The 57,671-nt window shown below is 39.8% G+C and carries 45 protein-coding genes and 1 tRNA gene (1 of these 46 running past the window's edge); 21 read left to right on the top strand and 25 right to left on the bottom strand.

The genetic code is table 11. The features are described 5' to 3' along the window. From D7322_RS05900 to D7322_RS05870, 7 genes are all read left to right on the top strand, one after another. Window positions 1-110: the end of a TlpA family protein disulfide reductase gene (locus D7322_RS05900; protein ID WP_121122233.1), read on the top strand. Its footprint begins 988 nt before the window's first position; only the last 110 of its 1,098 coding nucleotides appear in the window; its start codon lies off the left edge, out of view; its stop codon occupies window positions 108-110. Window positions 111-212: 102 nt separating this feature from the next. After that, a complete protein-coding gene (locus D7322_RS05895; protein WP_121122230.1) occupies window positions 213-908 on the top strand; it encodes a response regulator transcription factor in 696 nt (231 codons plus the stop codon). A 206-nt stretch (window positions 909-1,114) separates the two neighbouring features. Next, on the top strand, window positions 1,115-2,452 hold the full coding sequence (locus tag D7322_RS05890) for a dihydroorotase (protein WP_121122228.1): 1,338 nt from the start codon (window positions 1,115-1,117) through the stop codon (window positions 2,450-2,452). A 10-nt stretch (window positions 2,453-2,462) separates the two neighbouring features. Next, window positions 2,463-3,518 (top strand): S66 peptidase family protein, encoded by a 1,056-nt coding sequence (locus D7322_RS05885; RefSeq protein WP_121122226.1) that lies wholly within the window; start codon window positions 2,463-2,465, stop codon window positions 3,516-3,518. A 1-nt stretch (window position 3,519) separates the two neighbouring features. After that, complete coding sequence (locus D7322_RS05880) at window positions 3,520-4,923, top strand: M14 family zinc carboxypeptidase (RefSeq protein WP_121122223.1); 1,404 nt, start codon at window positions 3,520-3,522, stop codon at window positions 4,921-4,923. 190 nt (window positions 4,924-5,113) lie between these two features. Beyond that, window positions 5,114-8,413, top strand: coding sequence for a SusC/RagA family TonB-linked outer membrane protein (locus D7322_RS05875; protein WP_121122221.1), 3,300 nt, complete (start codon window positions 5,114-5,116; stop codon window positions 8,411-8,413). Window positions 8,414-8,522: 109 nt separating this feature from the next. Continuing rightward, window positions 8,523-10,118: a RagB/SusD family nutrient uptake outer membrane protein gene (locus tag D7322_RS05870; protein WP_121122219.1), complete on the top strand. Its 1,596-nt coding sequence runs from the start codon at window positions 8,523-8,525 to the stop codon at window positions 10,116-10,118. A gap of 92 nt (window positions 10,119-10,210) precedes the next feature. Here D7322_RS05870 and D7322_RS05865 read toward each other — a convergent pair whose 3' ends face one another. The 4 genes from D7322_RS05865 to D7322_RS05850 all read right to left on the bottom strand — a co-directional run bounded on the left by D7322_RS05865 (window position 10,211) and on the right by D7322_RS05850 (window position 17,279). Beyond that, complete coding sequence (locus tag D7322_RS05865; RefSeq protein WP_220700022.1) at window positions 10,211-11,668, bottom strand: SusD/RagB family nutrient-binding outer membrane lipoprotein; 1,458 nt, start codon at window positions 11,666-11,668, stop codon at window positions 10,211-10,213. A 4-nt stretch (window positions 11,669-11,672) separates the two neighbouring features. Continuing rightward, window positions 11,673-14,864, bottom strand: coding sequence for a SusC/RagA family TonB-linked outer membrane protein (locus tag D7322_RS05860; protein ID WP_121122217.1), 3,192 nt, complete (start codon window positions 14,862-14,864; stop codon window positions 11,673-11,675). 126 nt (window positions 14,865-14,990) lie between these two features. Continuing rightward, complete coding sequence (locus D7322_RS05855) at window positions 14,991-16,046, bottom strand: dipeptide epimerase (protein WP_121122215.1); 1,056 nt, start codon at window positions 16,044-16,046, stop codon at window positions 14,991-14,993. Between the two features lie 6 nt (window positions 16,047-16,052). Then, the gene (locus D7322_RS05850) at window positions 16,053-17,279 is read right to left on the bottom strand and encodes a C40 family peptidase (protein WP_121122213.1); all 1,227 of its coding nucleotides are present in this window, start codon (window positions 17,277-17,279) and stop codon (window positions 16,053-16,055) included. A gap of 318 nt (window positions 17,280-17,597) precedes the next feature. Between D7322_RS05850 and D7322_RS05845 the strand changes: the two genes are divergently transcribed. Then, entirely contained in the window at window positions 17,598-18,626 is a 1,029-nt protein-coding gene (locus tag D7322_RS05845) for a N(4)-(beta-N-acetylglucosaminyl)-L-asparaginase (protein ID WP_121122212.1), read from the top strand. 344 nt (window positions 18,627-18,970) lie between these two features. Further along, a complete protein-coding gene (msrA, locus tag D7322_RS05840; protein ID WP_121122210.1) occupies window positions 18,971-19,486 on the top strand; it encodes a peptide-methionine (S)-S-oxide reductase MsrA in 516 nt (171 codons plus the stop codon). A gap of 188 nt (window positions 19,487-19,674) precedes the next feature. Here the strand turns inward: msrA and D7322_RS05835 are convergent, their stop codons facing one another. The 6 genes from D7322_RS05835 to D7322_RS05810 all read right to left on the bottom strand — a co-directional run bounded on the left by D7322_RS05835 (window position 19,675) and on the right by D7322_RS05810 (window position 26,932). Then, entirely contained in the window at window positions 19,675-22,407 is a 2,733-nt protein-coding gene (locus D7322_RS05835; RefSeq protein ID WP_121122208.1) for a DNA gyrase/topoisomerase IV subunit A, read from the bottom strand. 143 nt (window positions 22,408-22,550) lie between these two features. Then, window positions 22,551-23,099 (bottom strand): GNAT family N-acetyltransferase, encoded by a 549-nt coding sequence (locus tag D7322_RS05830; RefSeq protein WP_121122206.1) that lies wholly within the window; start codon window positions 23,097-23,099, stop codon window positions 22,551-22,553. Window positions 23,100-23,126: 27 nt separating this feature from the next. Next, window positions 23,127-23,804, bottom strand: a complete 678-nt coding sequence (locus D7322_RS05825; RefSeq protein ID WP_121122204.1) for an ABC transporter ATP-binding protein — start codon at window positions 23,802-23,804, stop codon at window positions 23,127-23,129. Further along, a complete protein-coding gene (locus D7322_RS05820; RefSeq protein WP_121122202.1) occupies window positions 23,801-24,715 on the bottom strand; it encodes a hypothetical protein in 915 nt (304 codons plus the stop codon). Before D7322_RS05820 ends, D7322_RS05825 begins: the two co-directional genes overlap by 4 nt. A gap of 96 nt (window positions 24,716-24,811) precedes the next feature. Then, on the bottom strand, window positions 24,812-25,981 hold the full coding sequence (locus tag D7322_RS05815) for an MFS transporter (RefSeq protein ID WP_245971277.1): 1,170 nt from the start codon (window positions 25,979-25,981) through the stop codon (window positions 24,812-24,814). A 201-nt stretch (window positions 25,982-26,182) separates the two neighbouring features. Next, window positions 26,183-26,932, bottom strand: a complete 750-nt coding sequence (locus D7322_RS05810; RefSeq protein ID WP_121122200.1) for a TrmH family RNA methyltransferase — start codon at window positions 26,930-26,932, stop codon at window positions 26,183-26,185. 8 nt (window positions 26,933-26,940) lie between these two features. Here D7322_RS05810 and tamL point away from each other — a divergent pair, with 8 nt between their 5' ends. Continuing rightward, window positions 26,941-29,292 carry a translocation and assembly module lipoprotein TamL gene (gene tamL / locus D7322_RS05805; RefSeq protein ID WP_121122197.1) on the top strand — a complete coding sequence of 784 codons (2,352 nt, stop codon included), beginning with the start codon at window positions 26,941-26,943 and terminating at the stop codon, window positions 29,290-29,292. A 69-nt stretch (window positions 29,293-29,361) separates the two neighbouring features. Here tamL and D7322_RS05800 read toward each other — a convergent pair whose 3' ends face one another. From D7322_RS05800 to D7322_RS05775, 7 genes are all read right to left on the bottom strand, one after another. Continuing rightward, a complete protein-coding gene (locus D7322_RS05800) occupies window positions 29,362-29,889 on the bottom strand; it encodes a hypothetical protein (protein ID WP_121122195.1) in 528 nt (175 codons plus the stop codon). A gap of 312 nt (window positions 29,890-30,201) precedes the next feature. Continuing rightward, window positions 30,202-30,852: a hypothetical protein gene (locus tag D7322_RS05795; RefSeq protein WP_147430297.1), complete on the bottom strand. Its 651-nt coding sequence runs from the start codon at window positions 30,850-30,852 to the stop codon at window positions 30,202-30,204. A gap of 309 nt (window positions 30,853-31,161) precedes the next feature. Beyond that, window positions 31,162-31,290 (bottom strand) — tRNA-OTHER (locus tag D7322_RS28395). Window positions 31,291-31,393: 103 nt separating this feature from the next. Continuing rightward, the gene (locus D7322_RS05790) at window positions 31,394-32,911 is read right to left on the bottom strand and encodes a TROVE domain-containing protein (protein WP_121122750.1); all 1,518 of its coding nucleotides are present in this window, start codon (window positions 32,909-32,911) and stop codon (window positions 31,394-31,396) included. A gap of 448 nt (window positions 32,912-33,359) precedes the next feature. Continuing rightward, window positions 33,360-33,788, bottom strand: coding sequence for a hypothetical protein (locus tag D7322_RS05785; protein WP_121122191.1), 429 nt, complete (start codon window positions 33,786-33,788; stop codon window positions 33,360-33,362). Between the two features lie 70 nt (window positions 33,789-33,858). After that, complete coding sequence (locus tag D7322_RS05780; protein WP_121122189.1) at window positions 33,859-34,128, bottom strand: hypothetical protein; 270 nt, start codon at window positions 34,126-34,128, stop codon at window positions 33,859-33,861. Window positions 34,129-34,174: 46 nt separating this feature from the next. Next, window positions 34,175-34,603, bottom strand: a complete 429-nt coding sequence (locus tag D7322_RS05775) for a hypothetical protein (RefSeq protein WP_121122187.1) — start codon at window positions 34,601-34,603, stop codon at window positions 34,175-34,177. A gap of 676 nt (window positions 34,604-35,279) precedes the next feature. On the opposite strand from D7322_RS05775, the gene D7322_RS05770 reads away from it, so the two are divergent. Then, entirely contained in the window at window positions 35,280-38,390 is a 3,111-nt protein-coding gene (locus D7322_RS05770) for a DUF6493 family protein (protein ID WP_121122185.1), read from the top strand. Window positions 38,391-38,394: 4 nt separating this feature from the next. Beyond that, window positions 38,395-39,729 carry an SWIM zinc finger family protein gene (locus D7322_RS05765; RefSeq protein ID WP_121122183.1) on the top strand — a complete coding sequence of 445 codons (1,335 nt, stop codon included), beginning with the start codon at window positions 38,395-38,397 and terminating at the stop codon, window positions 39,727-39,729. Between the two features lie 112 nt (window positions 39,730-39,841). Here the strand turns inward: D7322_RS05765 and D7322_RS05760 are convergent, their stop codons facing one another. The 3 genes from D7322_RS05760 to D7322_RS05750 all read right to left on the bottom strand — a co-directional run bounded on the left by D7322_RS05760 (window position 39,842) and on the right by D7322_RS05750 (window position 42,074). Beyond that, window positions 39,842-40,396, bottom strand: coding sequence for a hypothetical protein (locus tag D7322_RS05760; protein WP_121122181.1), 555 nt, complete (start codon window positions 40,394-40,396; stop codon window positions 39,842-39,844). Between the two features lie 10 nt (window positions 40,397-40,406). Next, complete coding sequence (locus D7322_RS05755) at window positions 40,407-41,192, bottom strand: lipase family protein (RefSeq protein WP_121122179.1); 786 nt, start codon at window positions 41,190-41,192, stop codon at window positions 40,407-40,409. A gap of 279 nt (window positions 41,193-41,471) precedes the next feature. After that, window positions 41,472-42,074 carry an SMI1/KNR4 family protein gene (locus D7322_RS05750; RefSeq protein ID WP_121122177.1) on the bottom strand — a complete coding sequence of 201 codons (603 nt, stop codon included), beginning with the start codon at window positions 42,072-42,074 and terminating at the stop codon, window positions 41,472-41,474. Window positions 42,075-42,282: 208 nt separating this feature from the next. Between D7322_RS05750 and D7322_RS05745 the strand changes: the two genes are divergently transcribed. Both D7322_RS05745 and D7322_RS05740 read left to right on the top strand, forming a co-directional pair. Continuing rightward, window positions 42,283-44,463, top strand: coding sequence for a S41 family peptidase (locus tag D7322_RS05745; protein ID WP_183078616.1), 2,181 nt, complete (start codon window positions 42,283-42,285; stop codon window positions 44,461-44,463). Window positions 44,464-44,629: 166 nt separating this feature from the next. Next, on the top strand, window positions 44,630-45,643 hold the full coding sequence (locus D7322_RS05740; RefSeq protein WP_121122173.1) for a PDDEXK nuclease domain-containing protein: 1,014 nt from the start codon (window positions 44,630-44,632) through the stop codon (window positions 45,641-45,643). Between the two features lie 39 nt (window positions 45,644-45,682). Here D7322_RS05740 and D7322_RS05735 read toward each other — a convergent pair whose 3' ends face one another. Both D7322_RS05735 and D7322_RS29225 read right to left on the bottom strand, forming a co-directional pair. Continuing rightward, window positions 45,683-46,243 (bottom strand): plasmid pRiA4b ORF-3 family protein, encoded by a 561-nt coding sequence (locus D7322_RS05735; RefSeq protein WP_121122171.1) that lies wholly within the window; start codon window positions 46,241-46,243, stop codon window positions 45,683-45,685. A gap of 335 nt (window positions 46,244-46,578) precedes the next feature. Beyond that, a complete protein-coding gene (locus tag D7322_RS29225; protein ID WP_183078615.1) occupies window positions 46,579-46,722 on the bottom strand; it encodes a hypothetical protein in 144 nt (47 codons plus the stop codon). 229 nt (window positions 46,723-46,951) lie between these two features. Here D7322_RS29225 and D7322_RS05730 point away from each other — a divergent pair, with 229 nt between their 5' ends. Continuing rightward, complete coding sequence (locus tag D7322_RS05730; RefSeq protein WP_121122169.1) at window positions 46,952-47,821, top strand: nucleotidyltransferase domain-containing protein; 870 nt, start codon at window positions 46,952-46,954, stop codon at window positions 47,819-47,821. 2 nt (window positions 47,822-47,823) lie between these two features. On the opposite strand, the gene D7322_RS05725 is transcribed toward D7322_RS05730, so the two are convergent. After that, window positions 47,824-48,153 carry a helix-turn-helix domain-containing protein gene (locus D7322_RS05725; RefSeq protein ID WP_147430296.1) on the bottom strand — a complete coding sequence of 110 codons (330 nt, stop codon included), beginning with the start codon at window positions 48,151-48,153 and terminating at the stop codon, window positions 47,824-47,826. Between the two features lie 61 nt (window positions 48,154-48,214). Here D7322_RS05725 and D7322_RS28385 point away from each other — a divergent pair, with 61 nt between their 5' ends. The 4 genes from D7322_RS28385 (at window position 48,215) to D7322_RS05710 (ending at window position 54,896) form a co-directional block, all read left to right on the top strand. After that, window positions 48,215-48,388 carry a hypothetical protein gene (locus tag D7322_RS28385; protein ID WP_183078614.1) on the top strand — a complete coding sequence of 58 codons (174 nt, stop codon included), beginning with the start codon at window positions 48,215-48,217 and terminating at the stop codon, window positions 48,386-48,388. Window positions 48,389-48,555: 167 nt separating this feature from the next. Further along, complete coding sequence (locus D7322_RS05720; RefSeq protein WP_183078613.1) at window positions 48,556-52,065, top strand: SusC/RagA family TonB-linked outer membrane protein; 3,510 nt, start codon at window positions 48,556-48,558, stop codon at window positions 52,063-52,065. Between the two features lie 16 nt (window positions 52,066-52,081). Then, window positions 52,082-53,446: a RagB/SusD family nutrient uptake outer membrane protein gene (locus D7322_RS05715; RefSeq protein ID WP_121122161.1), complete on the top strand. Its 1,365-nt coding sequence runs from the start codon at window positions 52,082-52,084 to the stop codon at window positions 53,444-53,446. A 13-nt stretch (window positions 53,447-53,459) separates the two neighbouring features. Continuing rightward, the gene (locus D7322_RS05710; protein WP_121122159.1) at window positions 53,460-54,896 is read left to right on the top strand and encodes a TlpA family protein disulfide reductase; all 1,437 of its coding nucleotides are present in this window, start codon (window positions 53,460-53,462) and stop codon (window positions 54,894-54,896) included. 66 nt (window positions 54,897-54,962) lie between these two features. On the opposite strand, the gene D7322_RS05705 is transcribed toward D7322_RS05710, so the two are convergent. Both D7322_RS05705 and D7322_RS05700 read right to left on the bottom strand, forming a co-directional pair. Further along, window positions 54,963-55,298, bottom strand: a complete 336-nt coding sequence (locus D7322_RS05705; protein ID WP_147430294.1) for a hypothetical protein — start codon at window positions 55,296-55,298, stop codon at window positions 54,963-54,965. Window positions 55,299-55,438: 140 nt separating this feature from the next. Further along, window positions 55,439-56,047 carry a MauE/DoxX family redox-associated membrane protein gene (locus tag D7322_RS05700; RefSeq protein WP_121122156.1) on the bottom strand — a complete coding sequence of 203 codons (609 nt, stop codon included), beginning with the start codon at window positions 56,045-56,047 and terminating at the stop codon, window positions 55,439-55,441. A gap of 262 nt (window positions 56,048-56,309) precedes the next feature. Here D7322_RS05700 and D7322_RS05695 point away from each other — a divergent pair, with 262 nt between their 5' ends. Further along, window positions 56,310-56,840, top strand: coding sequence for an RNA polymerase sigma factor (locus tag D7322_RS05695; protein ID WP_121122154.1), 531 nt, complete (start codon window positions 56,310-56,312; stop codon window positions 56,838-56,840). A gap of 104 nt (window positions 56,841-56,944) precedes the next feature. Next, window positions 56,945-57,671: FecR domain-containing protein (locus D7322_RS05690; protein WP_183078612.1), on the top strand; the 727-nt coding region annotated here is incomplete at its 3' end.

The raw sequence follows: 57,671 nt of genomic DNA, 5'->3' as shown, positions 1-57,671 counted from the left end.
GTGTCAAGGCTTTGCCAACATCCTATATCCTCGATCCGAACGGTATTATCGTTGCAAAGAACTTGCGTGGCGAAGAGCTGGCAGATTTTCTGAAGAAAACAATTAAGTAATCAATGTGTTATTGTTAATTGAAATATTACTTAATGATTTGGTAACATTAGATTAACCGATTGTTATCATTTTGTTCATATTTTAGCAAAAAAATAAGACAAATGAGTTCTTCGAAACAAAAGATTTTAATTGTTGATGACGAAAAGGATATCTTAGATTTAATTGCATTCAACTTAAATCGTGAAGGTTATCAGGTCTCTACAGCGCACAATGGAGAAGAGGCAATACAAGTTGCCAAACAAGTAAACCCGGATCTGATCATCCTCGATGTGATGATGCCCAAGATGGACGGTATTGAAGCTTGTCGCATCATGCGCGCGATGCCTGAATTCAAAAATACCTTTATGGTATTTTTGACTGCCAGAAGTGAAGAATATTCGGAAATTGCCGGATTTCATGTTGGAGCGGATGATTATATTGCCAAGCCAATTAAGCCCCGAGCGCTGATGAGCCGCATCAATGCGATATTAAGAAGAAATGCGTCGGAGGAGTCTGATTCTTCTGTACAGGACAAAATCGAGATCGCGGATCTGGTGATAGACAGAGATTCCTTCCTAGTCTACAAAGGAGAGCAAAAGATTGTGCTTGCCAAAAAGGAGTTTGAATTACTCTACCTGTTGGCATCCAAACCCAATAAAGTTTTCACAAGAGAACAGATCCTAAAAAGTATCTGGGAGGACTCAGTGGTTGTCACCAACCGTACGATAGATGTACATATCCGTAAGCTCCGTGAAAAAATAGGCGACGATTATGTGACCACTGTAAAAGGAGTAGGTTACAAGTTTGATAAAGAATAAAAGAAGAGGCTTAGGCCTCTTTTTTGTTTCCAGCCCGGATTTTTGTGCTTTTTTTAGAAAAAGCCGATGTGTTATGATCCAATAGGTATAAGGATGGATGTTATCTGCTTTTTGTCGCCTTAATAGGACAACTCTTTTGAACAGATAACTTGGTATCACGACAACAAATCTTTACTTTTGACAGATACCAAAGTAAAGAGATCAACATGTCATCTATTCTTATAAAATCTGCACAACTTGTTAACGAAGGTAAAGTTGAGGCTGCTGATGTATACATCAGCAATGGTCGAATCGAAATGATCGCACAGGAGATTAACCATCCTGCGGATCAGGAAATCAATGCTGAGGGGCTACATCTGTTTCCGGGACTGATTGATGACCAGGTTCATTTTAGAGAGCCCGGATTAACCTATAAAGCGGATATCTGGCATGAAAGTCGGGCTGCGGTTGCAGGTGGGACAACTTCCTTTATGGAGATGCCAAACACGGTTCCCAATACCTTGACACAAGAACTGCTTCAGGATAAATATGATATTGCAGGAAAGAATGCATTAGCCAATTATTCATTCTTTATGGGAGCCGCTAACGATAATTTAGAAGAGGTCCTGAAAACCAATCCACGTAATGTCTGCGGTATAAAAGTATTTATGGGATCGTCCACTGGCAATATGTTGGTCGATAATGAAAAGGCCTTAGAAGGTATTTTTGCTAACGCTCCGACATTAATTGCGACACACTGTGAGGACGAAGCAACGATCAAGGCTAATCTGGCAACATTCAAAGAAAAATATGGTGAAGATGGATTGAAGATTGAAATGCATCCCTTGATCCGCTCTGAAGAGGCTTGTTACCTGTCTTCATCCAAGGCTGTGGAATTAGCCAAAAAGCATGATACGAGATTACATATTTTACACATATCAACAGCAAAAGAGATTGAGCTATTTCGGAATGATATTCCATTAAAGGACAAGAAAATTACGGCGGAAGCCTGTATCCATCACCTTTGGTTTTCTGATCAGGATTACGCGACAAAGGGAAATTTTATTAAGTGGAATCCGGCTGTTAAGACGGCCAATGATCGTGATCATATTCTTAAAGCTGTATTGGATGGACATATTGATGTCATAGCGACAGATCATGCCCCACACACAATCGAGGAAAAAACACAGCCATATGCATCAGCTCCTAGCGGTGGCCCCTTGGTTCAACATGCTTTACAAGCATTATTGGATATGGTCAAATCAGGTAAAATGACCTTGGAACAATTGGTTCAAAAGTCAGCACATAATACGGCAACATTGTTTCAGGTAGAAGATCGTGGTTATATTCGTGAAGGTTATTGGGCGGATCTTGTACTCGTAGATTTGAATAAACCCTATACCGTCTCAAAATCAAATATTCTTTCTAAATGCGGATGGTCACCATTTGAAGGCCATACCTTTAGTTCAACCATCGAACATACCATTGTATCTGGTAAAGTTGCGTTTTCGAAAGGACAAATCATTGAAAAGGGCGCTGGTGAGCGACTGTTGTTCAATAGGTAATTAGCTTAATATGGAAAAAAGGGCTTTTATAAAATCAATTGCTTTGGGCGCATTGGCCATTCCGGTGTTAGGGGCTGGGCGCGCTACAGAAACCGTGACAGGCTTAAAAGAGCCAGCTACTTTGCTGGCAAAGAAGCTAAAGTTCGGTGATACGATTGGATTGATAACTCCCGCAGGTGTATTGGACGATGAGGAATCAATTACTATCGCTCGCGAGATCTTTGAAACATTGGGGTTTAAAGTGAAAGAGGGGAAACATATCCGTAGCCGTTATGGTAATTTGGCGGGGACAGATCAGGAGCGTATCGCCGATATACATGATATGTTTGCTGATAAGGCTGTCAAAGCAATAGTTTGTGTCAGGGGAGGCTCGGGAACTTCCCGTCTTCTGGACAGACTTGATTATAAGATGATCGCCCAAAATCCTAAAATTTTGTTGGGCTATTCAGATATAACGGCGTTAATTCTGGCTTTGTATGCGAAAACCGGACTTGTTGCTTTCCATGGTGCTGTCGGTATAAGCACATGGACGAAGAAGCTTGCCGATGCATTTAATGCGCAATTTGTAGCGAATAAACCTGCGGTATTTGAAAACCCTAAATCAAAAGGGGATAATATTGTACAGACGAAAGACCGGATAGCCACAATTTCTCCCGGTACTGTCGATGGCGTACTGCTTGGCGGAAATATGACGGTATTGACCGGATTATGTGGTTCGGCCTATCTACCCGATTTTAAGGATAAGATCCTTTTTATAGAGGAAGTGGATGAAGATATGGAACGTGTTGACCGGATGTTTTGTCAGTTGAAAAATGCAGGAATATTGGCGGTGATCAAAGGTTTTATTTTTGGGAAATGTACCAATTGTAAGCCGTCGGGAGGCTATGGCTCTGTGACATTGGATCAGCTATTCAATGATTATATCAGGCCCTTGAACGTGCCTGCTTATAGTGGAGCTATTATTGGACATATTGCGGAGCAATTTATCCTTCCGGTAGGTGCAAAGGTGAGAATGGATGCATCGCAGGGAACGATCACCTTACTTGAGGGAGCCTTAAAAGATTAAGATGAATTTAGTAAAAGAAGATTTTATCAAAGCCTTTTCTTTATATGAAGAAAAGGCTTTGCAGCATAGGCGATTTAATCATGCTGATATCTTGCCACTTTTGCAAGGAAATGAGATCAGTAAGCAATTTATTGTTGAAGAGATTGGACAGTCAGTAGAGGATCGTTCGATTTTTAGGTTGAAATATGGGCAAGGGCCCATAAAGATTTTGTTATGGTCGCAGATGCATGGGGACGAGCCTACGGCAACAATGGCGCTGTTTGACCTGTTTAATTTTTTTAATGGGGAGACGGATGGTTTTGATAACTTTCGAAAGGAAATAGCGGAGAAACTGACTTTATATTTTATTCCGATGTTGAATCCCGATGGCGCAGAACGTTATCAGCGGAGAACGGCGATGGATGTGGATATGAATCGCGATGCACGTGCTGTTGCAACGGTGGAAGGCGCTCTTCTGAAAGCGCAGGCGATGTTACTAAAACCTGATTTTGCATTTAATCTCCATAATCAGAATAATTACTATAATATCCCTGGTACCGCCACCCCAGTAACAATTTCCTTGTTGGCCCCAGCATATGATTATGCGAGAAGTGTTAATACGGTTAGAGCAGATGCAATGCGGGTAATCGTGGGAATAAATAAGATACTGCAGGAATTTATTCCGAATGCTGTCGCGAAATATGATGATGAGCATACCCCCCGTGGTTTCGGGGACAATTTTCAAAAATGGGGTGCCAGTACCATTCTGATTGAATCAGGAGCCTACGCTGGTGACCCTGAAAAACTGGAAGTTCGAAAATATAATTTCATTGCGCTTTTACACGTCTTTCAGGAAATCGCGTCGGGATCCTATCTGGTACATGATATTGCAGATTACAACGCAATTCCTTTTAATGATGAAAAGCTTCATGATGTTTTGATTCGAAACTTATCCATCGAAAAAAATGGTAAAAGGATGTTGGTAGATGTGGCTATTCGACAAAATGAAAAAACTGTCGCGGGTGACTATTACGTAGAAGGTGTGATTGAGGATATTGGCGATTTGCAGGATTTCTACGGATATACCGATATTGATGTCGAAGGACTCCAATTTACTCCATCAAAATTGTATTCGGAGCGGATATTTTCACTGGCGGATTTAACTTCATCATTTGTAGAAAGTCTATTGAAACAGGGGTATGGAGCAATTGTGGTTTCTGATAATTTAGCGCAGACTAGGTTGCATTCTTTTCCTATCCAAGTATTGAGTGGTGCTAATTTCCAAGCTGAGAGCTGTCTTCGGTTAGGTGGTAGTGCTGATTTTTTTATTGGATCCGAAAAGGAGGTACAATATGCAGTGATAAATGGTTATCTGATCAATTTAACGCAATCGATTGATAATAAATCAAAAAATGTAGTGAAATAATACTGTTTTATCGCTTGAAGTAATAAATAGCCCATAATTCAATGGGCTTTTTTGTTTTTTTGTCTTTTTTATGCCTTGTTCGGAATTAATTAAAATACAACAAAAATTTTACATTCAATTCTAATTAATCTATATTTGGCGCTAGAATCTACTAAGTAAGAGAGACTAACTTAAAACCATCCCACTAATTATGTCAGAGAAAACAAAATTATTTTTCGCATTGACTTTAGTAGCGTCAAGTGGATATGCATTCGGTGTACATGCTATGCCGAATACTGCAAATACAATTGAGTACAAAGTCACACAACAGGAGATTACCGGTCGAGTCAGCGATAAGAACGGACCCATTGTAGGGGCTTCTGTCAGTGTTAAAGGATCTGCGATAGCGACCTATACCGATCAGCAAGGGCGTTTCAAATTAAGTAAACTGAATCCCGGATCGATTATCGTCGTATCCTACGTAGGCTATGGATCTAAAGAAGTGAAATATGAAGGCCAATCAAATCTGTCTATTTCTCTAGATGCCACATCAACCGATTTGGATGAAGTGATGGTCGTAGCCTATGGTACGACAAAAAAGTCGACTTTCACAGGATCCGCGACTGTAGTTAAAAAGGAACAGCTGGAAAAAATAGGCGGTTCGGGATTTGCTGAAACCCTCCAAGGGATGAGCCCAGGGGTCAATGTAACTAACAACGAAGGTAACCCGGGTGGTGATTCACGCATTCAGATTCGCGGGATCAGTTCCATGAGCGGTTCATCCAATCCATTGTATGTGGTGGATGGTATGCCATACGATGGCCAATTAACATCTATTGCTCCTTCCGATATTGAATCCATTACCGTATTGAAAGATGCGGCGGCTTCATCGCTTTACGGATCAAGGGCGGCCAACGGTGTTATCGTAATCACTACCAAAAAAGGTAAAAGTGCTAAACCCACATTGAACTTTAAATCCGCTTGGGGGACTTCAGACAATGCTATTGGGAACCCAACCAAAGCTACGCCTGAAGAACAACTTCTAAATACCTGGGAGGGAATGTATAACGACCAATTTTATCGTTATAACAGGACTTCTAAAGAGGCTGGAGACTGGGCTTCAGCGAATGTGCTCGGTAAATTACTGAAAAAAAGCAGTGCCGGTGTGTATGTTTCTCCATTTAAGGATATCAATGAAAATTATGTGCTTCATGATGGCAATGGCAACGCTTATATAAATCCCAAACTCCAAAAAATCTGGAACGAATCTGACTATGATTATTACGGCGCCGTATTCTCCCGTAAATTGAGACAGGAGTATAATCTGGATGTGAGCGGGACCGCAGGTGATGGGAAAACCAATTATTTCTTATCATCAAATTATCTGGATGATAAAGGTTATGCGATGAACCAATATTTTAAACGCTATGGTTTCAGGGCGAACGTGACTTCGCAGGTGACCGATTGGTTGCAGTTGGGAGGAAACATGTCTTTTTCTTCTTCCAGACAAAATCTATCCGGAGCAAGCAGGGCCCTGGATTTTAGTACAACATTGACCTCACCCTGGTTGCGGAACGCGGACAATACGGATTGGGTGTATTCAGAAAAGACCGGACGGCGCATGTATGACTATGGTACTTACGGTAATAACTTTTTTGGAATCCATGTGTTGAATAATGGCGGTGATTACTGGGACAATCCAAATGATGAAGGATTTACCAATAACCAGCGTAATATGATCTCAGCCCGTTATTTTGCGGGGATTAAATTGCCCTACAACTTAAATTTTAAATCAAGCATTAGCATAGATAATAATGTTTATAAAGAGTTTACTTACGGTTCGGCAGTGCATGGCCCCGGTCAACAGGCCCCTTATGGGACTAGCGTATTGACCAGTGGTGGAAGCGCGGGTAGAGTAAATAACGAAACACGTGCTGTTACATTCAATAATATTTTGACCTGGGAGCAAGATTTTGGTACGCATCATCTATCTGCTTTGGCAGGTCAGGAATCCTATACCAGAAATGTTGTGGGCGATAATGGCTATGGTGAAGGTATTATGCAGCTTGGGCAATATGAACTGACTTCAACAACAACAAACTGGTCTGTTGGTTCATACAAAGACCGTTATGCCTTATTATCTTATTTGGCTAAAGTAGATTACAATTATGATGACAAATACTTTGCGTCGGTCTCTTTCAGACGCGATGGATCCTCTCGTTTTCATCCGAATAATCGCTGGGGGAACTTCCTATCGGGTGGTCTTTCGTGGAAGATATCAAAGGAGAATTTCTTAAAAGAAGCGACCTGGCTGGATAATTTATCGTTCCGTAGCAGTTATGGTACTACAGGAAACGACCGATTGATTCAACGTCAGCTAAATGGTGTAGCAGGAGGCGAATTCTTATACGCTTATCAGGCCTATTATAGTGCCGATAATCTCTATGGATTGCCGGGGTTAAATCCTAAGACTGTTGCTGCCCCCGATCTGCAATGGGAGAGAAATAAGCAGTTTAATGTTGCTGCCGATTTCGCATTCTTAAAACGTTTTTATGGAACGATTGAGTACTATTCCAGAAATTCGTCCGATCTACTTTTCTATAAAGAATTTCCGCTGTCGGCACAGGCAGGTGCTGCGAACGGACAGAATATGAATCTTGGTAATCTGCAAAATAGCGGATTCGAGTTCTCTTTAGGCGCTGATATTTTCAGAAAAGATCATTTTAACTGGAAAGTTGATGGCAACCTATCGACCTTAAAAAATGAGGTCACCTATCTACCTAGTGGAGCTTTCACATTTAATAACCGGGGGGCGGGTTACCGCCTTGAAGAGGGACATTCCTTATATGATTTCTACATGGTGAAGAATGCCGGCGTTAATCCGGATAATGGTAATATGCAATATTGGGTGAAGGATGATAAAGGGGGCTGGAAGATTTCTGAAGACTATGTTGGTGAGGTTACCTCCGATGATTATCAGTGGATCGGTTCGGCATTGCCAAAAGTATATGGTTCATTGACCAATAGTTTTAAAGTGCATGGATTGGATTTCTCCTTTATGTTCTACTATTCGCTTGGTGGAAAGATGTATGATTATTCTTATTCTGAGCGTAGTACACTCCGTGGCGGTGTAGGGGTGACTCAGGAGCTGGTTCAGGATCGCTGGCGTAAACCGGGGGATCACGCACTTCTGCCAAAGTGGTCAGATGATAATTATGCTTCGACACGCAGGGCTTCCGATTTTTATATTTTCGACAATGACTATGTACGTCTGCGCAATATTACGCTCGGTTATTCCATTCCTAAAAGTACCTTGCAAAGATTGGGGCTGGCGAATGTCAGGTTTTTCGTATCTGCGGATAATCTATTGACTTTCGGCTCCGCAAAAAATCGATATACCGAGCCAGAAACAGGTCTGTCTGGTAATAACTATAACGGTAATGCAGATACGGACAATGGTCGACAAGGGGCGAGAAGAATCTATACCGGTGGATTACAGGTGACATTTTAAGACGGAATAAATCGACAAAAAACTATAGAAGGCGCTCATGTGCTTGGCACGTATCATCACGGCCATGTTCGTGCCTAATGATCGTTTTATTATTTAAAAAAATATTTTGATGAAAAAGATATTCAAAACTATAAATTTTACAATTTTAGCCTCGTCATTACTTTTTATGGGGAGCTGTAAGGACTTTTTGGATACCAATACTTCTGTCGATACCGAAGAAGGAACGGCATTATCCAGTGCGGGACAGTTGCAGATGGTGCTGACTTCCGCCTACCGACAACTTTATTTTAATGACCAGGGTGGGGACCGTGTTTATGCAGGCTTACCAGGATTACAGATGTATGTTGATCTTGGCGGAGCTGATATTGTCAGCCATACAAATATGGGCGGCAACCAGGTGGATACCTATAAATATGAAGCATCAAGGACGCAGACTACAGGTACCTCGGATGCAATTTGGACGATGATGTATAAAATTATCAACCAGACCAATAAAATTATCCACGCCATACCAGCAGCACAGGGCGATCAGGCTACAAAAAATCAGATTCTCGGTCAGGCAAAAGCGATAAGAGGAATCTGTTACTTTCATCTGATCCAGAATTATCAACAGACTTATATGATCGCCAAGCAGAAAAAAGGCGTCATATTACGTTTGGATCCGAAAGAGGATATCAACTTACCTAGAGCCACCGTTCAGCAGGTTTATGATCAGATTCTAGTTGATTTAGGAGATGCAAAAAAACTGTTAAACGGATTCGATCGTGCAGATAAATGGACGATTAATGAGGACATCGTTTCTGGGCAATTGGCTAGAGTTTATCTGGTGATGAACAATTGGCAGGGGGCCTTGACTGAGGCGACATCAGTCTATAATAAATATAACAAACTGATGACACGCGATCAATATCGTAGCGGTTTTGATGATGCGATCAGCAATGCTTATCCGGAAGTTGTCTGGGCGATGAAGTTTACCGCTACCAACAATTTAGGCGGTGGTACCCAGTTTAACTTTTGGTACAACCAGGATGAGAAGTATGGTGAAGGTTATACCGATGGGCCGATTTACGCCTTCCTGGATTTCTTTGCCGATGGACAATATGAAAAATTATTTGAAAAGACGGAGGACCGTTATCAATTCTGGAAACGTACGAAAAATGCAAATAAAGAATGGTCTACAAAATGGGCTTATGATAAATACAAACATTATGGCGATGCAAACGGTGCTGTACAAGGAAATACGAGACCAGAAGTTACGCTGATGCGTGGTTCGGAGATGCTGTTGATTATGGCAGAGGCTGCGGCGCATTTAAATAATGGGATGGGGCTTACTTATCTGAATCGTCTACAGGCAGCCCGAGGGGTGAAGAACCTGACTACGGCAGCGGCGGGACAGAACCTACTAGAGGCGATTTATGTGGAGCGACGTAAAGAATTACTCTGTGAAGGAGTGACCGGTTTATATGATCTGCTTCGCCTGCAAAAGCCTTTGGTACGTATTCAGGAGACACCAAGCTATGTGGAAGGGCATTATACCTGGGGAATGTCCAACCTGGACGGTTATGATCCGAAGAGTCCAAATCCTACAGGAACACTCCCTTCGAACGATTATCGCTTTATCTGTCAAATTCCGCAGTTGGAAATGACGCGAAATACGGCTTTGAAAGAAGCTGATCAAAATCCGTTCAAGGGACAAGGTCAGTAAAAAGTAGCTCAAATAGCATTTCAAAAAAGCCCATAAGCAATATTGCTTATGGGCTTTTTTGAAATGCTAATGAATTAATGCAGGAGAATACGTTATGGTTTATCCCACCATACTCTTGCATTAAGGCCGTCAGCACCTCCATATGGGAAAGCTGCAACAGCGGCATTGTAGTTCACTGTATTATTTGATGCCTCCTGGGTAGGGTAACCTTCTCTGCGTGGGATCAGATTCCCGTTAGCTCCGGCTGGTGCCGTTAATACAGGGAAACCTGTCCTTCGCCATTCTGCCCATGCCTCATACCCATTTAAGAAAAGATGGATCCAACGTTGCTCGGCTATCTGCTGTATGGCCGTAGCCGCGGAATAGGCGACAGCGGGTTGATTAATATAAGCGTCGATGGCAGAAGCAGAGGTCGCGTTGGCAGTCCATAAATTAATTGATTCTTTGATCGCATTTTTATAGTTGGTTTCAGCAACAGCATCACCCCCGCTTATCCAACCTAATTTCGCAGCTTCCGCCATTGCAAACAGTACTTGTGGGTAAGTAACCAGATTGACTGGAGAATTTTGCTGCCTAAGCTTTGCTCCCAATAACGATATTCCCGGAATATCACCCGAATTTCCAGCCGCTTTTCCATATTCTAAACCAACATATTCCCCAGATTGATTTTTATCACCATAAATAGGCAAACGCGGGTCATTTTTAGGTTTCATATAGTCCACTAAGGGCTTACTCAGTGCAAACCACTGACGTTCAAGACGTGTGAAGGAATTATACCAGAAATTTTCATGATCCTTTTCCGCCAAATGTGGGTAGGCAAAATTGTCAGTATTAGAAGCCATGACTCCGTCTGCTAAGGCGCTGACAAATTCCTGTTTACCCCAAGTGGCATCCACTTTAGACAAACGGAGTGCCATAAGAAGACGAATCGAATTGCCGACTTTCTTCCATTTGCTCATATTGCCATTGAAGATGATCTCATTTTTTAATGTGGCATTGGGATCTAGGTTTGCGCTTGCCTCTTTAAGCTGTTTGAAGAGGCTAGTGTAGATTTCTTTCTGTGTATCATATTTAGGAAGACGATTCTGACTACCCTTGAGTGCATCGCTATAAGGTAAATCTCCCCAACGATCGGTCATATGCAACATAAAATAGGATTCCAAGATATTAGCTAGTGCAATTTGGTTCACAGCGCTGCCCTCTGATTCACTTAATTTTCCATTTCTAGCTTTATCCTTTACTTCCTGAATATTTTTTAACGGACCCTTATACCAACTTTCAAAATTTAAATTGGTTGATATATACCTAGAGTTGTCTGTATATGTCGTTAATGATAAGTACTGAGGATAATGAACCCCCATCTGATTAGCCGTATTGGCACTCGTTCCTGATAGAAAGAACTCTGCATTCGCCAATAATTGCATGCCTGTCGCAGTGGAAGGGTTATTTGGATCTATATAATATGAATCGTCAAATTTTTTGCTGCATGATACCATCGTCGTTATAGCGGTAAAAACGAGGGCATATTTTAATAATGATAACTGTTTCATGATTTTAGAATTTAAAGCTTAGGTTTACCCCATAAGAACGTACTGTTTGTAATTCCCCTTTCTCGATCCAGCTGATGGATGCACTTCCCATAGAAAGTTCGGAAGGATCAATTCCTTTCGGAGCCTTTTGCCAGATCATCCATGGGTTTCTTGCAATAGCAGCAATACGGATAGATTTAAATGGTGTTTTCTTTAATGTATTTTCAGAAAATGTATACCCTAGGCTTACTTCTCTCAATTTTATATAAGAGGCATTGAACAACCATTCTTCGTAAAATTTAGTTCCGATCTGGTTTCTAAAATAACTTCTTGCATCGACAAATGCATTGACAGCTTCCCCTGTAGCTTGTGAAATACCAGAAATTTCGTAACCACCACCATCGGCTAATGGATCGCGTACATTTTTGCCTTTACTATTCATTGCCGCAGTCTCTTCTGCCTGTCCAGATTTTACGGCGAGCATTTTAGACCAGCTAAAGAATTTACCTCCAGATTGGAAGTCTATCATGGCATTAAAATCGATGTTTTTATATCGGATTGAATTTAAGAAACCACCGGTAAAATTGGGTAGAACAGAACCGAAATCTTTGTTCAGTTCTTGGATCGGCATATTATTGGCGTCCAATAATATTTTTCCTGTTGCTTGATCACGTAAATAACCCGGACCGATCAATGTACCGAATGCTTTTCCTCTGTCTGCTCTTAAATAAACCGTTTGACTAGAATAGGTGTTTAAATCCAGCTGGTAAGAATTAATATTGTCGATCAATTCGTGGATCTTACTGTTGTTTCTTGCAAAATTTAAGGTGGTGTTCCAAGTGAAGTTGGCTGATTTCGCAGGTGTTCCAGAAAGCGATATTTCGATACCATTGTTCTCAATATCCCCAGCATTTACAAATTCAGATTCATATCCGGTAGCTGATGACTGAGATAGATCAATAACTTGTTTTTTATTACGCTGTTGGTAATAAGTGAAATCAAGTCCTAAACGGTCATTGAAAAATTTGAGGTCTGTACCGATCTCAAAGGTATGGGCAAAAGATGGTTCTAGATTTGCATTTTTTAGTTTATCTGGGACAGAGACGGTTGTAATTGTTCCTGTACTGGTTTTGTAGGCCGTACCCATTTGATAGTTCAAAAGTGCAGAATAAGGATCTACATCAGAACCCGCAATCGCATAGGAAGCTCTCAATTTACCAAAAGATAGTACTTTGGAATCGAATAATTCGCTAAATAGGAAAGATCCGGAAACCGATGGATAAACATAAGAATTGTTGTTTTTAGGTAATGCTGAAGACACGTCCTGACGAATTGATGCGTCTATAAAGTAGATATCCTTATAACCGAAAGAGGCCATTGCATACAGTGACCGGATTTGTTTTTTCAACTTATAGGAAGTTGTTTCCGGACGGTCAATAGATGCCGCAATATTATAAAATCCCCTCGTTGCCAAACCTCCAACGGTAGCTTGCGAAACATAAGAATAGTCGCGGGTATAAATATTGGTACCTAAATTAGCATTTAGCGAAAAATCATTCCACTTGTTATTGTATTCTGCTAAAAACTCATAATTGCTCTCATCATTTTGATATTTTCCTACAGAAAATGCTTCATCTAACCGACCTCCAAATGCGGTTCTACTGCTGAGGTTTTGTGTAAAGAAATCTTTTCTTACAAAACCTGAAACCTTTAGATTGTCAAAAATTTTGTAGGATACGTTAACATCTCCAAATACCCGATCGCGTGAGTCATTGTTTAGATTTTCGTATGCGTCAAAAAATGGATTGTTCCAGTCTGAGGGTTTGTTATTTGTAATTATTCCTGTGGATGTATTCGGATTTACGTTCCAATTTAATATTGTGCCGTCTGCATATTTATAATTTCGGAGCCTATTAATATCAATGTTACGTTGAAACCATTGTGTAGCACCAGTGAATGATCCCTGATAACCTTGAACAGGTCTTTGTCCATTATTATTTGCGTAATTGATATTAGCTCCAACAAGCAGTTTGGATGTGATGTCCAATGTCCCGTTTAAGCCAAAATTATTTCTCTTTAGGGAGGTATTAGGAATAACACCTTTGATATAGGTGTTATTATAGCTAAAGCGGATTGCGGCATTTTCATTACCGCCAGCAATCGTCAGACCATTGTTTGTTGTGAATCCCGTATTATAGAAGTCCTTTATGTTATTGGGTTGAGGAGAAAAAGGGGTAGTTTTGCCGAAATCAACATCTTGAGGATAAAAGCTATAATACATGCGAACAGGAGTTCCATCCATTTTTGGTCCCCAAGATTCGTCATTGCCATTGACATAGTACTCTCCGGATGCTAATTTCAGGAAAGTCTGATTATTACCGACACCATATATATTTTGAAGGGGCATAAAATTGCCTGTTTTCTCCCATGAAGTAGCGGAGTTAAAGCCGATATCAATTTTTTTAGGACCCTTTTTTCCTTTCTTGGTAGTAATCATGATTACTCCGTATTGTCCCCGCATACCATATAAAGCGGAAGCCGTAGGACCTTTCAGAACGTTGATTGTTTCGATATCTTCAGGATTTATATCTTGTCCAACATTTCCAAGGTCTACACCATTACCAGTTGAACTACTGAAATTCGAATTTGAGATTGGAGTGCCGTCGATGACCATAAGCGGTTGGCCTCCACCTGTAACTGAGTTAACGCCACGGATCTTGATTTTTTGTGTTCCACCCAAATTTGCGCCAGAAGATCCCGTTACTTGTGCGCCGGCAACTTTTCCTGCTAAGGAACCTAACACATTGGTTTCTTTTGTAAATGTTAGATCATCTCCTTTGACTTGTTGTGCGGAATAACCAATGGACTTTTGGGAACGTTTGATTCCTAATGCAGTTACAACCACCTCATCTAAGGCTTGTTCGTTGCTGACGAGTGTAATACTGATCGTTTTCCGGCCATTAACCTGAACCTCCTGCGCATTATAGCCAACAGCAGATAGTATTAGTGTGGCATTTGAATTTGCATTGAGCGTGAATAAGCCTTGTTCGTTGGTTGATGTTCCTTGGCTGGATCCTTTGACATTTATGGTAACTCCACCGACGGGATTTCCATTGCTGTCTGTGATTTTCCCAGCAATCTGAATCTGTTGTGCATATAAAGACTGCATCGAACTACAGGCTATGAGACACAACGTTGTGAGCACATGTTGTTTCATAAGAGTTTGAATTGATTAATTTAGTTTGTTAATATGTTGGTTTCATCGGTTGTTGATCTCAACTCCGACAAAGATTCAATGCAATGTTCTCCTTATAAGACAAAAAACATTGCATTGAATATAATCTTATTTTCTTAAAATTCCAATTCCCGGACGGCTCGGTAAGATGCAGTTGCCATCAATTACCGTCATGCCATCGTAGATATCGTTATCGATCAGGAGTGCCCCATCTAAATCTGCCCAATCGGTCAATGGTGCTAATTGTGCCGCAGCACTGATGGCACAGGAAGTTTCGGTCATACAGCCGATCATGACTTTCATTTCGAGGGAACGTGCAAGTTCGGCCATCCGTTTGGCTTCACGCATGCCTGTACATTTCATCAGTTTGATGTTGATGCCACTGTAAACTCCTTTTAGGGCAGGTACATCAACCAAACGTTGACACCCCTCATCCGCAATTGTTGGTATCGGACTATGTTCAGTCAGCCAGGCATTGTCATCAATCTGTTCTTTGGGCATGGGTTGTTCAAGGAAAGAAACATTTCGCTCAGCGAGCCAATGTGCCATTTCCAGCGCTTCTTCCCGCGTTTTCCAACCTTGATTAACATCTGCACATAATGGGCGGTCTGTGACCTGACGAATGGTGTCAATGATCATCTTATCGGTATCCAGTCCCAATTTTACTTTTAGGATCTTAAACTGATCTGCTTCAGCAACCTTTTTACGGATCATATCCTCCGTATCGATGCCGATGGTGTAGGAAGTCGGTGGGATAAGATCCGGATTTAATCCCCATATTTTATAGAAGGGCTGGCGCATAATTTTACCAAGCACATCATGTAGAGCAATATCTATTGCTGCTTTTGCGGCAGTATTTTTTGCTGCTACTTGGTCTACATAATGCAGAATCTCCTCCGTCTGGAAAGGTGAGTTGAATGCTGATAAGTTAATTTGATTTAAAAAGGCGATCACGCTTTCCTGTGATTCACCAAGGTATGGCGGCATGCTGGCCTCACCATAGCCCACTATACCGTCATACTCCAATTCGGTTAGTACGACAGGCGTCGTACTGCGGCTATAGGAAGCGACGGTAAAGACATGGCGCAATGTTAGGGTATATGGACGGAACCTTAGCTTAAAGGCTCCAAAGTCCTTGCTGATCCATTCAGATTGATTGCTCATTATGGTTTATTTATTGATATAGTAATTGCTTTCAGCGATTTTTTGAATTGCAGAATCCTTGGCACCTAAATAACGCCGGGCAGCAACAACGGTACGTGTCTGAAAATCGTCGTAATCAGCAGCGTCTTTTAGCATGCTGTTAATGCGAACCAATCCTGCAGCATGGATAAAAGTGCCATTGCCTATATAAAGCGCTACATGGGTGACGCGCGCATTGGGATTACTGTTTTTGCCCGCAGCAAAAAAGAGCAAATCCGCAGGTTTCAGGTTTTTAAGCGCTTTTTCAGGATCAAAATGCCCCTCGCTGTCCAAGATATCTATCTTTTCGCCCGCTAAAACCTGTTGTGATGCATCTCTAGGGATAACGAAGCCATTCATAAAGAAGCTTGTCTTGGTAAATCCGCTACAATCGACCCCTTTGACCGATGTGCCGCCCCACAAATAGGGTAGTCCCAACATGGACTTTGCACTTGCAATAATATGATCAGCGGTAGGATTACGTGTATCCAGCCAATTTTTTAATGTTAGACCTTCAGATTTCTTGATATAACCTTTGCGGCCATCGGGGTAAGCGATTTCATAAAAACCACCTTTTTGTCCGGTTAATTTCAAGATATCCCCATATACAAGATCCGATACCCGTTGGCTTTTCTCTGTGGGTTCGGAATAAGATCTTCCGAATTCAGTGGTGTAGATCAGCTTGTCTGATTGTCTCCACTTGTCGGCCTCGGCCTGATCCATTACTGCTATTGAGGATGCTGGCACCCAAGCGATATAACCATCAGGGGTGCGTACCCGGTATTCACCACTTTTCTTCTGTAGCAGATCTACTTGTGTACCCAATAAAACTTGGCTTGTCAGTTCCGCGGAGTTATCCGGAAAGGTACGCATGTTGGCAACTGAAAGCCTGATTACCCCTACAGTTTTGCCATCAACACTGGCGTCCGGTAAGAGCTGAACTTGGATATTCGCGGATATTTCTTTTGCCTTTTGTTCGAGAACAAACTTAGCATCTTTTTCGGTTGTTTCGAGAATATATATATTTTGGGGGACATCCGCTTTTTGGATAGCCACAATTTTCGTTCTCCGATCCGGTGCAAATTCACGCTTTACGTTTTCTTGCAATTCTTTGATTTTGAAATAAGTGGTGGAATCTACTTGCTGTGCATGGCCATGACTTGTGCCAATAAGACTTGCACATGCTAAAATAGCGAATTTTAGTGTGTTTTTCATGCTGATTAGTTTGTTTCTAAAGATAGGATTAATTCACAATATAAATCAATGTTTGTTGTCGATTTTTGAGTGATTTGAATATTGTGTTGCTAAAAAACGAATCTTTGGGCTTAATTTTAATTAATTTGTCTATTTGCTAAAACCATTTTGTATTATTGCTTATTGATCGCAAAACCGTTGATTGTTTTTGAATCTCACTGCCAAAAGCAGGTTAGCGATTGTGAACTGTGGTAATGAAAATTCAAAAACGAATTATTCATGCTTGAAAATGCCGGACGGCGGAGGCAAACAGGTTATTAAAAGACAAATAGATTATATATGAGTTCTAGACGTAATTTTATTAGACAAGGTTTTATGGCTGCTGCAGCCATAGGTACCTTGCGTGCATTTGATACAAAAGGGCTGACGATTGCATCTGATGATAAGGTAAAAAAATATCCGATTGTCATATCAACCTGGGATTTCGGAATAGCAGCAAATAAAGCGGCCTGGGAGATCTTATCGAAAGGCGGAAAAGCTCTTGATGCTGTCGAACAAGGCGTGCGTGTACCTGAAGCGGACTTGAAAAATATGACCGTCGGAAAAGGAGGGTATCCGGATCGTGATGGACATGTGACCTTAGATGCCTGTATTATGGATGCTGATGGCAATTGCGGTGCTGTGGCCGGTATGGAAAAAATCGGACATCCGATATCGGTGGCCCGCTTGGTTATGGAGAAAACACCACACGTAATGCTAGTTGGGGAGGGTGCCTTGCAATTTGCGTTGGAAAACGGTTTCAAGGAAGAAAATTTGCTGACGCCAGAGGGAGAAAAAGCTTGGAAAGAATGGTTAAAGGAGAAGAAGTATAAACCGGTCGTTAATATCGAAAATAAATCTTTTGCTGCGGAGCGCCTACCGGGCAACCAGTACAACCACGATACGATTGGTATGCTGGCCTTAGATGTCAATGGAAATATATCCGGAGCTTGTACAACCAGTGGAATGGCATTTAAAATGCACGGCAGGGTGGGAGATAGCCCGATTATCGGCGCTGGTTTATATGTTGACAATGAAGTTGGTGGAGCTACTTCGACCGGGGTAGGTGAAGAAGTTATCCGTAATGTAGGTAGCTTTTTGGTGGTTGAATTAATGCGTCAGGGGTACTCGCCCGAAGATGCTTGCAAGGAAGCGGTGATGCGTATCGTGAAGAAAAAGCCTGCAATTGCCAAAGAGATACAAGTTGGATTTTTGGCGATCAATAAAAAAGGCGAGTATGGAGCTTTTGCTTTGCAGGAGGGATTCTCATATGCTGTTTGTGATAGTAAGCAGCAGGATCTTTTGATCAAAGGAAAACATTATTATTAGTGAATAGATATTAGTATTTAGCTATTAGATGTAAGATTTAGATAAGAGATTGGAGGTTCCTAATCCTTGCTCTTTGTCATTCTTCTGGATGCAGATTTGCATATAAGTGATAATTGTCGTCTTTGTAAAAAAAAGATAATAGCAATTATGTCTAATTACTCGCTATTCAATAAACAGTACTTAATTTAGAATACATGTTGAGGTTTGAGTATTAAATTTAATATTGATTATCTTTGTATAAGCGTTGTTTAAGTGAAAAAACAGAATAACAAATTGCCAGCAGCTTATAAAAGTAAAGTCTAAATACTAGCTACTCAATACGCAATACTAAATACAATAAAAATATGAAAGCAACATTTGGAGGTGGATGTTTTTGGTGCACGGAGGTAATTTTCCAGAATACCGAGGGAGTGACATCCGTATTGCCAGGATATATGGGTGGTCATGTAGATCATCCTACTTATGAGCAGGTCTGTACTGGTACAACCGATCACGTGGAAGTGGTGGAGTTGGAGTATGACGATGAATTGGTCAATTATGAGGACCTGTTGAAAATTTTCTTCAAGACACATAATCCGACAACATTGAACCGTCAAGGGAATGATGTGGGCACACAATATCGGTCTGTGGTATTTTTTCACAATGAAGAACAGGAGATTTTGGCCAAAAACTTTATTGATGAATTGGAAAATGAAGCTGTCTACGAGGATCCGATTGTTACAGCCGTAGAACCGGCGTCAACGTTTTGGCTGGCTGAAAATTATCATCATAATTATTTCAATGATCATCCTGAGAATCCGTTCTGTTCGGTGGTCATTGCACCGAAACTTCAAAAATTCTTGAAAGAATTTAAAGCTTAAAAGCTTTATTGCAGGAACTTGGTGCCTGCGCGCAGCGAATTGATGCTGTGTATTTAACAGAGGGCCGGAGGATTGAAACAAGGTCTTGATTACCTTTGAGAACGACCTGCGATCTACAATAATATAAAAAGGCTCGAATATCATATTCGAGCCTTTTCTTTATGCGGATTACTTATTGAAAAATGCTGTTAAAACATTTCCATTTGCCCCTTGTCATCAATTTGGATGTCATCAGGGTTAGTGATCTCTAATTTGATATCATCTTCTTTTTTATCATTGGATGCATCAGTTGCAGTTTCAGCAGCTGAAGACTCAGCCTTTGTCTCTTCGGATTTTGTTTCTCCATCTACAGAAGCTACTTCCGTTTTTTCCTTTCCTTTTTCACTCAGATCCTCATCCGCAGTGATCAAAGTGACAGATTTTACGGTATGGAAAGATAGACGGTTGCCCTGTGCCTTTAAACCTTTGATATCAATGATCTCAGTCAATGGTTGCTCCAGTGTTTCCTCTGTTTGGGATTTGCCTTTTAATATATCTAATCTGACCGTTGGCTCAGCGGCATTGCTCATAAGTATTAGCTTTGAACCAGGTTCCTCATTGATAAACGAAATACGTTTACCGATAGGTTGGTCATCAAATTTAAAGCGTTTGACGAAATAAGTTCCGCTTTTGCCATCTTGATGCACAACGGTATAAATGTGTTCAGGATAGAATTTCTCAATACGGATCATTTTTTCATCAAAGTGGTTGCTCAGGTCGAAGTTCGATAGCTCGTAACTACCATCAGAAAGTACCACCAATATTTTATCATCACCATCAAATTCTCCTAGATACTGACCACGTTCATCGGCGTTAAGACGTTTCATGATGCTGTCATACCAAATTTTTCGTCCTGCGAGTGTTGAAATACCTGAGCTTTTAAAGGTTATTTTCTTGACAGGGTATTTGGAAACAATATTGCCCTGAGATGCACGACCTTTGATGGCAATCTCAGCGAAATCCATGTCGAAATTCAATTTGCGTAATTTCGTGTGTGGTTTAAGCTGTATATTGACCACTTCGGCCTCGCCATTTGGATTAGCGGTGAAGTATAGGACTTTTGATCCTTTCGATCCTTTTGATACATCGTATTCCTTATCACGGGTCACGCCCACTACAGAGAAACGTTTGATATAACTTGTGCCGGTTTCACCTTCTTTATAAATGACATTGTATATGGTTCGTTCGTCACCTTTTTTAAAGACCGCTACATGGATAATTCCTTTTCCGACGAATACCTTATCCTGAATCTTACTGACGACATATTTGCCGTCTTCGCGGAAGACGATGATATCGTCGATATCCGAGCAATCGCAGACGAACACATCTTTCTTCATTCCTGAACCGATGAATCCTTCTTCACGGTTGACATATAGTTTGGTATTAGCTAGCGCGACCTGTGTAGCTTCCACCTTATCAAAGATGCGTAACTCGGTCTTACGCTCGCGATCTTTACTATATTTTTCACGTAGTTTTTCATACCAGGCAATGGCATATTCCGTCAGTTGACGTAGGTTCCGCTTAACCTCTTTGATCTCATTTTCGAGGGTCTTCATCGTTTCGTCCGATTTTTTAACATCGAAACGCGTAATGCTGCTCATCGGTTTATCGATCAATTTCTTATAATCCTCAGGAAGAATTTCGCGATAAAACTGTTCAAAGAATGGTTCAAACAAGCGATTTAAAACCTGTACGACGGTGTCAAAGTCACCGGCATTTTCATAATCGGCATGTTTATACATCCCTTCCTGGATGAATATTTTCAATAAACTATTGAAGAAGATTTTTTCCTGAAGATCATTTAAACGGATCTCCAGTTCCCGCTTCAATAGGTTTTTGGTGTTTTTGGTGTTTTCAATCAAGATGTCATTGACACTCATAAAATGAGGTTTTTCATCTTTGATGACACAGGTATTGGGCGAAATCGAAACCTCGCAGGCTGTGAATGCATAAAGCGCATCGATCGTAACATCGGGAGAGATTCCCGGTGCTAAATGCACGATGATTTCAACATTTCCAGCCGTGTTGTCTTCGATTTTCTTGATTTTGATTTTACCTTTTTCATTCGCTGTTACGACGCTCTCGATAAGCCCGCCAGTGGTCGTACCAAAAGGAATCTCGGTGATTGCCAAAGTCTTTTTATCCCGTTCTTCGATTTTAGCGCGTACACGGATCTTTCCGCCACGTTGACCTTCGTTGTAGTTGGACACATCGGCCATACCACCTGTGGGAAAATCGGGAAGAATATTCGGGCGTTCGCCATTCAGCGCCTGAATTGAACCATCGATAAGTTCAATAAAGTTGTGCGGCATAATTTTGGTCGCTAAACCTACGGCAATACCTTCGGCTCCCTGTGCCAGAAGCAAGGGGAATTTAACAGGTAACGTGACTGGCTCGCGGTTACGTCCGTCGTAGCTTAGTTGCCATTCGGTCGTTTCGGGATTGAAGACAACTTCATTCGCAAATTTAGAAAGCCGACCCTCAATATAACGTGGCGCTGCAGCCGAATCACCTGTAATCGGGAAGCCCCAGTTTCCTTGGCAATCGATCAGCAGATCCTTTTGTCCTAATTGTACCATCGCATCACCGATGGAAGCATCTCCATGCGGGTGATATTTCATGGTATTACCAATTACATTGGCAGCTTTATTATATCGTCCATCATCCATTTCTTTTAAGGAATGGAGAATACGGCGTTGTACCGGCTTCAAGCCGTCATTTATATGGGGTACAGCTCTATCCAAGATCACATAGGATGCATAATCCAAAAACCAGTTCTCGTACAGTCCAGATAAAGGTATTGTCTGACTTCCGCCTTCTGTTTTTCCTGATCCTAATTCTTCTTGGTTATCTTCCGTTGGGAAGTTTGTTTCGTCACTCATTTACTCAGCAATAGATTAAATTGTACAATACAGAAATGTTCGAAATTTTATTTTATTCGAACGTGTAAAAATACAAAACCATTTTGTTTTATCCCAGTGAAAGTATAAAAAGTTAAAAAAATTAGCTTTTTGAGCTAATATAATTAGCTTTGTACCGATTGCTCGACCAGATCGTACCAATAACAATGGATATCCCAACGGTCGAAATAAAATTCCTCTGTGATCTGAAATCCCACTTTTTCCAATACATGTCTTGATCCTTCGTTTTTGGTATGGGTGATGGCATGGAGTTCGAAATGAGTCAGGTGTTCCCGATAATACTGCATACAGGCCAATGCTGCCTCAGTGGCATATCCTTTACCCCAGGATTCTACCCTGAAACGATAACCTAGGTCCAAAAAATCGATACGTCCGTTTTCCAGTTCATCAATATATTTAAAACCCGTCCAGCCGATCCATTGATTGCTTGATTTTTCAACGACCCCCAGTCGGCCAATACCATATTTTTCATATTGTAGCAGAATGAGAGCGATCGCTTTTTCCATATCTTCGATGGATTGAACAGGCTCTTTATTGAGAAAGGTATGTACCTCAGGCTGTGAATCCATAGCAAAAAAATAGTCCTTATCGTCCATGCTTATCGGACGGATGATTAGACGTTCGGTTTCTAATGTGGGTAGGTATTTTTCCATCTTATTTCTTTTGAGTTTTACAGGGCTTCAAAGCCAGAGTTTATCGATATCTTTTTTTAATATTTTCTCTTTCATTTCTTCTTCAAAATCACCGAACTGTTCTTTTTTGACAGTCTTGCTGATCCGACCTTCTTCCAAAACCAATATCTCGTCACAGGTATCCTTTAATGTCGAAAATATATGCGATGAGATCAGGATGGTTTTGCCCATTGCTTTAAGTCGTAGAATAATTTCAGTCAGGATAATACTGCTTTGTAGATCTATCCCGTTAAAAGGTTCATCCAGAATGTAGAAACTGTTGTCCTGGAGCAGGGTCGCTGTCAGTGCCAGTTTCTTTTTCATGCCTGTAGAATAGGAGTTCGCATACTCTTTTAATGGTAATTCGAAGATATTTCTTTCGCTTAGATGCTGAATGCTTTTTCCTCGGGCATCGGTAAGGAGATAGATATATTCTTCGCCTGTGAGTTTCGATAAGAAATACGGATCTGATGTCAGGTAGCCTAAATGGTTCTTAAGTGGCTGTAGGTTCGCGCTGATTTTTCCCGAAGCTGTTTCCAGCCCCGCTATACAGCGAAATAAGGTTGTTTTTCCAGCCCCGTTTTCGCCTACGATACCGTAGACTTTTCCGTCCTCAAAAGTAAAAGTCACCTCATGCAAGACCTGATGCTGACCAAAGGATTTACTGATATGAATAAGCTCGATCATAAATAGTTTTTTAGATTTTTGAGGGCCTTAAGGTAATAAAAGGGCAATAGGGCTACTATCAGGGGATAGAAACTAAAACACAATATCAGCACAGAGACCTCAGGAAAATTGATCTCTCTCGGATAAGCGACATATTTTAAGGTAATGGCAAAAGGGATCAGGAATAATATTCCACCCAAAACAATTAATGCATTAAACCATTCTGATGAATAAATAAAGGCATATGTCAGTAGGAGTGGCAGGACAAACAAAAGACATTGCAGCAGTCCACGTCTAAATTTACGCAGTAGAAATCCAGCAGGTGTTTCTCTACTGTTCCATAGATAAAAGACAGGTTCAGGCAACTGATAATAGAGTATACAAGTCAGGGCTATACCGCTTACACAAAATAGAACAAGGTTGGAATTCGTGGCATAAAAACCAATTGCTGCCAGTAGATACAAAACGATAATCAGCAGGTAACTCCTTCGGAATCCGATAATAAATTCAAAGGGTTTCTTTGCGAAGGGAGTAGGGATGGATTTACCAAAAGCTTTAAAAGTCAAAAAGGCAAATACAACCGCTAACAGGCCTAAGATGAACGCATAGAGCCAAAGACTTTGAGATAGCAATAGAGCAATAGAAAGTAAGGTCACTAGAACATTTTCCAGTAGTCTAATGGTGTAAAAGTCCTTTTTGTTAAACGTGTTTTTTAGAAAATCGTTTCTGTTTTTTTCGGTCAGGAGAAAGAGTAACTGAAAATTGCCCAGGAGTATGGCATAACTTCCAAAGACGGGATACTGCAATAAAAGATAGTAAACAAGATAACATGCTCCCAAAAGCAAAATTGGCGCAATCACTAAAGGTAATCCTGTTGCCGTAAAATGGCGGGTCAATAACTTATATTGAAGCTTTAAATAATTGTTTATCATTTGCCATCTGTTTATAAATAGTCATACAAGCGATGCTATCGTGAACTTGTTTGTCCGCCGTTGGCATACTTAAATTTAACGATTCCAATCGAATAGCTAAAGCTGAGATTTTCTTTGCCAATTTAGCATATAGAGTAAAGCAATCACTAGGACAACGGCATTGGCATACATAATTTGCGGAATGCGAAGGATGACATCGGCATAGTACAGTCCGGCGAGGAGGGCTCCAAGGCCAATTCCCGCTTCGAGCGAAATATACATGGTCGCGACCGCTTTGCCGCGATGTTCAGGAATACTCAGGTCAATGGTCCATGCATTGACCGCGGGAGATAATATACCGGTGCCGATACCATAAATGCTCGCCCCGATCATCATACCGATAAAGCTATCCTCAAAGCCAATGACCACCAAAGCAATCGCAATGATCACTAAGCCTGTAATAATAACCTTCGGCCTCCCATAGCGATCGGAAACCTTTCCCGAAACAAAACGTATCATGACGGATGCAATCGTAAATGCCAGAAAGAAAAGGCCTTTATTTTTTAATCCAAGATGTTCACTCCAATCCGGTATAAGGGTCAGGATCACACCGTATGCCGTATACGAAAGAAAGGTAATTATTCCAGCAGGGAGTGCGCGCCATTCAATAATGTCTTTTCGGTTTATTTTGAGCATGGAAAGGTTAAATTTCTCCTTTTTAACTAGGGTTTCCTTCATATTGATGACGATGAGGATTGATAACAATGCCATGAAAGACGAGGAGTAGAACATGACATTAATTCCAAAAGCATCAAAAATTGCGCTCCCTATTGCTGGCCCTACTGCCGTTCCAACACTGAATGCAAGGCCATGCATCCCCAGGGCTTCTCCCCATCTTTTCTGAGGAACAAGATCTGCGACATACGCCGAGGTGGAGGTAGGTTTAAAACCGGTAGAGAAACCATGGATCAACCGCAGAAATAAAAAACCCGCCACAGAAGTTAAAATTGGATAGAGAAACCCGCAGATAAAACAGACAATGGATCCGATGGCCATAACTGGTACGCGGCCCCAACGATCGGTCAGTTTACCACTGAAAGGTCGTGAAATTCCGGCCGTCAATGTAAATAGTGCTATGATCAGACCCTTATATTCAGCCCCGCCCAGGCTACTCAGGTAATTAGGTAGCTCGGGAATAATCATATTGAAACTAGACGAGAATAGGAGTGAGCTCAGGCAAAGTAAAATAAATTGAAGCGTGTAGATGGATTTCTGTTCAGATTGCATTTTAAAACAATTGTCGTGCGTGAATAAGTCTCCCAGCTGGCATTTATCACGAAAGATAACTGTGCTTTTCGAAGAATAGGTCAAATGTACAGCTTTTGGAACGATTAAACTTTTTCTTTTGGCTGAAATTTTGGAGAAATCTTCCAACCATGACATCACATTGAGTGGATCAACGGATATCATGTACGGTTAAATATCGCTTTAGATCAGCTGCCGCCGTGCAATCTCACTGCAGAATATCGTTGTTGCTACAGCGACATTCAATGATTCCGCTTGGCCGATACGAGGTATGGTCACCGCCTGATCTATTAATGCTATTATTTCTTCGCTGATACCATTGCCTTCATTACCCATGACAATTAATCCTTCTGAATCCCATTGTGTTTGATAAATAGACTGGCCATCAAGCAATGCGCCGTACACAGGTAAATTTGTGTCAGAAATAAATTTGTTTAAATCCAGGTAATGAACCTGTATTCTGGCCAGTGAGCCCATAGTCGCCTGTACAACTTTTGGGTTATAGGCGTCCACGGTACCTATGGAACAAATGATATGCTTGATTCCAAACCATTCTGCAGTACGGATGATGGTTCCTAGATTGCCAGGATCTTGCACATCATCCAATACAATATTGTAACAGTTTTTGAGATCATTTAATTCGATCTGTTGTTGTTTGGGGAGCTTGACTAAGGCAAGGACTCCCTGAGGAGATTTTAATGTACTAATCTTTTGAAATTCAGCCTCGGTCACTTCATGGGATTTTATATTATGCGAGATTTTACCCACTTTTGTGTTTGCGTCGTCTGTATAGAAAATGGATTCGACCTGGTAATTTGATGAGATAAATTCCCTGACGGATTTTATGCCCTCAACGATGAATAAGCCATGTTGTTTTCTATACTTTTTATTTTGTAGAGACGTTATTAGACTGATTTGCGCTTTTGACAACATTTTTATTGATGATTAAGTACCCTCGTTTTATCGGATTTGCAAGTATAATGCTTTTGACACTATTTTTTGCATCTTGCCGATCTTCAAAATATATAGATGACGACCAGGCTTTGGTTACAAAAGTACAGATTTCTGGTGTTTCACCAGCATTGAAAGAGTCTTCCGAAACCTATGTATCCAATCAGATCAGACCTAATTCGAGGGTAAATCTATTTATTTACAATACTTTCAATACAAAAAAAGGACGTTATAAGACCAAGAAGATTCGAAATGTTGGTGAGCCACCTCATTTGTTGGACTCGGCAATGGTTGATTTATCTGCTAACCAGATTAGACGTTTTCTATTTACCAAAGGATATTTCAATGCTAAAGTTAATCCTGAGATTTCAGTTGACAAGAAGCGAGCACATATCGACTTTAAGGTCGATGAAGGAAATGCATATCAGATCAGGAATATTGACCGTAAATTTGATGATGATGAGGTAAAATGGCTTTTTGATCGGGATGTTCTCCCCAAAACCAAAGTTACACCCAACACGCAATATGATGCTGCAAAACTGCTCGATGAACGGGAAAAGCTATATCTTGTTATGCGCAACAATGGTTATTATGATTATTTGCGGCAATATATGCGTGTCGGTATCGACTCTACGCTGAAAGGTAACGCAATTGATCTAAAAATAAATGTTGAAAACCCCAGCGATTCAACGATACATAAAAAGTATCAAATTGATAGTGTATATATGACTATTAGGAATTATGGGGCTATATCAAAAAAACCGCCACGTCGTATAACAGATTCAACGAAGAAGCTTCTTTTTATAGATGAGACCAATAGCTTTCGCTGGAAGCCTTTGGAGCGGTATATGTATCTGCGGTCTGGTCATTATTATTCGCTGGCAGAAGAAAACAAATCTTATGATCGGCTTTATGAAATGAATGGTTTTCGGTCTGTGAAAGTACAGTTTGTAAAAAAGGATTCTAATAAACTCAATGTTCACTATGATTTTGTACCGAGACCACGTATGGGAAATCAGATTGAAGGAGAATATACCTTTAGTTCGGGTATGAGTGGTTTTAACATTGGAAATACATTTTCGCAGCGTAATATTTTTGGTGGTTCAGAGCAGTTGGAGGTCAAGTTGCGCTACGGGGTGCTGTTTGATCCGCGTCTGTCGGGCGGGCTTTCCAGTAAAATCTTCAACAATGATTTTCAGGCGGGTGTAAATTTGGTGATCCCACGGCTCATGGTACCTTTTCATATTAATCCGGGTGGGAAATTTGGTTTGCCCAAGACGACCTATTCCATGACTCTACAGTTATTCGATCAGGATCGGACTTACTCTAACCGTTACTTTACGACTTCGTTGAATTACTCTTGGTATGAAACGGAGAATAAGTATCATAGTTTTACTCCGATCGTATTGGAATATCGGGACGGAAGATTGGATTCGAATTTTAGAAAAAATCTGGAACAGGAAGGATACCAACTGTATGTACGAAGCAATGATCGTCAATATTTCGGGCTAGGGACACAATATACTTTTATTCTGAATGGCAAGAAATTGACCAGTAAGGAAGACTTTCAATATTTCCGTGGAACAGTGGATGTCAGCGGGAATGTGCTGGATCTCATCAGTAGCTTAGCGAAGCTACCCGCCAATGCTGATGGTGAAAAGAAGATCTTTGGGGTACCTTTTTTACAATATGCAAAAACTGAATTTGATTATCGCCTGTATCGAAATTTTGGTGGAAATAGACAGTTTGTATTCCGATTTAATCCCGGAATTGCTATTCCGTATGGAAACAATTCGAAGTTATTGATCTTTGAAAAGAGTTTTTATAGCGGTGGAATGAATGGCATACGGGCATGGCAAGCCCGGACGCTCGGTCCAGGAGCCTACAATAGACAAAATCTGAGTGAAGATCTCCGGCTCAATTTGCGTAATCTCGACCAACTGGGGGAAATCAAATTGGAAGCAAATGCAGAATATCGCTTTCGTCTCCTGAATAATTTTCTTGGAGCTAAGATGAATGGGGCGACATTTGTGGATATGGGGAATGTCTGGCGCCTGAAAAAAGATGAGGAACTAAATCCGGGCGGTGAATTTAAATTCAATAAATTCCTGGGGCAAGTAGCGATCGGTACAGGATTTGGTTTACGTTTTGACTCTGACTATTTTGTCATCCGTCTGGATGCTGGTCTAAAAGTTAAAGATCCACAATTTTCAGGCAGTGATCAATGGGTAATCAAGCATTTCTTTGACTCCAAAGAATTTAAACAGCAATATTATGAAAGCCACAGGCCCGACCGGTATAATTTTATCCAATACAATTTCGGAATCGGAATGCCGTTTTAATGTACAATCGTTTCGTTATGATTTACTTTGATCCCATCCATTGATACGATATCCAGACAGATCGCGTTGTTAACCGAGGAGATTTTTGAGACTTGAAAATATAGATTCAAAAATTTTACTCAAGTCTAGACCCTGCGAATGGTTGAATACAAAGAAAACTATAGCCAGTGCGATCGCTGTCATAATCACTTTTTTAAACATGTAAGCTATTCCTAGCACAATGGCCGGGATAATCAAAAACATCAGTCCGCTGATGGCAAAAGGGGAAAGCCCCTTGTCAGTCTTGTAGATATAAAAGAGACGGCCCTTAGATTTCGCTTGGTTTTTATGACTAAAGAATACAAAGGTAGACGATTCAATTTTTTGATTGGCAACCGCGACACCATCGTGAAATTGAAGTGCCTGCGAAAAACCATTGATGGTGAACATGTAGTTTCCGTTGATTGTCTCATTGGTATTACCTACTGAGTCCAAAGCTACAATGGCTAGTTTGCCGTTTTTGGAAAGATTTTCTTTCACAACAAAGTCTTGAATATTTTGTTGTTGAGCATTTGCCCAAAAAGGTATCAGCAACAGAAAAAATATAATCTTTTTCATTTTATTATAAGCGTTTAATTTTAGTCCATTTGTAGCAAGAGATTTGACTTATTTGCTTATATCACGTTCTACAAGCCAGGACAAATTCATGTTGACAATGTCGAAACAGATCTTGTCGAAATGAGCATGCAATTTTAGGAATTTTAATCTTCTTTTGAAAATCTTAAATTATTTGGGAGATGATTCTAATCGAAAACTTTCTTTTTTCTTCGCAGATCTAATGGCTAATTTTTTCCGTTCAGCGAAGCTTGGGTTCTTTCGCTTGTTTTTTGTTCTATCAGCAATATGTCGAAATTAATTTTTTTTGTTAGATTATTTATTTTCATTCTGACCCCAAATCAAGATGTTTGCAATATTATTCACCTTAAATTCCACTGCTAGACTCTCTAATTTTTCGGAGAAAAAATGTAGCTGATTTAATAAGATTATCAATGCTTTTTTTGTGGTTTGATAATCAAGTTCGATTTTGTTTTTTGAAAAATATGGAAAGAAAGGTTCGTCGTTATCGTCGCAGAAAATGGTAATCCTTTCTTGATTTTTGGTGATTAGGGGTGAAGGGTGGCACTCCAATAGTGAAAAATCTTCGAAATTTTCATTTAGTATTTTTTTCCATTGTTGGATTTCTTCTAAGAGGCCACAGCATTGAGGATACAATTCGACCTGTCCATTAATAGAAATTGCGTACCCGCCAAATAGTGAGCAAGAGTCTTTTATGGGCATGTCTCCAATATGTAATTTGATTATAGTTCTTAGATCCTCGACCTTAATGTCAAAAAGTCTATATTGGTAAATTCCTGTTGCGATTGGACGGGGGATATCAATATAGTTTTTCTTTAATTCATTTTCTTGATATAGATCCCATTCTTTCGTATTTGTAAAGGAGGTTCCCCTAGGCACTATATTGCTTTGGGCTCCCTTTAAGGTAGGAAGTTCAATTAGTGGTATAAAATCTATTTTGTCCATTAACTTCATTTATGGTGAATCTCATATATCCAGTTTTTGGGAGGACTTGTCATCAAAAAGTACAATGTAAGAGAATACATTGTACTTGACAAATTTCTAGTTTAAAAAACAGAAGCAAAAAGCAACAATAGTGGGGGCTAGTCATTGCCGGATTCGAACCGGATAATCTTGTTGATTTTACAACTTCATTATTCCTCCCCTTAACGGTGACGAAGTAACTATTGTTTACGGCATTCTGTTTAGAATCAGAAAGGCAACTGACGAAAAGAGTTTTTTCCGACGTTTTCGATATTGTTTATCTAGAACTGATCGGAAGCAGGATTTGAACCTGCCATTGGACCGAAGTAACTCTTTTCTGCGGCACTTATCCAATTTTATCATAAAGCAAGGTAACTAACGAAAAGAGACTGTTTTTCCTGCTCTACCAACTGAGCTACTCTATATACCTATAGAGACAGGACTCGAACCTGTGACACGGGCAACCCAAATGCGAAGTAACTCTCTTCTACGACACTTGCTTATTTTATACTGCGGGATGATCTTATATTTCAACTTGATGGATATGTTCGACAGCGGATAGGGCATTGTCCATGCCAGAAAGTATATCAAACACTTTATCCGACCAGCCCGCTAACAGGTAAACATCATTTTGCTTCACATCTATAGGCTGTTTTCCATATCCCCCCAGATCGAATAGATAGAGTTTCGCCTTTGGAGCTAAACTTTTGTAATTATTCCATGACTTTTCCAAAGAATTACCATTATAATTACTATCCCATAATTGACAGTCAGTAAATATCATGACCTTATCCACGATCTTCTTTCTACGGATTAGATCGTCCACGACCAGGTATCCATTTGTTGAATAGCCCACTTCACCTTCTCGTTTGTAATATTCCATTACATTCGTCAGCACTCGATGTTTAGGCATATTGATTATCTTGTATGTATCACCGAATATCCCTGTTGTTACATCTTTACACTGTGACTGCAATAGCATTGCTAGCATTAAGCCTACATCATACAGTAAAACCGTACTTTTTGCCGAAATAGGCTTTTGCATAGATCCTGAAACGTCACAGGCAATCACAACCGAAGTCTCAAAACCGAAGCCTTTTATATTTCTGGCACTGCATAACGTGGCATCTTCCAATGCTGTTAATACAGTTGACGTTAAACCCGATTTTAGCACTTTCAACTCTCTATAAGCTGAAAGAAACCTGAACGGAAGTTGTCTAGAGTTGAGTACTGCTTGCTCATTCGATAGATAATTGCAGACCATCAAAACATGTTGTGCTGATATGTTAGCCTCCAGTATATTACGAAGATTTCTGAGCAAAGCCATGTACCCCATTTTTTTACTTTCGATCAACTCTTCCCATTTTCTGGTGAAAGCATCAGATCTGGCCAAAGCGTTATCAAAATTTTCCTGACCCAATTTAGAAAGCTCCGTTTCCCAAGTATAGACGGTCGAAAGATTATCCGCTGCGATCCTGTCAAAAATAGCCTGCTGTTGATCGTTCTTAGGGCTAGGGTGTACAAGAAACAATGCATCCTTTAACTTAATTTCAGCTTCTCTGTTATATTTTGCAAACTGGTATTCATCAAATCTGTTAAAAGAGGCTCCAAGACCTTTTTGGATTTGCTTAGAAAGCCTACTTAACTTCTTCGCTCCATTTCTGTTATTTGCAATCTGGTAATAGGCCAGAAGTTCAGTTATCTCGTCAGCACGCAATATTACCCGGCTCACTGCTTTACTAACGATCGACTCGCCAGAGGCTTTCTTCGCTAATTCGACAGCTATTACTATCGGGATGGACCTTAAGTTCATCACTGTACGTGCATAGATGGCCAGTTTGGCAACAAATGTCGATTCGCATGTCATGACCAGTTCCTTGATTCGATTTAATCTACTGTTGCCGCTTTCATAAAATGAATCATTCAATCCAGTTGTGACTACCGTAGTGTACAATTCCAGTTCTGGTGTCATGAGGTAAGCCTTTGCTTTTTCATGATTCGTAACCAGCTGTTTTTTAGTGTTAAGGAAGTTGAATTTCATAATCATTGCATTATCGTTAAACATTTCTGCCAGACTATTCTGAACTGACATCACAAAATTGCAAGCACCTCTACGCAGTAGATGTACGCAGTATATAGAAAGAAAATAATTTTATGTATATGGTTGATTGTTAGGTTTATATTTTTTTTATTTCAAAAAAATATGGGTTTAGCATATTTAAGTGCGCAGCTTTATTGCGTAGTATTACTTCAATCTGTTTTATCTCCCTCGCGTCAAGGGCAAGCAACGTTATAAAAAGAACCGTAAATGTGTTAATGTCAGACGGTCGGGTGGAAAAAAGTTTTCAAGTCAGGGGTTATCCAAGCAAATACATTTTAACACCGGGAGGGAAGCTGATCACTATGCCATTCGGTTTTGACTGGCAGCCGCTGTTAGAAGAAGTCGCCACTTTCTGATGTACATCAACACGATGAAAAAGTAGTCATTATTATTTAACTATACTTTCAGGTAGTATTGAATTTTGTAGATAACTAATATCTGGAGTGGTCCAAAATTTTAGATTTATTGTTTGCATCGTTCCGTTGTCGTGCCACTTCCCATCTGAATCTTTGATCTGAAGTGTCCATTTATAGGCTATACTATTTTTGGAAAACTCTTGAATTCTGACCAATCCTACTAAAGCAAAAATCAGCTGACTGAGCATTTCATCGATTTCTTCTTCGGTATTTTCATAATGCCAATGAAATGAGCCAAAATGGAGTGTATTCTCTCTTACATTTGTTTGTAGAGTAATGTCAAAACCATATTCGTCATTACGATAAATTTTAAGTTCGTCGTTCTTTCCCTTTTGGAATTTTACCGAAGGATATTTTGTGAGTTCCGCAACAACGATGTCAATTATATTGTGGTCTGTCATTTATTTATTTATTTATTTGAATAGATTCATTGTTCAAGACCGTTTATTCAGCTTGGATTTTCTATATAACCTAATCATACCACCAATCCATAATTTCATTGGTAAATGATTCCGTATCTATCTCATGGTTGGAAAAGCCATATCTCGACACCAGCCCGCTCGCAATAATCTCTCTGATTTTTATTATATGGGCCCCTTCTGATAAATGTTTTAGTAATTTATGTGCCAATGCATTAAGTTCATCCAATGGTGCGCCAGGGATTAAATTCCAGGACTTAATGATCTTCCTGATAATTCTTAGTTGACCGTTATATTGGTTTTGTAGAAACTTTCTGTCCATATCTGAATGCCAAAATCAGTATACTAAAAGGTTGTGGCGGAAAAAATTATTTCTTCATTAGCTCTTCAACTAACTGAAGTTTTACAGTTTCCAAAATTCCTTTCGGGTCGTCAACGACTATTTTCCCAAAAATATCCTTTTTAATTGAAGCATTGTTACCGTGATTGTCACTTGCCTCGTAATTTCCAAATATATCTTTTCTTACAGAAATACGATTTCCTCTATTATCATCAATTGCTTTGTTCCCTAGGACATCTGTCGTTACCGATGTACGCTTACCATTGCTACTTTGTATACTAAGGTTACCAAGCACATCCTTTGATACAAAGGTACGGTTTCCTTTATTGTCAGAGATTTCCAGATCACCTAGAACATTTTTGGATATTGTACTGCTGTTTCCATCGTTGTCACGTATTTCTAAACCACCGAAAATATTTTTGGATATAGTCGTTACATTGCCTTTATTGTCATACATCTCTAAGTTGCCATGTATGTTTTTAGCGATTGTAGAAGGACTTCTGTCCAGATTAGGAACATCGAAATCACCATTGTTGTTTTTCCGGACTGTGATCTCATTTCCATCCTCATCTTTTACTATAATATTTCCCGAAAAATCCTCTTTTATTATTGTTTTTGCACCATATTTATCTTTTGCTGTATAATCACCGCCGTAGCTTTTGCTATATTTTACGCTTTTACGCCATTTATCAGAAACGGTAACTTCTCCCCAGGGATCTACTTCAATCTGAATAGAGCTTTTATCTAAACCTTCTAAGATTGCCAGCTTGGTAATGTAATTTTTTACATTATTCGAAAGTGTGTCTGATCCTTATCTAAAACGGTTTTTATCTGATGAAAATTCACCTTTTACGGTAATGCTGGAAAGCAACAAGGCAAAACTAAATAGGATATATATACGTATCATACGACTGTGATTTGATGTTTAATATACGCTTTTTTGATAAGAAAATAAAGTGAGTGATGTTAACTCGTTTAATCCTGGTAGATAAAATCTCAGGCTCTTTCAAAAGTGTATTTTCCCGTCTGTAAAAGGGGATTATTATCTCATAAGTGAAAAATAAGGGCTGGTTGTGTTTAAATTTCCTATATTTAAGCATCAGAGAAAAGAATTTATAATACGTTAAGAAAAAATGTTTAAGCATTTAAAATACATAGACGGGACATCAGATAAATTTTGGGAAATACAAACAGCTGGTGCGACACATACGGTTACCTATGGTCGAAATGGAACGGCGGGACAAAGTAAAAGTAAAACCTTCGATTCGGAGGAAGCCTGTCTAAAGGATGCCGAAAAACTAATTGCGGAGAAGACTAAAAAAGGCTATTCTGAAGATGGTACAGTAGATGCTGATAGCAAGGAAAAAGGATCAGCTGTTCGACCGCCAACGGCTGCCAGCCAGCGAAAAGAAGAGGCGATAGCAGCACTGAAGTTGCTTATCAAAGAGGCGAGGATGGCAGATATCATCCCTTTTCTGGAGGAATATTCCAGTGGCAACCTTGAAATTTTAAAAAAAGAAATTCGTGCAGCCAAGCGATATTGGGTTGATTACAGTGATCTCTCCAAAGACCCTGAATTTAAAAATAAGGCACAGTACAACTGGGGGACACGAGGCACGAAGGAGCAACAGCGTACAGTAAAATTACTAGCGCTCGCCACATTTTCGGGCTCGGATGCCGGTAATTGGGATATTTTTTATGAACTTTTGAACCAGGCCCGGAGTAAGGAGGTGATACAGATCCTTGCCTATGCCAAGCCCAAATGGCTGGGCGGATATTTATTACAGTTGGTTCGTAAAAATGATTGGCAGCAGATTAAATACGACAATCTCCGTTTTTTGGAGCAAATGGGACATGTTGATTTTGAACCAGAGCTTTATGCAAGTTCAATTTCTAGTTTTAATAATTATGAATCAAAAAGTTTTTTTGAGCTTCTGACGACAGATGAATTGACGGTCCAACGGGATATCCCTTTGGTATTTGCTTATGAAACGGGCATTCACAGTACGTATTGGAATTATAATTATCAGAATACGGTCAATGAACTGTTATGGGATAAGGTGTTTGATACCTTGTTGAAAAACGGAAAAATTGATCCGGAACTCATCATCACTGGAGCGCTTGAAGCTCAAACCAAAAATTGGAATAATAATCTAAAAAGCTATTTCAGAAAGCTTATTGAACGGATGAAGCTTTCCGAGAATACAGTGATTGAACATCAGCAACAGTTCTTTCCCTTATTGCATGCTGAACATAGCGCTGTGATCAATTTTGTGGTCGATTATCTAAAACCATTCTTCTCGCATCGTGATTTCCAGTTACAGGAATTTTTAGATTGGGCCGAACCGATCTTTATGCGGACTGATATTAAGACAAGTCTTAAAACTCTTTTGATTCAATTTGATAAGCTATTGAAACAAAAACCGGAATGGCAGGAGCGATTTGTTTCGCTAACGTCGGATATCTTTATGATCTCGGATTTGCAGTTACAGGAAAGGGCGGCGAAGTTTATCTTAAAAAATCAGACGGAGCCTTCAGAAGAACTATCCGGTAAGCTTCAGTTATATAAAGCCCAAATGATGGGTACAGTGGCTGTTGACCTGAAGCATCTTTTACAAGAAGATGGATATTCTGAAGATGAAATCCTAGCAGAACTGAATGGTCAATCTTCAGCGCAATATAGTTATCAGCCAACAGAAGTTCGTTGCCTGAACGAAGCTTATGAATACCCACAGACCTGGAACGAATTATTTTTCAAGGTGGGGGAGGTAATTGGTGGTTCTGACCCCATTCAGGTGGAGATCTTAATGAATGCATGGGTGCAACAAACGGCTGTTTTTCCAGCAGACTATCAGATACAGCTGGAACCTTACATTAAACAACTGACAGGAGCCTATCGCGAATCTTCCTGGTACAATCATTTCTCAGGGACCTTCATTAATATGTATTATAAACCCACTGTCGTATATAAAGATAAGGATCGGTATCACAATTACTCCAAATGGGTCAGTCTGATGGGTAGCCAATTGGAACTATTGCAACGTTATCGGATTGATGGTATCCGCCTGCCGCTTTTGAGTTTGCCGACACATAAGCCATTTTGGATTGCACCGAGCGTTCTCGTTGAGCGTATTTTGGCTTATCAGGAAGCAGGAGTGAAGATCAATTTATTGGATTTGTCCATAGCCCTGAGCCGTACTGTCCGTGAAGATTTAGAAGGAATTGAAGCCCTGATAAAACAAATAAATGAACAGCAGGTACAGGATGTGATCAGCTATGCCCTGGGGCTGGATCCGATGAAGGTTCAGCAGCAATCTTGGCTTAAAAATTTATTGTCTTCCAAAGATTCCGATCCGGTCAATTGGATTGGTGTATGGGCTACCGTGGCGCGCACGCATCATCGGGATGCCTATTTTGAAGAATTTTCCAAGGAGCCTTTAGCGAATATTCCTTTTGCTGCCCAGCCATTCCGTCCGGCATTGAAAATAGAACCAACCTATTATAACGGTTATAACTACACAACTAGAAAATCGGAACAGGTGTATAACGGTGATAAGCTGACCTATCATTTTCCGTCTTACAAACAGGGAGCTGAGGCCTTTTTGTATCACAAAGATATTTTCAACCGTGGGAACGATACTTTACTGTCTTATTATTTGTATAGGGCGGATGTCCCCTATATGCATAGTTTGATGCCGCAGAATACGGAAAGTCTTTCCATGTTTTTAACGATGGGACTGAATAGTAAAAGTGATATTGGGGGAAAATCTTCGGCAGCTTACCTACAGGAGATGCTGTACGACTTTTTCCGTTTTGATCAGCAGTCCAATCTATACCTGGCAACTTCACTCTTCAATAAAGAGAAAGAGGTGCGTGCGATGGCTGTTGAAGTCATTCTGGCTGCAGTTAATGAAAATAGGTTAGACACCACTGTATTAGGTAAACAATTGGGAATGCTGCTGAGCAATGGTTATGGCCCGATCGGTCGTTGTGTTGAAGTGCTGGAACAATGCCGCGATATATCTTCGAAGCATAACAATGCCCTATTGCAGTTATTGGATGTGGCTTTTGCGCATTATAATATTGCTGAAAAAATGCCGACCAATTTTAAGAAAATCATCGAATATTATTACGATTTGATGAACAAGGAGCAATATCATTTTCCAGATGATCTTCAGCAGGTTTTTGGGAAACTGGAAATATATAAGAGTTTACAACCTATTTTGAAAAAAATAATAAAATAATAATATGGCAGAGCAAGATTTAGCGATTAGCTATGCAAGAAATTCACAACTGACCCAGCAATCGGGCATACAACAATTGGTATTGGCACATCAGTCGGAATTGGCAGAAGTCGCCAATGTACCTTGTTTCTTTTGGGGGAGTTTGACGGATCCTTTACTGACATCCAAATGTTTGTTGACCTTGTCGAAAGTAGTGCGGTCGAGTTTCGGCCCCGTACCTCCGAGTTTGCGGGATCCTATCGTTTCAGCTGGTACCAATCAGATTCGTTTTGAGGGCTTCTCTTCCTGCAATGGTGTTTATGCGCGCCTGGATTTATTGGAAGATGCTATTGATGGTGAGTTTATTACAAGTGGTACAACCAATGTGGATTTTAATGAACCTATGCTCAATGCGTTAAACGCTGTCAAGAAAACCGAAAAGATGGTGTTGGGAGTAGGAAGCAATGAGGTTGCCATTAGTACTGATAAGGCCAAAGTGACTGAAAAGAAAGTGACTTTGCCCCCGCGTTGGATCAAAGGGCTGACTTCGGTTCAGTTATATTTGGCGGGAATGGAGCTACAGTTTGAATTAAATAAAATTCAGCTTATCCAATTATTTCAGGGTATTCCAAAAGGGAATGCGAAAGGAGAATTCTATTTGACGAAAAGAGCTAACCGATTTGTGTTTTCCCCTATAAGTACAGGTGATGCGGTACGTATTGGTGGTATACAGCGATTACGTTTACTGGAGGGGTTGCTGACCTTCGCAGATAAGTTGCTTGTTTATCAGGAAAAAGGAGGTGAAAGTGCGGCTTTTGTCGCCGACTTTGGTAAAATGAGACTGACTCTTGCCTTGTCACCAGATAGTTATCGCGGATTTTCGGGCGAAGGTAATGTATTGGAAAATATGATTAAGGCCGTTCCGGATGAATGGATTCATGCCGTCAACGGACTACTCAAATCCAACGAGTTATTTGATCCAACAATGCTTTCCATAGAGCACGATGTCGACTTTGACACGATGGACACCTTGTCAGCATCGTTATCTTCCATCGGGTTGCTGGGTTATGATCTACATAGCCATCAGCACTATTATAGACGACTGCCGTTTAAAATGGAACGTATCTTGGCATTGAACCCAAGACTAAAAAATGCAAAAAAACTCGTTGCGACAGCAGGTGTACAATTTGTTAAGAATACAACGGATTATATCGAAGCTAGAGTTGATGGATCAGGGGTGCAACATACCGTCATTATACAGGGTGACAAACATCAATGTACCTGCAATTGGTTTACCAATCATCAGGGAAAAAGAGGGCTATGTAAACATATACTAGCCGTCAAGATGTTGAATGACTAACCTGTTTGTTGCTTCATACGTTGCTTGCTGTAAAGTATGAAGTAACAAAATATTATAGTGGTCAAATATTTAAAAGCAAAGCGATAGGAGATTTGATCGGTTCTGCGTTGAACTAGTCTAAGATCTCCTCGTATGTCAATGTGTTTTTACTCTTTGATACACGGATAGTTATAAATGTCGGAGCGATACCTTTGCCATTGGGACGGTACATGGAATAAATATAGGAATCATTGTGGTGATAATTAGCCCGTAGCGTGTCACCTTCATACCTGTCTACCGCAGAGGTATGAACTTCTATTCTTTCATCCATTTTGTCACTCCAGGTACGTTGATCTATAAAAGATTGTTTGTCTTTTTCAGAGATAAATAGTTCAAATTGGTGTGTGTAATCTCTTAACCCGCCACTTTGGTTGGAAATAATTTTAAAATCATCGTTTAGCGTGATATGCTGTTCGCTGAGTAGTTTTCTTGCATCAGATTTAGAGAATAATAGATCATCAAATAGCAAGTATAGCGTGAATATAAGAAAAGGTAAGATTAAAACAATCGAGACGATAGTTCCCAATTTTTTACGGCCAGACTTTTTTAGGATCCAGTACATTAAATAGATGAATAGGCCTGGGATGCCAAACCATATCAAAAAAATCAGCGCGTATAGTGTATACATTTGTTAATCGTTATAATCCTAAAGCTCCTAATCCACTAATAATGTCTAAATAGATTTGCGGTATATGTACATTTCCAATATTTTTACGGGTGACATCGGTAATACCAGCATGTGAGATGCCACAGGAAGCATATATATGTTTAAAGTTGGCACCCCAGACTGTACTTTCTAATGGAACCATCCCATCATTTTTACCTACCAGTCGCCTCAGGTATTTAAAACTCAATGCATACAATAAATCATCCTGTGGCTTATTCATTGTCGAAGCAAAGCTCTGATAAAATACATTGTCCATATTGGGGTTGAGCTGGTTGAAAACACGCATTTCTTTTACACTGAGATCTCGGATTAGTTCGATTGGTGCGGGAGATTGACCACCAAATAAGAAAGAAATACGTTGAATCAGTTTTTTTGTGGCAGAATCCCCGGATAGATGTTTTTCCATTAGATAATCTGCTATTGGCGTTCCTAAGTGTGGCGTGGATATTGTGCTTAAGGAGGCCACCATTTGATGTCCGTTTAGCGTTGAAATAAAATGGCGGGCGTCTATCCCACCTTTAGAATGCGCGATGAGATTAAATTTAGTTGCACCTGTTTTTTCTGCAAGATTTGACAGATTTCTTTTCAGCATCTGCGCATTGTTAGCGACGGTGCCCCATCCATCGGTCTTGCCATAAAAAAATGAGATATTGTTTTTTTTGAAGGTTTTGGGAATCCTGCCCCAAAACAAACTACTATCTCCCGCAGCTGTACCATGGATCAATATGATGGGATATCTTAATTTAAAGGCAGTCATTGGCTTTTTTTACACATTTTCATCCATCCAATAGATTTTGCAAATCAGCTTTATCACCTTTATAAACAAGGAAAAAATCACTTGGATTTTTAACAAGGAGTTGAAAAATGTTTTTTCTTGGTCCTTGAGGAGAATATGCGCCACATAATTTAGTCATGTTTTAACCCTATTTCCATTCCCAGTTTTCATCGATAATATAACCGATCTTTAGAAAATCGGCCAATTCTTTCAATCTGCCGATGAGTACATTTTTATCTTCTATTTTTTCTTTATTTTGTGCTAATACATATCTTCTTCATCAATAAAATTATAACCAGTATTGATCAGCAGCTGGAGATATTCATCGAAACTATCCGCTATGACACGAAACTCATCAGGGTCATGCACGAAACGTACGATTTGCCCTCTTTTACCTTTTTCTGAAGGACTGAAATCCACAAATAATTGAGAAGTGCCACCATTGTTCATACAGTCTGAAAAATGAAGCCATTTTAAGTTAGCTGATTTATCAGTAATCTTGCTATCAATTTCCACGTGGTCATATTTCCGATCGATATAGTCAGCATAATAGGTATATGCAATAGATTGATTATCGATCATCTCTTTGGAAGAAAGCAGATAATAGGGATACTCATTTAAGTCAGAGCCTAGAAAGAAGAAGGCAATTTCTTCATCGGCGTAGGTTCTCCAGTAAGTCCCATCTACATACTCAAGCAGGTCTACGAGTGGCTGAGGGACATCTGGAAATATCTCGTTGAGCTGCTCCATGTCTGTTTTACTTGCCCCATGTTTGATCTGGTCAAAATGATTCCAAGTTTCAACACCATTGTTGTCATAGTACGCCTTTTTTAAGCCCAATAGATATTTTTCCGATATTTTCATTTACTTTTCTTCTAGTAAGGTGAAGTTAATCAAACTTTATGATAGAATAAAAAAGTAAATTGTAGTGTATTTCCTTTTCTGTCTGCTTTTTTATAACGAACCTAAAATTTTAAAATCTCGGAGAAGAACTAGAAAAAGATTGTTGCGAAAAGTTAAAAATGTTTTGTTAATAATTCATTAAATGGTTAATTTAATGAAAATTTTCATTATGAAATCTAATTGCCTATTTATTTTCCTTGTTGTTTTTCTAACAACGATAGCTACTCCTGTGTTTAGTCAACAAAATTTTAACTTTTCATTTGATCAACCGATTACAAATCCCTGGTTCAAGATTGGTGATACGACGGCTTTTAAGAGTGGTATAGATCACGATACGTATTATAGTGCAAAAGGAGCGCTTCGGATTGAAAGTATAAAGAAGAACAGCGCTTTCGGAGGGATTATGATGTGGTTACCATCAAATTTAAAGGGGGATTCCATTGAAGTGTCTGCGATGATCAAGCGTGAGAATATCATCTCGGGGTCTTATGTGTCGATGATGTTACGGATCGATCCCAAAGTCTTTTTCGACAATATGGCTAACCGCCAAATGAATGGGACAAAAAACTGGGAAAATATTAAGCTGAAAACTAAATTGGTGCCAAACCAGACCGAAGGAATATCCATTGCATTTTTTCTCTCCGGGGAAGGTAAGATGTGGGTTGATGATGTGCTCATTACTGTAGATGGTAAGGATATTACCAAAGAAGTAGGAATGTTTGTGCCGTTTGCGAAAGGGATCAGTGAACCCGCAAGTTCAGGGATCTCTGATTTTAATACTACGCCCGAGATTGATCAACGCTTAGTGGATTTGGGGAGAATATGGGGTTTCCTGAAATATAGACATCCCGCTGTGGCGCAGGGAAAATATGATTGGGATCAGCAGTTGTTTAAGTCCATTGACGCTATTATTAGAGTAAAGGATAATAAATCTGTTGAGGCTCATTATGCGATGCTCTTAGACAGTCTCGGTGCTACGGCCAACTATGCCAAGCCACAGCTTGAAAATGTGGTTCATGAGGTAGATTATAGCTGGATTGATGGTCTCTCTTTTAACAATGATATCAAGAATAAATTAAGACGTATTCGTTATAGTAGTTTTGATCAGCATCATTATTTTGATTTTGCTAAGGGTATAGGCAATGTCCTTTTTAAGAATGAAAAAAAATATGAAAATGTATTTTCTGCAGATGCTGGGTTTCGTTTATTGGCGCTCTTTCGCTTTTGGAATATGATCGAGTATTTTTCTCCTTATAAACACCTGACAGATCCGAAATGGGATGCCGTTTTAAAGAACGGCGTACCCGAAATGATTCTTAGTCGGGATGATCGTTCTTATGGACTTTCACTTCTCAAGATGGTATCCCAGGTTAAAGATGCACATACCGGACTCTGGAGCATGCCCAAAGGGCTGATAAATTATTATGGCAAGTACAGTATGCCGGTGGAGATCCGAATGATAGAAGGAAAAGCTGTGGTAACTAAAGTTTTCGATAGTGAGAAATCAGGAGATAAATTTAGGATAGGAGATGTGCTCATCAGTAAGGAACATAAAAAGATTGAAGAAATTAGAGATTCGCTTTGGGCTTACATGAGTACACCGAATGAAGCGGTGGCCAACCGTGACCTGGCGCGAAAGCTTGTGACAAGCAATAGCGAGATTGTGCCCTGTGAGTTAGTGCGTGATGGCCGGCCGATTAAAGTAGATATTGCTGCGCTACCTTCTAGCCAAATTAAACCTGCTACAAGAGATACGGTACCTTTTAAGATGCTGGACAATAATATTTTGTATATCAATCACAGTTTATTGCGTGGTAAGATGATCACAGTAAATATGGCAGACTGGAGCAAGGTAAAAGGTATTGTGATTGATGACCGCAATTACCCCGGTGATTTTTTAGTATTCAAGCTTACACCCTTGTTGTTGACCAAGCCTACTGATTTCGTTCGTTTTACCAGTACGAGTCTTCAATATCCCGGAACCTTTGTTATGAGCAGTCCATTACAAGTTGGGGAGAATACCAATGATTGTTATCGGGGTAAAGTAGCTATTCTGGTCAATGAAGATACGCAGAGTTCTGCGGAATATCATGTGATGGCTTATCAGGCAGCTTCTCATGTTAAGGTTTTCGGATCACAGACAGCCGGAGCAGATGGCAATGTCAGTTATATTGATTTGCCAGGTAATCAAAGGACAATGCTTTCGGGACTGGGTGTATATTACCCTGATCAGCGTGAAACCCAGCGTGTCGGTATTAAAATAGACCAGATTGTTAAGCCAAGTATTAAAGGTGTCCAGCAGGGCAGAGATGAAGTATTGGAAAAAGCACTGGAATATTTAAATAAATAAGTTTGGTCTTTATGATCGATGGTTGTGAAAGTGGGCGGACTTAAAATCGGATGCTATAAATTTATCTATTTTAAAAATAAATACTAAAATATTTAGTATTTTAATGGTGTTTAGCTATCTTTGTACTATTCAATTCTAAAGTCAGTACCAATTTAAATAAGGAACTATGCCAACAGATCAAACTTTAGTATCCGATATAAAAGCGATTATTTCCCAGTCCAAAGACAATGCCATTCGTGCTGTCGACCATCAGCGTACGTTGATGTACTGGCATATCGGCAAGCGTATCTTTGAAGAAGAACAGCAAGGAAAGGATAGGGCTGATTATGGAAAATATCTTACAAAGTATCTAGCCAAGGCGCTAGAACCTGAATTTGGTAGTGGATTTTCGCGAAGGCAGATTGAGTTGTTTAGACAGTTTTATCGCGTTTTTCCAATTGCGAACGCACTGCGTTCGCAATTGAGCTGGACACAATACAGGTTGTTGATGCGGCTTGACTTGGACGAACAACGAGAATTCTATATGGCTGAAACCATCAAAAATAACTGGACATCACGGCAGCTGGAAAGACAGGTTTTTAGTAATTTATATGAACGTCTGCTGCTTAGCAACGATAAGGAAAGTGTATTGGCTGTCGCCAAAAAGGAAAAGATGCCCTCTGATGCCAAGGAGATTATAAAAGATCCGATGGTACTGGAGTTTTTGGATTTGAAGCGGGAGAGTGCCTATTATGAAAAAGATCTGGAAGGCGCTATAATTGCCCATTTACAAGAGTTTTTGCTCGAATTGGGAAATGGCTTTTCCTTTGTTGCCCGCCAAAAACGCATACATATTGAAGGGGATGAGTTTTTTGTTGATCTGGTCTTTTACAACCGTCTATTGCAAAGCTTTGTGATCATTGAGATCAAGACACACAAATTAACCCATCAGGACATTGGTCAATTGCAGATGTATGTCAATTATTATGACCGTATTGAAAGGCTTCCACATGAACATCCCACGATCGGCATTTTACTCTGTGCGAGTAAGAACGATGCGGTTGTGAAATTTACCCTTCCTGAAGACCAAAAACAGATCGTTGCCAGTCAATACGAGCTTTACTTGCCTACCGAAAAGCAGTTGCTGGATGAGGTAAATAAAGAACTGGAAAGTTTTGTCAGTAAAGTTGGCGATGAGTAAATTTACAACGAGCATTATATATTTTTATATAATGCAACACTATACCGCTGCTACTCTCTTCTTTGCAGCTTGGAGATCAAAGTAGTTCGGATCCCATTTTTCACCTTTTTCTAAGCCGAGCCAGGTTCGCATCTCATCATGTTCTTCATGGTGTATATCTTTCATGACATCCTTTACATTTTGATATCCCCAAGTACTTCCGCAATCTTCTGGTGGACAAGCACCTTTTCCCTCCAGTAACTCCGCTTTTAATACATGCTTGTCTAGAATGTCCTCGACCACAATTTGGTGTGTCCAGCTATCACCAAAATCATAGATGTAGGTGAACTTTTGCCCTGTCTGAGTTAAAATGTCTTTCAATATTAACAATTCGGCATCTTCGGTATTTCCTTCGTCCCACTCTTCGTCAATTATGGCAATCTCGGGATATGATCCAAAACCTTTCGGCGAAAACTGATAGAGGTGATAGTTTTGCCAGCCAAATGCTTCTTGTATCACTTGATGTAAGCGATCAAACGTGAAGTAATCAGGAACTAATAACTTTCGCCACACTGGTGGTTTTGTTATCCCTTTAATCTGTATTTTTAATTGTAATAGCATCTGTATTTATTTTATTCCTCTTCACTAATAAAACAACTCATAATAGCTGTAATTTTTGCAAATCCCCCAATATCGCTACCAATTCCTCTATTCCATTGCATGCCAAAATATACATATAATATTTTACTTGCGCGATATGGCATGCTCTACTTTTTCTGATTTTTTGACCTGGTGTACATTTTTGTTTTTGGCATCATAAAAGTCTATCTTGATGCTGTTGATAAAGTTCTACATTGTCGAAAGTTATTGGACTTGATTTATTGAACTCTCAAACCAGATAATCTTTCAGTGTTGTTTTAATTCCCTAGATTTATAATGTACGGTATTTCTTTGCTTCAATTTTGGATATCTCTTTCTTGGTGCAGTCCATTAGAAATATCGTCTTGTACTAGGCCGGCAATGGAAGATTGGAGTTTTCCATGATCCTCCCGCTGCCAAGAAAGGTGCGGAAACTGCAGCTCTTGCACTGATATCTCCATTTATTCTGCAATCAATAATGAGATGCGCTTTCGTATTTCTTGCAACTCACGCCCTCCCTCTCTCGCTGTTACTTAAAGTGTGGACGGCTTACTCTGTGGCGAAATGCACCGTAAAACTGAATATATTCATCGCCATCATTTTTAGCTTTTTAGAAAGCTAAAAATATTAAGTGTTATTTAGGAGAATCAGAAAATTTATTAAAAACATAATAATTCTTACCTTTATCCCATGAATACCCAATTACCTTCATCATTACCAGAGCATAAATTAAAGGAGATCGAGGCAATCAAACAAGTTATTGCTGAGTTTGTTGATCCGGACATGATTATACTGTACGGTAGCTATGCACGCGGTGAATACAAAGATCAGGTATACATGAAAGAAGGTATACGTTACTTTTATATTAGCGATTATGACTTGATTATTGTTACAAATAAAACCAATATCAAGGAGTACGAATTAGCTAATGAGCTGGAAAAGAGAATTTCTGCGAGGCCTGATATCAACTTCTTTATGTATGATATTGACTATGTGAATAGGGAATTGTTAACGGGTAACTTCTTTTTCGTTCCCGTGTATTACGAAGGTGTATCGTTGTACGACAATGGAAAAAGTCAACTGACAAAGCCACAGCCGTTGAGCATTGAACAGGTCAAAGACAATATCACTAGCTATTATAATTTTTGGATCGGTAACGCAAATAGTTTTTTTGCGCATTTCCATTTTGACTATGAGTTGATGCTACAAGGTAAATCAAGATCTGGAATGAACGCTTGGTATTTGTTCCAAACCATTGAATCGATTTACAGTGTACTTCTTTTAGTTTTTATGGGCATTAAACCCAAGCTACATAATTTGTATAAATATCGGAGGTCTATCAATATGATTTCAGATGAACTCAATGCCATTTTTCCAGAGGTGAAGGACAGCAACGAAAGAAGACTATTTGATTTATTAAATAGAGCTTATATAAGTGGAAAGTATAAGATGGATTTTGAGGTGTCGCTTGAGGACCTAAAAGAAATTAGCTCAAGGTTGGAAAAGATGATTCAAATTACAGATAGACTTTGTACAGAACGAATTGAGAGCTTTAAATAGAATTATTTTTCAAATTCAACTAAATTAGCTAAAGTAACATCCAATCCATTAGCTAGCGCATAAAGTGTAACTAAAGTAGGAGAGGTAGAACCTTTTTCTATTCTATGAATTTGGCTGAAATCTATTCCAGACAGCTGCTCTAGTCTTCTGAGACTTATACTTTTTCCACTTCTTATTTTTTTCCCCTCTCGTATAAGTTTTAGATGTCTTCCAAAGGCCTCTCGAATTTCTTTATCATTTGTATCCATTGATTCAAACAAACGAGTTATCTGATTATTTTTTGTAGGATTGTTTGTATACATTTGTTTTATTTCATATCTTTGTGTTGACAATTATAAATATTGATTACTTCCTCATTCTGACGTCTGAAAAACAAAATGAATAGAGGAAAGCATGAATAATAAAACCTTAAAACATCTTAGTAAATTCATAAAATCTGATGCCGGTTTTTCAGCGCTCAGAATAGAGTTAAAAGCAACCCTGGTTTCGAAGGGTGACTTTATGTCTGTCCAATCAAAAAAAGATTGGACGGACTTTTTGCATTTCAAAGAGAAACCTCCAGAATAGATGGTATTATTAACCATATTTTAATTTTGCCGTCTATGCCGATATAACCAATTAAATCCTACAAAGACGTGACGCTCAAAGGTATAGCGGCCATATCACCTTTTTTAATGATCGATAAGGGAAAGATATCAATTATATCCGGCCCCAATCGCAAATATAACCTTAAAATGAAACAATTTTTAAAGGGTGGGAGAGAACTGTCTATAATGAAACTAATCTCCTGCATGCAACAGAGTAAATCTAATGAACAAAGGATTCAATCTGCTAAATTATTGCAGCTTTTGACCATCTATTTAATCAGCATAGCTCCAGTACAGATAAAGAACTTGTTAAGTATGGATATAGTGCTATTTATCCAACAGTTGTGTAATAAATTATGCAAGGAGAAAACCTACTATAAAAGTATCGATAAACTGTTTCAATCTTGCTGGATAAATAGGACATGCAAAATATCCAGATTCCGCAGCAATGCAGTGTTTTTATTATATACGGGGTGCTATCTTTTATTTGTTCCAGTTCTGCTTGCCCAAGAGAATGCTCGTTTGTCTTCAAGTAGCTTGCTTCGTGGCGAGGTGCGTGCCGCTTTAAATGGACAGGCCATAGAAGGTGCTTCCGTTACGGTGAATAAACAGACTGTAAATACTGATAAGGATGGTAAGTTTATCATTCGTGCAGATAAGCCTACGGGGATATTAACCATAAAACATATTGGATTTAAAGAACGAAGTGTAGCCTATGAAAATATGACTACTTTCCTAAAAATAAGTTTACAGCCGGTTGAAAGGCTGCTGGAAGAGGTTGAAGTTGTGTCTACTGGTTATCAAAAGATCCCCAAAGTAAGGGCAACAGGAAGTTTTGTACAGATTGATAATGACTTGCTCAATAGAAAGATATCAACCAATATTATTGATCGCCTCGATGGTGTAGCTGGTGGTGTATTATTTGATAAAAATCAGGTCGGCAACAATCAGGCCTTTGCCAGTATAAGGGGACGATCCACATTGTTTGCAGATCCTAATCCATTAATTGTTGTAGACAACTTTCCTTTTCAGGGAGATATCAATACACTCAATCCTAATGATGTGGAATCCATAACTATACTGAAAGATGCCGCGGCAGCATCTATATGGGGAGCGAAATCTGGAAATGGTGTCATCGTAATTCAGACAAAAGCTGGTCGGTTTAACAAAAAAACTCAAATACAGCTAAATAGTAATATCACCATCAGCGAAAAACCAGATCTTTTTTATAGATCCCAATTATCTTCTACGGAATATATTGAGCTGCAAGAGTTTTTATTTGAAAGAGGCTACTATGCGGCCAGTCTTCGCAACGACTATAGTTATATACCACAAGCGGTGGATGTATTTCAGAAAAGGAAACTTGGGACGATTTCGGAACAAGAGGCGCTATCCAGACTTGATCAGTTGCGAAATACGGATGTCAGAAATGATCTATTGAAATACATGTACACAAGAGGGGGCAATCAGCAGTATGCTCTCAATATAAGTGGTGGAACAGATAGATCGCACTACTACATTTCTGGAGGATATGACAATAACGTTGCAACACTCCGCCCCAATAGTTCTGATAGAAAAACCTTGAACATGAGGCTCTCCAATGGTTATTTGCAAAATAAGCTGGAGCTTACACTCAATCTAGGTTATTCATATTCAACGGATAAAAGCACAGGCAGCAGCTATTCGCCGTTGTCTCCTTATGATAGAATAGTAGATGTGCATGGTAATCCGTTGGCCTTACCTAATAGCTCTTTGCGTGCGGATTATGCAGATACAGTAGGAAGGGGAGTTCTGTTGGATTGGAGTTATCGTCCACTTGAGGATATGAACAAACATAATGCATTGGCAAAAGAGAGAATGTTAAGGAGTAACATTGTACTGACTTACCGCCCGATGAAACAGCTGGACGTATCCCTGCTCTACCAATATACGGATCAAAAGAATGATCGCCAGTTATTGGCAGAGTCCAATTCATATTATGCCAGAGATTTGATCAATAGGTATACGCAAATTGATAAAGTTACAGGAGCGGTTAAGTATCCTGTTCCCTTGGGTGCAATACTGGACAGATCCGACCGATATATGATCGGGAATTATGGGAGATTCCAATCCGCATACAATCAGTTGCTATTTGACCGATTACAAGTCAATGCAATTGCCGGATTTGAAATCAGTGAGGATAAGTTTGGAGCAAACAGCTACCGATATTATGGTTATAATCCCGAAACTGGGGTGAATGCCAATTCGACGATGAACTTCATCGATCCATTTCCATTGTATTATAATCCCACATCTTCGAGCCGATTACCTACTGGGGCATCAGAAAGCGGTGGGGTGGATCGTTATCTTTCCTATTATGCGAATACTTCGGTTGACTATGATCAAAAATACGTATTGACGATCAGCGCCAGAAAGGATGCGTCCAACCTCTTTGGTGTCAGTTCGAACCAAAAAGGGGTGCCCCTATGGTCCACTGGACTCCTCTGGAACCTGCACAATGAGTCTTTCTTTGGATTAAAAATATTCAATAAGCTCCAACTGCGGACTACCTATGGATATACAGGCAATGTGGATAAATCGGTTTCCGCTCTGCTAACATCGACTGTAGGCAAAAGCAGCAGTAATGGGATCAACCAGTGGGGGAGTTACTACACAGAGATCATGAATCCGCCCAATCCCTCGTTGCGTTGGGAGAAGATCAAAAAGATCAATACCGGTATTAATTTTGGTCTGTGGAAGGACAGGATAGTGGGGGGCCTAGATTATTATTATCACGATGGAATAGATTTGATCGGTGATAGCCCAATAGCACCACAGACAGGGCTCACGAAATTCAGGGGAAATTCTGCCCGGGTCAAAACGAAAGGCGTAGACATAAGTATTACTTCTAGGAATATAAAATTTAATGAATTTGAATGGAGTAGTTCGTGGTTATTTAACTGGATTAAGGATAAGGTGGTCCGTTATGAAGCAGCCAAAGGCTCAAACCGGACGATTGTTGAATCCAACTGGTCGAATCCTTTAGTCGGGTATCCCTATAATTCAGTATTCAGTTTTCCCTCGAGGGGGCTTGACAGTCTTGGGCTTCCAATCGGTGAATTGGATGGCGAATCATCCTCAAATTATAGTGCAATTCTAAATCAGGTGGATCCGACACGTATCAAATACCACGGGTCTGGAAGTCCCCGATATTTTGGGAGCTGGCGTAATGATTTTCGTTGGAGGGCCTTCAATCTATCATTCAATCTAACTTATAAAATGGATTATTATTTCAGGAGAAGGAATGTGTTCAATGGTAATACATATGGCTTCGCTCAAGAAGGCTATGCCGATCGGTGGCAAAAGCCAGGAGATGAGCAGTCTACTTATATTCCGGCATTAATTTACCCGATGAATGCAAGCCGTTCTACTTTTTTTAATTATGCGGAAGTTTTAATCGAACGTGGTGACCATATACGGCTACAAGATATCCAGTTTTCATATGACATAAAATTTAATAAGAGGAGTGGCCAGATTATACCACGCATACAGGTGTATGGCTACATAAACAATATAGCTGTGCTCTGGCGTGCAAACAAGTTAAATATTGATCCCAATAGCATATCCAGTTCTCCAGCGCCACGTACCTGGTCTATAGGTATGAAAGCTAATTTTTAATTAAAAATGACATGTTATGAAATTATTAATTTTATCATTCTCCCTGTTTTGTCTATGTTCCTGTCAATCTCCTTTCCTGAATGTTAAGCCGACCAAAGATATTGATCTGTTAGAGGATTTGGATGATCTGGAAAACCTGCTGGAAAATTCCTATGTATTTGGTAACACGGGCAGTTTGAAGATTGCGGCCTGTGACGACTACTATTTGTTGAGCAGGAACGAATGGGATGCGCTTCCTACGATGACCGAAAAAAATGTTTATGTTTGGAACAAAGATACCTATGGCGGAGAAATCAATATTTCGGACTGGAACGAACAATATAAAGCGATTTTTTATGCTAATTCGATTCTGGACAAATTGTCTGATCTAGAAGTATCTCCCGTTCTCTCTAAGGCCAGATATATCAAAGGTGAAGCACTTTTTCACAGAGCCTATGCTTATTTTGATCTAGCAATTGGTTTCTGTTCATCATTTGATGTGAACAGTTTAAATGATGGACCTGGATTGCCCCTAAGAACTTCAGCGAATATTGATAGAATTGAGCCGACATCCTCATTGAAGGCGACCTATAAATTTATAGAAGATGATCTCATACAAAGTTCCCATTTACTAAAGGGCAAACCTTTTCCTGTCAATCGCAGAAACCGACCATCACTTGAAGCCAGTTTTGCAATGCTGGCAAGGGTGTATTTGGCTATGGGTAAGTATGAAAGAGCCCTCCTTTATGCAGATAGCTGTCTCCGATTATATGATACTTTGTTGGATTATAACCATATATGCAAAGACTGTTTGAACCCTTTTCAGGAAAATCTTGATGAAGTGATCTTCTCCTCTACTAATGCATTATCGTACGCTAACCTGACTTCTGTAGGCGAGCGTCTTTGGATGGCAATAGATACTACACTTATTCAGTCCTATAAACCAAATGATCTAAGATTAAAGACATATTATGTCAAGAATAGAAACGGAAATTACAATAAAAAGCGAGGGTACATCAAATCTGGATCATATGATTTTTCTGGTCTTGCTACCGATGAAATTTATCTGATTAGGGCAGAATGCTATGCTCGAAATGGGCAATACGAATTAGCAAAGAACGATCTGAATACTTTGTTGCTCTCCAGATTTGAATCGGGTAGCCATTACAAAATTGAAGATTATCCTCAGAATGAATTGTTGGAACTAATCTTAAATGAGCGCCGAAAGAGCTTGGTGTGGCGAGGCTTACGCTGGTCAGATCTTAAACGCCTCGGGTTAGAGGGACGTTATACCCTACTTAAAAGAAAACTCGATAACGAATATTTCGAATTGGATTTAAATCAGACATCTTATGTTTTTCCAACGCCTGATAATGAAATAGCACTTTCTAAAACTAATTAAATTTAAAGTCGACATGAAAAATTATATTATCATAATATTATTACTATTACCTTTCATTCAATTGAGTGGAAAGACCACTATCTTAGCAAAGATCGTTGAGAAGCGAGTGAATAAGGGAAAAGTATACCTGGAAGTCAACAAAGAATATTTGGTGGGTTTCCATTCTTTTTATGCAAGCAATTTTAGTAAATCTTTAGATTCATCTGATGAATTTCGATTTGAGGTTGACGATCCTGCTGACGTGTACTATATTGATATCTACTTTGAAGACGAGCAGGGTAGGCGCCTTGGCCTTTTCCGGGGAGGAAATTTGTTGTTGGTCCAAAGGAATTCTATTATAAATCTTGAAATCACAGGCAATGGTCTATTCTTGGGAAAAAAAAATGCACCCTTGATACAATATCAGGCAACTCTAGCTACGATCTGGCCCAAAGGGAGGTCGGAAGGATCGATGAACAAAGAGGCTTTTGATTTTAGTATTGATGCTCTTAATCTTTGTTTAGATCGGTTAGATAGTGTTTCTAAAAATCATACAGAGATACCTTGGGATATCAGGCAGCAGTTGGCATTTAACTATAAATGCTACCATATAAAGGCACTTATGAATTCAATATCTTGGAAGGCATATAATAGAAAGAATGGAACGCTACAAAATGTTTATGCTGAGGAAGCGTTAAAAAAAATGAGGATCAACATGCCTAGTAATTTATGGTCCGATAAGACCCGGTTACTTTACAACTATATAGATTTATGCTATCTATACAATATCAATTCCTTACAAATAGAACGTAAATTCTTCGTTAAAGGAAGTGATAGCCTATTATTGGAACGAATAAAGAAATCGTATAGGGGATACCTTTTGGAACAATTGCTATTGACGTTCTATTTAGACTATAGCAGGAAGTATAATTCCGTTGCATATTTAGAGGGCGATGGGATTCTGAAGGAGATAAAGGATGTTGATCTAATAAGAGTTGTCAAAAAAAGCAAAAACAATAGTGGAAAAGGTGCAAAAGTTTATCCTTTTATTTTTAAGGATACGTTGGGTCGTGATATTACTTCGGAGAGTTTAAAGGGGAATGTATTGTTGGTAGAGTTTTGGTTTAATGGGTGTCAGCCCTGTATATACCTCAGCAGAGCTCTAAAAGATATATTAGCCACTTATGAGGGCAAAGAGAAGATAAAGCAGGTCACAGTCAATGTTGATAAAGATTTTTCTAGATTTGTCGCGGGAGTAAGAACGGAGGATTATACAAGTCCAAAAACATTAGACTTGCATATTGGTCCTGATGGTTATCAACATGAAATGCTTCTTAAGTATAACTACTACGGTTTTCCCCAACTAATGCTGATCGACAGGGATGGAAACCTTGTATCGGCTTTTGTGCCTAAACCGACCGACGATGGAAAGAGGAAGGAGTTTATTCAATTATTAAATAGTCATTTATAAATGATATTTAAGGGCGATGTCCCCCACTATTAGGAAGGACATCGTCTTGGTTTATTTTAGGAACAGTTAATTGCTAAAGTTATACTGTTTGTTAGGCAAACCATTCTCATCCATTAGATGTAGATAATTATCTAGCTGATCTAAGGGAATTTGAGTGGGTACCCGACCTGGAGCACTGCCAGATTCTGCTTCAGTTTTGTATGAGCATATTTGTGTTCCTGGATCACAATTGTTTGGATCATAATTTGCAACTTCTTCATATTGGTTTGTTGTTGCATTAAAAGCCAATATTCGTGTTGATTGTTTCGGTTCATCTACGATTTTAAAGGCAGAGAACACAACTATTGCAGCACCGGCTACCATAGCCATTGCATTATTTTTGATGAAAGATATTGCTTTCATACCGAGGCCTTTTTTATAGTAGCAAAAAAAGTTTACCCCCACAAAAAACTCTATGTTAATTTTTTTTGACCAACACTTTGCTTTAACGAGGTGCATCAGTCTGTCCTGTGCCTCGGGATCTGTTTTTACGGGCTGTGCCTTCACGTATCATAATTTATATCTCTAACCGGCCAGGCCGGGAAGACAGCAAACCGCATTTTAAATTTTTTGACGCGCTCCAGCATGACCGTATAGACCGGAATACGTACCACCTGAGGTCTGGCTAAAAATAAAATGACCTGCTTTTTATATCGCTTACACCCAGCCATGGGGGCAGTTGGGCCAGTCAAGTACCACCCCAATATGGACAGCAACAATAACAGCAGGTTGACAACAAGGTGTCCGCCCCAGGAGAGCCTGCTCAGTACCGAAGCACAGCCGCAGGGCTTCTGCGCGTATAAACCGGCGACGCCAAGACCGATGTAGACAGTAAAGACCGTTAACAGCAATGCAGACAGCACGAACGGATCAAAAAATAGATGTTTTGTATTCCTGAAAGAATGGATAGAAAACAGTATCACTATACCCAGCTCCATCAGTGGCAGGAACCAGAACAAAATCCCTGCCCACCAGTTGGGAAAAGGTTGCTGTATCAGCGCCTGATGGAAGCCCGGCAGATCCCATAGCTTATCCAGCGCAACGTATGCCCAAAAGAGTATCATAAAGACACGGATACTGGTAGCGGTGATATGTGAAGCTCTTGTTTTCATTTTTTAAAAAGTATAATTTCAGGTCGTATATTTAATACAACTATTTATAAATCAGATATTTAAATTTGTTTATTCGGTTTTGTGTTTGTATCTTAGTTTTACCAAATTCAATTATTTCATTCCTGTTTATATATAGCTACCATAAGTAAGCAATATGTACCTGCTATAAATGGTTTTATTTTTTAAATAGCTGTTTATTAAGTGTTTATTTTTTTTATTTAGATGGTTATATAAAGCCTTTGTTATACTTAAATGATGAGATATGGGGGAAGATCCTTTTGAAATTTTAGTGAAAGAGCCCGAACGGGGTTTGCGGCTTATTATGGGTAAACATGGTAGCCAGCTAAAAAATCGTATCAGAAACATTGTTAACAATGATGATGAACTGGTCAAAGACGTGGTTTCAGAAACATTGACCACATTATTTGTGCAGCGGGAAAAAGTCGCTATATGCAAAGATCCTTTTGCCTGGATGATGGCAATCGCAAGAAATATTGCCCTGAAAATGCTCCGGCAAGAAAAGAAAAACCAGAAGATAGCGATTGACGAGCTCCGGATCGTACCCCATAGCCAAGACATTGAAGCTGATCTACACTATCAAGAAATGCTGGAAGCAGTGCTGTCCAAAGCGGAACAGCTCACACCGATGGAAAAGAAAATTTTTATAGATGCCAAAGTGCACGGCATGGACAATAAGGAGCTGGAAATCCGTCATGACCTGCGGCCACAACGGATCCGGAATCTGCTGAGTACGGCGCTTGCCAAGATCAGACGGCTCCTAAAGGGATCATGATACCGGGCTACAATTGGATATAGATTAGAATTGAAAAAAAGATAAGTTATACTTATCTATAGCGAGTTCTAGTATTAATTGAATATAGATTAGAATTGAAGAAAATGGAACGCGATATTATAAAAGTTCAAGAGCTGATCAAAAAACAGCTGCTGGAAATAATCAGCCTCGAAGAAGAGGCAGATCTGAAAGAGAAAAGATCGCACTATACAGAGGATGAATACGACCTAATGGTCGTAGAGGTACTCAGGCAGCTGGAAGGTCAGCTGCCCAAGGATCCGCTTGAGGACTGGACACCTGATTACGGGGAAATAAAACGACGGGGGGAGGCTATACGAAGAAAAGAAAAAATAAAGCGGTACAGCAAAGTTGGGTATGCAGCAGCTTTGCTGCTAATTACAGGAGGTGTATTGTTATACTTATTTTATCCACATAAAAAAGAGGATATCATGCTGCATCTGGAGGGGCAATGTCTTGGCGCCGCAGACGACACAGAGATACCTTTAATAGAGTCTTCCTGTCTCCTGTTGGCAGCTGACTCCACATGGATAAGAGTAGAGCAGGATACTTTTGGTACACTATTACAGCTAGGCGAGCTGGCTGTCACCCGTACCGGGGAGGGGCTGTTGCGCATCCAGAGAAAACCAATGGCAGGCGGTGAGACAACTTTAAAAAGTTTAAATATTTATACGGCTCCACGTCAGCAATGTGTCGTTGAACTGGAGGATGGTACTAGGGTTCGGATGAATGCACAATCCCAGTTGAGCTATTCGCTCCGAAAAGGGGATTCAACAGTAATATACATAAAAGGAGAGGCGTATGTTGATGCCA

It is taken from the genome of Sphingobacterium puteale (assembly GCF_003627955.1).
GTDB lineage: Bacteria > Bacteroidota > Bacteroidia > Sphingobacteriales > Sphingobacteriaceae > Sphingobacterium > Sphingobacterium puteale.
This window is presented reverse-complemented; position numbering and strand designations above follow the sequence as displayed.

Bases quoted from the DNA above. Each gene is read 5' to 3' on its own strand.
- D7322_RS05895 (WP_121122230.1), top strand. From the start codon at position 213: ATGAGTTCTTCGAAACAAAAGATTTTAATTGTTGATGACGAAAAGGAT.
- D7322_RS05890 (WP_121122228.1), top strand. From the start codon at position 1,115: ATGTCATCTATTCTTATAAAATCTGCACAACTTGTTAACGAAGGTAAA.
- D7322_RS05885 (WP_121122226.1), top strand. From the start codon at position 2,463: ATGGAAAAAAGGGCTTTTATAAAATCAATTGCTTTGGGCGCATTGGCC.
- D7322_RS05880 (WP_121122223.1), top strand. From the start codon at position 3,520: ATGAATTTAGTAAAAGAAGATTTTATCAAAGCCTTTTCTTTATATGAA.
- D7322_RS05875 (WP_121122221.1), top strand. From the start codon at position 5,114: ATGTCAGAGAAAACAAAATTATTTTTCGCATTGACTTTAGTAGCGTCA.
- D7322_RS05870 (WP_121122219.1), top strand. From the start codon at position 8,523: ATGAAAAAGATATTCAAAACTATAAATTTTACAATTTTAGCCTCGTCA.
- D7322_RS05865 (WP_220700022.1), bottom strand. From the start codon at position 11,668: ATGAAACAGTTATCATTATTAAAATATGCCCTCGTTTTTACCGCTATA.
- D7322_RS05860 (WP_121122217.1), bottom strand. From the start codon at position 14,864: ATGAAACAACATGTGCTCACAACGTTGTGTCTCATAGCCTGTAGTTCG.
- D7322_RS05855 (WP_121122215.1), bottom strand. From the start codon at position 16,046: ATGAGCAATCAATCTGAATGGATCAGCAAGGACTTTGGAGCCTTTAAG.
- D7322_RS05850 (WP_121122213.1), bottom strand. From the start codon at position 17,279: ATGAAAAACACACTAAAATTCGCTATTTTAGCATGTGCAAGTCTTATT.
- D7322_RS05845 (WP_121122212.1), top strand. From the start codon at position 17,598: ATGAGTTCTAGACGTAATTTTATTAGACAAGGTTTTATGGCTGCTGCA.
- msrA (WP_121122210.1), top strand. From the start codon at position 18,971: ATGAAAGCAACATTTGGAGGTGGATGTTTTTGGTGCACGGAGGTAATT.
- D7322_RS05835 (WP_121122208.1), bottom strand. From the start codon at position 22,407: ATGAGTGACGAAACAAACTTCCCAACGGAAGATAACCAAGAAGAATTA.
- D7322_RS05830 (WP_121122206.1), bottom strand. From the start codon at position 23,099: ATGGAAAAATACCTACCCACATTAGAAACCGAACGTCTAATCATCCGT.
- D7322_RS05825 (WP_121122204.1), bottom strand. From the start codon at position 23,804: ATGATCGAGCTTATTCATATCAGTAAATCCTTTGGTCAGCATCAGGTC.
- D7322_RS05820 (WP_121122202.1), bottom strand. From the start codon at position 24,715: ATGATAAACAATTATTTAAAGCTTCAATATAAGTTATTGACCCGCCAT.
- D7322_RS05815 (WP_245971277.1), bottom strand. From the start codon at position 25,981: ATGCAATCTGAACAGAAATCCATCTACACGCTTCAATTTATTTTACTT.
- D7322_RS05810 (WP_121122200.1), bottom strand. From the start codon at position 26,932: ATGTTGTCAAAAGCGCAAATCAGTCTAATAACGTCTCTACAAAATAAA.
- tamL (WP_121122197.1), top strand. From the start codon at position 26,941: ATGATTAAGTACCCTCGTTTTATCGGATTTGCAAGTATAATGCTTTTG.
- D7322_RS05800 (WP_121122195.1), bottom strand. From the start codon at position 29,889: ATGAAAAAGATTATATTTTTTCTGTTGCTGATACCTTTTTGGGCAAAT.
- D7322_RS05795 (WP_147430297.1), bottom strand. From the start codon at position 30,852: ATGGACAAAATAGATTTTATACCACTAATTGAACTTCCTACCTTAAAG.
- D7322_RS05790 (WP_121122750.1), bottom strand. From the start codon at position 32,911: ATGAAATTCAACTTCCTTAACACTAAAAAACAGCTGGTTACGAATCAT.
- D7322_RS05785 (WP_121122191.1), bottom strand. From the start codon at position 33,788: ATGACAGACCACAATATAATTGACATCGTTGTTGCGGAACTCACAAAA.
- D7322_RS05780 (WP_121122189.1), bottom strand. From the start codon at position 34,128: ATGGACAGAAAGTTTCTACAAAACCAATATAACGGTCAACTAAGAATT.
- D7322_RS05775 (WP_121122187.1), bottom strand. From the start codon at position 34,603: ATGTATGACAATAAAGGCAATGTAACGACTATATCCAAAAATATTTTC.
- D7322_RS05770 (WP_121122185.1), top strand. From the start codon at position 35,280: ATGTTTAAGCATTTAAAATACATAGACGGGACATCAGATAAATTTTGG.
- D7322_RS05765 (WP_121122183.1), top strand. From the start codon at position 38,395: ATGGCAGAGCAAGATTTAGCGATTAGCTATGCAAGAAATTCACAACTG.
- D7322_RS05760 (WP_121122181.1), bottom strand. From the start codon at position 40,396: ATGTATACACTATACGCGCTGATTTTTTTGATATGGTTTGGCATCCCA.
- D7322_RS05755 (WP_121122179.1), bottom strand. From the start codon at position 41,192: ATGACTGCCTTTAAATTAAGATATCCCATCATATTGATCCATGGTACA.
- D7322_RS05750 (WP_121122177.1), bottom strand. From the start codon at position 42,074: ATGAAAATATCGGAAAAATATCTATTGGGCTTAAAAAAGGCGTACTAT.
- D7322_RS05745 (WP_183078616.1), top strand. From the start codon at position 42,283: ATGAAATCTAATTGCCTATTTATTTTCCTTGTTGTTTTTCTAACAACG.
- D7322_RS05740 (WP_121122173.1), top strand. From the start codon at position 44,630: ATGCCAACAGATCAAACTTTAGTATCCGATATAAAAGCGATTATTTCC.
- D7322_RS05735 (WP_121122171.1), bottom strand. From the start codon at position 46,243: ATGCTATTACAATTAAAAATACAGATTAAAGGGATAACAAAACCACCA.
- D7322_RS29225 (WP_183078615.1), bottom strand. From the start codon at position 46,722: ATGGAGATATCAGTGCAAGAGCTGCAGTTTCCGCACCTTTCTTGGCAG.
- D7322_RS05730 (WP_121122169.1), top strand. From the start codon at position 46,952: ATGAATACCCAATTACCTTCATCATTACCAGAGCATAAATTAAAGGAG.
- D7322_RS28385 (WP_183078614.1), top strand. From the start codon at position 48,215: ATGAATAATAAAACCTTAAAACATCTTAGTAAATTCATAAAATCTGAT.
- D7322_RS05720 (WP_183078613.1), top strand. From the start codon at position 48,556: ATGAAACAATTTTTAAAGGGTGGGAGAGAACTGTCTATAATGAAACTA.
- D7322_RS05715 (WP_121122161.1), top strand. From the start codon at position 52,082: ATGAAATTATTAATTTTATCATTCTCCCTGTTTTGTCTATGTTCCTGT.
- D7322_RS05710 (WP_121122159.1), top strand. From the start codon at position 53,460: ATGAAAAATTATATTATCATAATATTATTACTATTACCTTTCATTCAA.
- D7322_RS05705 (WP_147430294.1), bottom strand. From the start codon at position 55,298: ATGAAAGCAATATCTTTCATCAAAAATAATGCAATGGCTATGGTAGCC.
- D7322_RS05700 (WP_121122156.1), bottom strand. From the start codon at position 56,047: ATGAAAACAAGAGCTTCACATATCACCGCTACCAGTATCCGTGTCTTT.
- D7322_RS05695 (WP_121122154.1), top strand. From the start codon at position 56,310: ATGGGGGAAGATCCTTTTGAAATTTTAGTGAAAGAGCCCGAACGGGGT.